We start from the raw sequence: 57,671 nt of genomic DNA on the forward strand, positions 1-57,671 counted from the left end.
GACACTCGGCTCATCGAGCGCCACCGTTCTGACCGCGAATAACGCCGCTGCGACGACCTTCTCCGGCGCGCTAAGCGGCGCGGGCAGCGTCGACAAAACCGGCACCGGTGCGCTGACGCTTTCGGGGATCAGCAACACTTATAGCGGCGGTACGACGGTCTCTGCGGGCACGCTTGTCGCCACGAACGGCAGCGCACTTGGCACCGGCGCGGTGACCAACAACGCCGCGCTGCAACTCGACTTCGCCGGTAACAGCACGCTGGCCAACACGCTGTCCGGCAGCGGCAGTCTGACCAAGACCGGTACAGGCACCGCCACGTTGACCGCGGCAGGTTCGACCGAAGGCGCGGTATCGGTCGATGCCGGCACCCTACAGTTCGCTCAAAACGGCGTGTTCAACGCCGCCAGCTACACGACGCAAAGCGGCGCGACGACCAGCATCGGCGCTTCGTCGCAACTGGCCACGACCGGCGCGTTCACCGAGGTCGCCGGCTCGACGCTGAACGTCGCCATCGGATCGAACGGTCCGGCGATCAGCGCCGCGACGGCGAGCCTGGCCGGCACGCTGAACGTGACCGGCTTCACGGCGACCGCGCCGACGTCGGCAAGCGCGTTGCCCGGCACGCTGTACACGATCGTGCATACGACCGGCGGCATTACCGGCGATTTCAGTTCGATCTCGCTAGGTGGCGCAGCCAGTACCGTCGACTATCTGACGCTCGCCGCGCGCGCAAGTGCTGACGCGCTCGACTACAACGTCGGATTCGGCCTGACCTGGCAGGCGGGTGCAACGCTGGGCAATGGCACGTTCACGCTGGCGAACGCGGCGGACGCATTTAACGTCGACGTAGCGCTGGCGAACGAAACTGCGTCGGCGACCGGCTGGGATGGGACCGATCTGACGAAGGCTGGCGCGGGCACGTTGACGATGTCCGCACAGAACACGTACACCGGCACGACCACAGTGAATGGCGGCACGCTCGCGATGGGCATCGCCAATGCAATTGCAACGAGTTCCGCGGTGACGGTGAACAGCGGTGCGACGCTGGCGCTACAGGACTTCTCACAGACGGTGAACGATCTGTCGGGCGCGGGAGCGGTGACGTTAGGCTCGTCGGCCGCAACCGTACTGACTGCCAATAACACCGCCGCGACAACCTTCTCGGGCGCGATCAGCGGCGCGGGCAGCGTCGACAAAACCGGCACCGGTGCGCTGACGCTTTCCGGAACCAGCAACACATATAGCGGCGGCACGACGGTCACCGCCGGCACGCTCGTCGCCACGAACGGCAACGCACTTGGCACCGGCGCGGTGACCAACAACGCCGCGCTGCAACTCGACTTCACCAGCGACAGCACGCTGGCCAACACGCTATCCGGCACCGGTAGTCTGACCAAGACCGGTACAGGCACCGCCACATTAAGCGCGGCAGGTTCGACCGAAGGCGCGGTGTCCGTCAACGCCGGCACCCTGGCATTCGCGCAAAACGGCGTGTTCAACGCCGCCAATTACACGACACAAAGCGGCGCGGCGACCAGCATCGGCGCGTCATCGCAACTGGCCGCCAGCGGCGCGTTCACGCAAACCGCAGGTTCGACGCTCAACGTCACGTTGGGCTCGAATGCGCCGGCCATCAGCGCGGCATCGGCATCGCTGAACGGCGTATTGAACGTCGCGGGCTTCGTATCGGACCAGCCGGCGTCCGCGAGCGCGTTGCCGGGCACGCAGTACACGATCATCCACACGACCGGCGGCATCACCGGCGATTTCAGCTCGATCTCGCTGGGCGGCGCGGCCAGTACCGTCGACTATCTGACGCTGGCCGCGCGCGCGAGCGCGGACGCGCTCGACTACAACGTCGGTTTCGGTTTGACCTGGGTGGCCGGCGCGACGCTGGGCAACGGCACGTTCACGCTGACGAACGCGTCGGATGCATTCAATGTCGATGTGGCACTGGCCGACGCGGCTGCGTCCGCGACCGGCTGGAACGGTCGCGATCTGACGAAGCAAGGCGCGGGGACGTTGACGCTGTCGGCGGTGAACAGCCACACGGGTAGCACCGCGGTGAATGGCGGCACGCTCGCGATGGGCATCGCCGATGCGATCGCAACGAGTTCGGCGGTGACCGTGAACAGCGGCGCGACGCTCGCATTAAATGACTTCGCGCAGACGCTGAACGATCTGTCGGGTGCCGGCACGGTGACGCTGGGCTCGAATGCGTCGACTGTATTAACCGCTAACGACGCGGCCGATACGACGTTCTCCGGCGCGATCAGCGGCGCGGGCAGTGTCGACAAGACGGGCGCCGGCGCGTTGACACTCTCTGGAACCAACACATATAGCGGCGGCACGACGGTCTCCGCCGGCACGCTCGTCGCCACGAACGGCAACGCGCTCGGCACCGGCACCGTCACCAACAACGCCGCGCTGCAACTGGACTTCGCCGGTAACAGCACGCTGGCCAACACGCTGTCCGGCAGCGGCAGTCTGACCAAGACCGGTACAGGCACCGCCACGTTGACCGCGGCAGGTTCGAGCGAAGGCGCGGTATCGGTCAACGCCGGCACACTGGCATTCGCTCAAAGCGGCGTGTTCAATGCAGCGAGTTACACGACGCAAAGCGGCGCGACGACCAGCATCGGCGCTTCGTCGCAACTGGCCACGACCGGCGCGTTCACTCAGGCCGCCGGCTCGACGCTTAACGTTGCCATCGGCGCGAACGGTCCGGCGATCAGCGCCGCGACGGCGAGCCTGGCCGGCACGCTGAACGTGACCGGCTTCACGGCGACGGCGCCGACATCGGCGAGCGCATTGCCTGGCACCCTGTACACGATCGTGCATACGACCGGCGGCATTACCGGCGACTTCGGCACGATCTCGCTGGGCGGTGCATCGAGCCCGGTCGATTATCTGACGCTGGCCGCGCGTGCGAGCGCGAATGGCCTCGATTACAACGTCGGCTATGGATTGACCTGGCAGGCAGGCGCGACGCTGGGCAATGGCACGTTCACGCTGACGAACGCGACGGACGCATTTAATGTCGACGTAGCGCTGGCGAACGAAGCTGCGTCGTCGACCGGCTGGAATGGGGCCGATCTGACCAAGGTTGGCGCGGGCACATTGACGTTGTCCGCACAGAACACCTACACCGGCGCTACGGCGGTCAATGGCGGCACGCTTGCGATGGGCATCGCCAATGCAATTGCAACGAGTTCGGCGGTGACCGTGAATAGCGGTGCGACGCTCGCGCTGAATGATTTTTCGCAGACGTTGAACGATCTGTCGGGCGCGGGAGCGGTGACACTCGGCTCATCGAGCGCCACCGTTCTGACCGCGAATAACACCGCCGCGACGACCTTCTCCGGCGCACTAAGCGGCGCGGGCAGCGTCGACAAAACTGGCGCGGGCGCGTTGACACTCTCTGGAACCAACACATATAGCGGCGGCACGACGGTCACCGCCGGCACACTCGTCGCCACGAACGGCAACGCACTTGGCACCGGCGCGGTGACCAACAACGCCGCGCTGCAACTCGACTTCGCCGGTAACAGCACGCTGGCCAACACGTTGTCCGGCACCGGCAGCCTGACCAAAACCGGCGCCGGCACCGCGACGTTGACCGCGGCAGGTTCGACCGAAGGAGCGGTGTCGGTCGACGCCGGCACACTGGCATTCGCGCAAAGCGGCGTGTTCAACGCCGCCAGTTACACGACGCAAAACGCCGCGACGACCAGCGTCGGCGCCTCCTCGCAACTGGCCACCACCGGCGCGTTCACCCAGGCCGCCGGTTCGACGCTGAGCGTGACCGTCGGCTCGAACAGCCCGGCGATCAGCGCCGGCACCGCGACATTGAACGGTGTCCTGAATATCGCCGGCTTTACGACCAGTGCGCCGGGCTCGGCGAGTGCATTGCCGGGCACGCTGTACACGATCCTTCACACGACCGGCGGCATCACGGGCGATTTCAGCTCGATCACGCTGGGCGGCGCGTCGAGCCCGGTCGATTACCTGACGCTCGCCGCGCAACGCAGTGCCGACGCGCTCGACTACAACGTCGGTTTCGGTCTGACCTGGCAGGCGGGGACGACGCTGGGCAACGGCACGTTCACGCTGACCAATGCGACGGATGCATTCAACGTCGACGTCGCGTTGGCGAACCAGGCTGCGTCGTCGACTGGCTGGAACGGCACTGATCTGACGAAGGCGGGCGCGGGGACATTCACGCTGTCAGCACAGAACACCTACACCGGCACGACCACGGTGAATGGCGGCACGCTTGCGATGGGCATCGCCAATGCAATCGCGTCGAGTTCCGCCGTGACGGTGAACAGCGGTGCGACGCTGGCGCTGAATGATTTTTCGCAGACGTTGAACGACCTGTCGGGCGCGGGTACTGTGGCACTCGGCTCATCGAGCGCCACCGCTCTGACGGCGAACAACACCGCCGCGACGACCTTCTCCGGCGCGATCAGTGGCGCGGGCAGCGTGAATAAGACCGGCGCCGGCGCGCTGACGCTGTCCGGAACCAGCAACACGTATAGCGGCGGCACGACGGTTTCCGCCGGCACGCTCGTCGCCACGAACGGCAACGCGCTCGGCACCGGCACCGTCACCAACAACGGCGCCCTGCAACTCGACTTCGCCGGCGACAGCACGCTGGCCAACCCGCTGTCCGGCACCGGCAGCCTGACCAAGACCGGCGCGGGCACCGCCACGATCACCTCCGCCGGTTCGACCGAAGGCGCCGTCGTGGTCAACGCCGGCACCTTGGCGTTCGCTCAGAACGGCGCGTTCAACGCGGCGAGCTACAGCACGCAGAGCGGCGCGACGACCAGCATCGGCGCGAATGCGCAACTGGCGATCAGCGGCGCGCTCGACGAACTCGCCGGTTCGACGCTGAGCGTGACCGTCGGCACCAACAGCCCGGCCGTCAGCGCCGCCACCGCGACCCTGAACGGCGCGCTGAATATCGCGGGCTTCACCGGCAGCGTCCCAGGGGCGGCGAGCGGGTTGCCCAATACGCAGTACACGATCATTCACACGACCGGCGGTATCACCGGCGACTTCACTTCGATCACGCTGGGCGGCGCGTCGAGCCCGGTCGATTACCTGACGGTCGCCGCGCGACGCAGCGCGGACTCGTTCGACTACCACGTCGGCCTCGGCCTGACCTGGCAGGCAGGGACGACACTCGGCAACGGCACCTTCACGCTGACGGACGCCTCGCAAGCGTTCAATGTCGATGTCGCGCTCGCCAACCAGGCGGCTTCGTCGACCGGCTGGAGCGGCACCGATCTGACGAAGGCCGGCGCGGGCACGTTGACGTTGTCCGCACAGAACACCTACACCGGCGGTACGGCGGTCAACGGCGGCACGCTTGCATTGGGCATCGCCGATGCGATCGCAACGAGTTCCGCGGTGGCCGTGAATAGCGGCGCGACGCTGGCATTGAATGACTTCTCGCAGACGTTGAACGACCTGTCGGGCGCGGGGGCGGTGTCGCTGGGCTCATCGGCGGCAACCGTACTCACTACCAACAACACCGCGGCGACGACTTTCTTCGGCGCGATCGGCGGCGCGGGCAGCGTCGATAAAACCGGCGCGGGCGCGTTGACACTCTCCGGAAACAGCACATATAGCGGCGGCACGACGGTCTCCGCCGGCACCCTCGTCGCCACGAACGGCAATGCGCTCGGCACCGGCACCGTCACCAACAACGCCGCGCTGCAACTCGACTTCGCCGCCGACAGCATGTTGGCCAACCCGCTGTCCGGCACCGGCAGCCTGACCAAAACCGGTGCCGGCACCGCGACGCTGAGCGCCGTCGGTTCGACGCAGGGCTCGGTATCGGCCGCTGCCGGCACGCTCGAGTTCGCGCAGGACGGCGTGTTCAATGCGTCGGACTACACGACGCAAGGCGGCGCGACGACCAGCTTCGCCGGCGATTCGCAGCTGGCGTTGACCGGCGCCTTTACAGAGGCGGCCGGTTCGACGCTGAACGTGACGCTCGGTTCGAACAATCCGGTCATCACCGCGAACTCGGCCACGCTCGCAGGAGTGCTGAATATCGCTGGCTTCGCGGCGGACGCGCCGTCGTCGGCGAGCGCGTTGACGTCGACGCGTTTCACGATCGTACGCACGACGAGCGGGATCGCCGGCGACTTCAGCGGGATCACGCTGGGCAGCGCGGCGAGCCCGGTCGACTATCTGGTGCTGGCCTCCGGTGTGACCGGCCGCACGCTCGACAATCTGAATTACACGGTCGGTTTCGGTCTCACGTGGCAGGCGGGCACCGCGCAGGGCAATGGCACGTTCACGCTGGCCCACGCCTCCGACGCTTTCAACGTCGATGTCGCGCTGGCCGACCAGCGGGCATCGGCGACCGGCTGGAACGGCACCGATCTGACCAAGGCCGGCGCCGGCACGCTGACGCTGTCGGCGCTGAACCGCTACACCGGCACCACCACGGTCAACGGCGGCACGCTCGCGATGGGCATCGCCAATGCAATCGCAACGAGTTCGGCGGTGGCCGTGAACAGCGGCGCGACCCTTGCGTTGAACGATTTCTCGCAGACCGTGAACAACCTGTCGGGTGCGGGGGCGGTGAGGTTGGGCACATCGGCCGCCACCGTACTGACTGCCAGCAACACTGCGGATACCACGTTCTCCGGCGCGATCAGCGGCGCGGGCAGCGTCGACAAGACGGGTGCCGGCACGCTGACACTCACGGGCGCCAACACCTACAGCGGCGGCACGTTGATCTCCGAGGGCACGCTGATCGGTTCCGCGACCAGCTTCGGCACTGGCTCGATCATGAACTACGGCGCGCTCGTCATCGATCAGCCTGCCAACGTGGCGCTGGCGAACGTGCTCAACGGCACGGGCACCTTCACGAAGACCGGCGCGGGCTCGCTGAATCTGACCGGCGAGAACATGCTGACCGGCCCGACGACGGTCGCGGCCGGCCGGCTTGCGGTGAACGGCTCGATAGTGCGCTCGAACGTGACCGTGCAGAACGGCGCGACGCTCGGCGGCAGTGGCACGGTCGGCCCGACCACGATCCAGAGCGGCGGCACGATCGCCCCGGGCAACTCGATCGGCACGTTGACCGTCAATGCCGGCTTCACGCAGGCGGCCGGCTCGATTTACCAGGTGGAACTGGACCCGACCAGCACGTCGTCCGACCGGATTCACGTGAACGGCTCCGCGACGATCGGCGCGGGCGCGGTGCTCGAGGTGGTCAAGTACAACCCGGGCGAGTATTCGGCGGCGTCGAACTACACGGTGCTGACCGCGACCGGCGGCGTGAAGGGGGCCTATACGCTGACCGGCGCGACGAGTGGCGCGTTCTACGATCTGGTCGCCAGCTACGATGCGAACAACGTGTATCTGAAAGCGTATCGCACGCGCTATTTCGTCGATGCAGCGGCCACGCCGAACCAGCGCGCCACGGCGGGCGGGCTCGATCGACTGGACGACTCGAATGCGCTGAAGGCCGCGGTCGCGGCGCTGACCAACGATGCGCAGGCGCGCGCCGCATTCGATCAGTTGTCCGGAGAGATTCACGCGTCGGTGAAGTCGGCCCTGCTCGACGATAGCCGCTATGTCCGCGAGGTCGCGATCGATCGTGTGCGGCAAAGCTTCTGTCTGCCGGGCGGCAGCGGCAGCAGTGCGAACCCGATCGCGACCGCGCAGTTGAGTGCCGGGCCTTCCGCCACCTCGACGGCCGGCGGCGAATGCGCGCTGCGCGAAGGCGAGCCGGTCGTCTGGACCCACGTATTCGGCGGCTGGGGCCATATGAACGGCGACGGCAACGCGGCGACGCTGCGGCAGAACACCGGCGGTTTCCTGATGGGCGCGGATGCGCTGGTCGCGCAGCGTTGGCGGGTGGGCGCGCTCGCCGGCTACAGCGGCACCAACATGAATGTGGACGACCGCAGTTCGTCTGCGAGCAGCAACAACTATCACGTCGGCGTCTACGGCGGCTCGCAGTGGGGCGCGCTCGGCGTACGCGCGGGCGCCGCTTACACGTGGCATTCGATCGACACGACCCGCTCGCCGGCCTTCAGCGGCTACTCGGACCGTCTCACCGCGGGCTACAACGCGCAGACCGTGCAGGTATTCGGCGACGTCGGCTACCGGATCCCGCTGCGGCAAATGTCGCTTGAACCGTTCGCAAGCGTGGCCTACGTAAATCTGCACACCGATGCGATCAACGAGCACGGCGGCCTCGCGGCGTTGCATGCGGGCAGCAGCAACACCGATACGACGTTCTCGACGCTGGGCATCCGCCAGTCGATCGATCTGGCATTGCGCAACGGCACGTCGATGACGGCCAGCGCGACGCTGGGCTGGCAGCATGCGTTCGGCAACGTGGTGCCGGTGTCGGCGCTGGCGTTCGCGGGGGGCAGTCCGTTCGATATTGCGGGCGTGCCGATCGCGCGCGATGCGGCGCTGGTGGAGGCGGGGCTGGATTTCCACGTGACGCGCAACGCGTCGCTGGGGCTGACCTACCGGGGGCAGTTCGGCAGCGGCACGACGAGTCAGTACGTGCAGGGCTCGCTCACGATGCGCTTCTGAACGTGCGGTGAGCGGATCGGGAAGGGCCGGACGGTGGCGGTGCGCGTGGGATGAAGACGCGGCCGCCGCCGCGGTATGAGTGTGACGCAGCGAGTGAACGTCTCGCGTGCGCCGGACTGGCGGCTCGCCGTTACAGCCCGCTGCCCGGTTTGTGCGGGCCGCCGGTGTCGCCGGTGCTGGCGGGAGTGTCGGGGTTGCCGGCGTGGTCCGGATCGTCGCCGCCGGCGAGATTGGCGGCGGCAGTCTCGTCGTCCGAGGCCGACGGGGGCGTGCCGTCGATGCCCATCTCCCACGCGTAGCGGAACAGTTCGGCGTCGCGTACGATGCCCAGCTTTTTCATCGCCGTGGTTTTCTGCGAGCTGATGGTCTGCTTGCTGCGGTTCAGCTTTTTCGCGATCTCGCCGATCGCCATGCCCGATACATACAAACGGATCACCTCGATTTCACGCTTGGACAACGCGATGCGATCGCTAGGTTTGCTCGCCGACGCGCGCGAGTTGGTTTCCGGGCGCGCGCTCTCGTTCGGGAAGTAGATCGCATTCGCATAGACCGCGTGAATGGCTGACACCAGACGGTCGAGGTCGTCGGTCTTGTTCAGGTACGAATGCACGCCCAGACGCGCGACCTCGCGCATGATGGCCGGGTTGTCGACCATCGTGAAGACGATGATCTTCAGGTCCGGATAGCGGCGCCGCAGATAGGACAGCAGCGTGATGCCGTCGCCGTAAGCGCCGTTGGGCATCGCGTAATCGGCTACCAGTACGTCGCACGGAACCGATTCGAGTAGCTGGATGATCTCGCTGGAATTTTGCGCAGTGCCGGTGACCTTGATCGTCCTTACCGGCTCGAGCGCATATTTCACGCCGGCGACCAGGGCGGGGTGATCGTCGGCAAGTACGACGTTGATTTGCATGGGAGACCCTTATGGCTAGCTCGTTTGAGCAATTTTGAGACAAAGTATAGACCGTGGGAATCTCGCATTTGCGTAGTGGCGAGTTGATTTGACTTTCGTTAACGTTTGTCAGATTGCAGTTTTAGAAAAACTAAGATATGGGAATCGGACATGTCTGTATTGCTAAGGCAGCCAAACGATATTTGTCCTATTTTTCTCGTTTGACAAGTCTTATTCGAGCTCCGCTGGCGAGCGTAAATGGGGAACAATCGTACATGCCGACCACGTCGTTGCGCCGCCTGCGCCGTTACCAGGATTTGCTGTTGCTGGGGGGCGGCGTTGCCATCTCGCTGGTGGCGTTGCTGACGATTCCCGCGGCGTGTCTGTATGCGATGCGCCAGTTCGTGGCCGTCGAGCGCGAGCAGTTCGTCGATGACCGCGGCCGGGTCGCCGCCGCGGTGCGCGAGGCCGAAACCTCACTGCGCCGTACGGTGGCGTTCATCGAACTGTCGTGGCCGACGCTGCCCGCGGCCGATCTGCGCTACTACGACGAGTTTCGCCGCAACGGCAACCGGCTGGTGATCACGCCGTCGCCGGCCTCGACGGTCGCAACGAATGGCGTATTGTTCGCCGCCGCGCCGCTCGCGCTCGACGATCCGCTGCTGCTGCGCCGCTACCTCGCGCTCGCGCAGCAGTTCGCGATCAGCAACGCGTCGGCGACCGCGAGCAACAACGTCGACGTCGAGGGCTACATTTACAGCATGCATCACGAACTGATCGTGGTGCCCGACTCGGTCGTGCCCGCGCATCAGTCGCTAGACGTCGCCGCGCTGATCGAGCGCTTGAGCGTCGACTTCAGGACGTTGCCCGCGCGCGAGGCCGAGCGGCCGGGACGCTTTCATGTGCCGGTGCACTGGCTGCCGCCGTTTATCGATCCGATCACCGGAAAACGGCGTCTGCGGCTGGTCGCCCAGGCGTTCAATCAGGGCGAGCCGTTCGCGGTGGTCGCGATCGAATACGATCCGCGCATGCTGCTCAAAGCGCTCGACGATCGCGCCAGCGACAACGCGTATGAAATCGCCGGCCCCGACGGCACGCTGATTACGAGTCTCGGCGACGACGCCGACAAGGATGCCGCGGCGCAGAAGGGCGCGCGGCGGCAGTTGCGGCGGCCGATGTTTTTCGGCGGCGACGTCGCGTATGGCAACGGCTTCTTCGTGATGGAGGAGCCGATCGGCGACACTGGCTGGACGCTGCTTTACACGTTTTCGTGGCGCGACGTCGCGCTCGGCATCGCCGATCAGGTGATCACGGCGACCGTTGCGGTGTCGGTGATTCTGGCCGTCGTGTGGACGCTGCTGCTGATGTTTCGGCGCCGCGTGTTCGCGCCGATTCTCGCCGACTCGGCGCGCGTGTTCGAGAGCGAGCATCTGAGCCGCACGGTGATTCACACGGTGCCGGTCGGGCTGATGCTGGTGTCGCGCGAGAGCGGCGAGTGGCTGCTCGGCAATCCGCTGATGCACGAAATGGCGCAGGAGATCGTCGGCGGCGAGAAGGCGGTCGCGGACCGGCTGGTCGCGCACTACGCGAACTTCGAGCGCGAGGATGCCGTCGACGCGAGTGTGGGCGTGCTGCGCCGCGACCTGCTGTTTCCGGCCGTCGATGGCGGCCAGCTGGAGTTTGCGAGCAGCGCGTCGCCGGCCCGCTTCCTCGGCATCGACGTGCTGGTGGCTGCGTTCATCGACGTCACGCAGCGCCGCCGGATGCAGCGCGAACTCGCGGAGGCGATGCGCGCCGCCGATTCGGCGAATCAGGCGAAATCGGCGTTCCTCGCGGCGATGAGCCACGAAATCCGCACGCCGCTCAACGCGATTCTCGGCAACCTCGAACTGCTCGCGAATTCGCCGTTGAGCAGCTCGCAGCAGGATCGCCTAGCGACCGTGCGCGGGGCCTCGCGCGGACTGCTCGCGGTGATCAGCGACATCCTCGACTTTTCGAAGATCGAAGCGGGCGAGATGACGCTCGAATATCTCGAGTTCAACGTCGCCGAGGTGGCCGAGCTGGTGCTCGGCATCTTCGAGCCGGTCGCGCGGATGCGCGGCATTGGTTTGTATGCACGCCTTGATGTCGCGCTCGCGCAAACGATGTGGGGCGATCCGACCCGGGTGCGCCAGATTCTCAACAACCTGCTCAGCAATGCGCTGAAGTTCACCGAGCAGGGCACGGTCACGCTGACGGTTGCAATCGATCAGGATAACGAAGGTCGGCCGCGGATCGGCTTTGCGGTTGCCGATACCGGCATCGGCATCGCCGACGAACATCGGCAGCAGCTGTTCAAGGCGTTCTCGCAGCTCGATCTGTCGATCAACCGGCGCTTCGGCGGCACCGGCCTCGGCCTCACACTGTGCCAACGGCTCGTGCAAGCGATGCATGGCCGGATCGAGGTGTCGAGCACGCTGCACGTCGGTAGTTGCTTCACGGTTTATCTGCCGCTCGGCGACACCATTGCGGTGCCGCCCGATACGCGCTTTCTCAATGGCGAACGCGTGCTGTTCGTCAGTTCCGCTCCGGCGTGGTGCGAGTTCGCGGTGCCGCACCTGGAGCGCTGGGGTGCCGACGTGCAGGTGTTCCGGCATCCCGCCGCGGTCCCCGACGAAGAACTGCAGGACGATGCGCTGCTGGTGCTCTGGGGCGAGCGCGAGCAATGGCGTCCCGAAGACGAGAACCGGGTGATCGAGGAAGCGCTGTGGGTAATCGACGGTTACCCCGAGGGGCCCGCGCATGCGATGCGCACCGGCAAGGTCGTCAGCGTGTCGTGCCTGAGTTTGAGCGGGCTCGAAGCCAGCGTACGCGCGACCCTGCTCAGCGAACCGTTGCCGCGCTCCCCGGGCGTCGCCGGCATGCAGACGCGGGCCGGCGCGCAGCCGCTGGCGCGCCGCCTGCACGTGCTGGTGGCCGAGGACAACGCCGCGAACCGGCTGCTGTTGTGCGAACAGCTGGAAACGCTCGGCTGCGCGGTCAAGGCGGCCGCGAGCGGCAAGCAGGCGCTGGAATTGCTCGACGACGCGCAGTGGGACGTGCTGCTCACCGACCTGAACATGCCGGGCATGAGCGGCTATCAGCTGGCCGAGGCGGTGCGCAAGCGTCGTCCCACGTTGCCGATCATGGCGATCACCGCGCATGCGACCCGCGAGGAGCGGATGCGTTGCAAAGCGGCCGGCATGGACCGGGTGATGACGAAGCCGCTGTCGCTCGAGCAACTGAACGAGGCGCTCGGTACGATCGCGGTCGGCAGGGGCGTGAAGCTCAGCGGCTTTTCCAGCGCCGACGAGCGCAAGCTGAGCGGCAATGCGATGCCCAAGCCGCTGCGGGACATGTTCGTGCAATCGACCAGCGACGCATTGACGGCGATCGAGGCGGCGCGCGCGGCGCACGACGTGGACGCGCTGCTCGCCCAGTTTCACTCGCTGCGCGGCGCGCTGGCGGTGTTCGGGCACGCCGGGCTGGCGGACTCGTGCGGGCGGATCGAAGAGACGATCAAGCGCGACAGGAAGGCGCCGGCGCCGGACCAACTCGACGCGCTCGAGGATGCGTTGCGCAATCTGATCGAAGAGGTGGGGCAAGTGGAGGATTGACCGCAGCCGAGCAACGCAACGCGCCGTCGCCGCCCTGAGGCAATACGGCTTTGCTGTCGCTGCGTTCGACCGACAACATTTTGAGCTTGATCATGCCGACCTTGTCCATTGCCGGGTGCACGCGCCGGATGACCATCGCGACCTTGAGTTACGAAAGCGGCTTAACGATACGATTCGTCGGCACAGTCAAATAAAAACACCAGCCGAATGAAGGATCATTCGGCTGGTGTTCTAAAGCCTTAAACCCGTATGGATTCGATCAGGCGGCGTGCTTGAGCGACGACGGATAACCCGGACCGGACGACACTGCGGGTTGCGAATCCAGCATTCGCAGGCTGGATACGAGGTGGCGGGATTTCCGCGCGGACATGGTGTGCTTGCGCATGCGAACCTGCATGGTCTTGCACAATTCCTCGGCGTCCGCGCCATATAGCTCGTGCAGAAGGCGTTTCAGCGCGCCCGATTCGCTCCACGCGAGAAACCGCCGATGGCAGGTCTGATACGACGGATATTTGCGCGGCATGGCAGACCATACGCCGCCGCTGCGGATGACCCAGAGGACGCCGTTCAGCACTTCACGCGTATTCGCGAGCGGCCGGCCGCGCATTTCTCGACGCGGCCGCAATTCGGGGAGCAGCTCTGCAACACGCTGCCATTCTTCGTCATTGACGTCGCGGTAATTTGTCACGATTTTCCACCTTTTGCGGGAAGCATTGGGGTGAAAAATATCGGGATAGCGATCTGGATGATATTAGACGTGTCCGATTTTCGGTGATGTGCTATCAGGGTTTTGCTCGGATTTTTAGAAAGACGTTAGGAAAATCAATGATTTAGGGGGCGTCGTTCGGACCCGGAGCAATATGGCCAGGATCGTATTCGTACGTGATTAAACGGGTGCCAGTTCAAATTCGGGAGTCCTTGACCAAGGCATTCGGAGAATGCGTTGGACCGCACCGGTCATCGACAATGCACTAGAGATCGACAAGACAGATGGGCGGTCCACAGCCCGCGCCCGGTTGGCTGGTCGTGTTCACGGCGCGCTCTGGCGTCGAATAACTGGAACATCGAATGCGGAATTCGTAAAAGTACCAAATCGGAAATGTCGGTGCAATTCGCAATTGCTTGGTTATTCGCAATCACAAAGGTTAAATAAATGTTCGAAACGTCAAGTATTTTTAAGATAAGAGCTGGCTAAAAAGTTATTCGCAAGCTGGATTTTATCTCGAATAAGATTTTTTCGAATTACTATCATCTCTATATTAATTTTCAATTGGCAAATTGCTGGATGATCTTTTGTAATCTGGGCGGCTTATTCGTAGTCGACTGTAATCAAGGAGTTCCACAAACATGCCTAAATCGAAAATCCGGTCATTGCGGGGGCTGGTTGCCGTAACCTGCGTCGTGCTGTGCGCGTCGCCCTATGCTGCGCAATTGACGCGCGACAACGGCTCGCCCGTCGGCGATAACCAGAATTCGCAAACCGCCGGTCCGAACGGCCCGGTGCTGCTGCAGGATTCGCATCTGATCGAGAAACTGCAGCGCTTCGACCGCGAGCGCATTCCGGAGCGCGTCGTACATGCGCGCGGCACCGGCGCATTCGGCGAGTTCGTCTCCAGCGCCGACATCAGCGATCTGACCTCGGCCGCCCTCTTTGCACCCGGCGTGAAGACACCGGTGTTCGTGCGCTTCTCGACGGTGATGGGCTATCGCGGCTCGCCCGAACAGGCGCGTGATCCGCGTGGCTTCGCGGTGAAGTTCTATACGAGCCAGGGCAACTGGGACTTCGTCGGGATCAACTGGCCGATCTTCTTCATCCGCGACGCAATCAAGTTCCCGGACTTCGTCCACGCGAACAAGCCGAGCGCGGTGACCGGCGTGCAGGACCCGAACCTCGCGTTCGACTTCTTTGCACACACGCCCGAAGCGACCCACATGCTGACTCGCCTGTACACCCCCGAGGGCATGCCCAATTCGTACCGGCACATGGACGGCCATGCGGTGCATGCGTTCAAGTTCGTCAATGCGCAGGGCAAGGTGGTCTATGTGAAGTTCCACTGGAAGAGCCTGCAGGGCGTGCACGGCATGCGTCCGCAGGAGATTGCGGGTTCGATCGGTTCCGACTGGAACCTGATGACCAACGACCTGTACGGCGCGCTGAAGAAGGGCGACTATCCGAAGTGGGATCTGTACATTCAGGTGTTGAACCCCGCGGATCTCGACAAGTTCGATTACAACCCGCTCGACGACACCAAGATCTGGTCCGACATTCCCGAGCGCAAGATCGGCACGATGACGCTGAACCGCATCCCGGACAACTATTTCGATGCGACCGAGCAGTCCGCGTTCGCGCCGTCGCGTCTGGTGCCGGGCATCGAGCCGTCGGAAGACCGGATGCTGCAAGGCCGCGTGTTCTCGTATGCCGATACGCAGATGTACCGGCTGGGCGCGAACTTCAATCAGCTGCCGGTCAATCGTCCGCACATTCCTGTCGTGAGCAACAACCAGGATGGCGCGATGAACATCGGCGAGCGCAAGGGGGAAGTGAACTATGAGCCGTCGACGCTGAACGAGCTGGCACAGGACCCGCGCTTCATGTACACCGAGGCGCCGCTCGCCGGCACGACCCAGCAGAAGGCGATCCACAAGACGCTGAACTTCCGTCAGGCTGGCGAGTTCTATCGGAGCCTGTCCGAGCAGGACAAGCATGACCTCGTGACCGCGCTGTCGGCGGACCTGAATCACGTCACCAACGAAAAGAACAAGTACACGATGCTGTCGTACTTCTATAAAGCCGATGCCGATTACGGCTCGCGCCTTGCCAAGGCGACCAATGCGGATACGAACCGCGTGAAGTCGCTGGCCGACCAGCTCATCGAGAACTGATCGATGTGCTTCGCGAAGGCCGTACGCGGCCTTCGCGCTTTCTCCCGACCCCTCTCCCGACCCCTCGCGCCGCGTGGCGCACCTCCCGATGAAACGATTCCAGACCGCCATTCCCCGCATGCTGGCGATCGCGGCGTGCGCCGCCGCGATCGCTGGCTGCGCGCAGCCCACGCTTCGGGCCGCGTTGCCGCAGCCCGATCGACTGAGCGCGCAACCGGCTGGACAGCAGGGCGGCCAGCAGGCGGATGCGCATCGCTACGACGACACGTGGTTCGCGGCCGCGCGCCTTGGCCGGGTCGATATCCTGCAGGCGCTCGTCGATGCGCGCTATCCGCTCGATACCACCACGTCCGAGGGCTATACCGCTTTGACGTTGACCGCGTACCGCAACCAGCCAGCCGCGCTCGACTATCTGTTGCGCGCCGGCGCCGATCCCTGCATCGGCGACCGGCATGGCAATACCGCGCTGATGGGCGCGTTGTTCAAAGGCGAGACCGCGATCGCCAAACGGCTCGTCGATACCCGTTGCCCGATCGATCAGACCAACAACGCGGGCCAGACGGCGTTGTCGTTTGCCGCGATGTTCGGGCGGCTCGACATGTTGCCGGTGCTGGTGGCGCACGGCGCCAATCCGGACCATGTCGACCGGCTCGGCCGGACTCCGTTGCAGAATGCACTGCTGCAAGGCAACGAGTCGGCGGTGGCCGCGCTGGAAAAAGTCGGCGCGACGCCGAATCCGGATCGTACGCTGCACGCGCGTCCGTAGCGCGCGCAAAGCCGGCGCTTAGCGGGCGGGCATGCAGTTGTGTCCGCCCCGGCGAACTCATCAGCGAATTCACGCGCGTCCGCGCGCGTTACCCGCACTCAAGCGGCCCCCCAGCCCCAGCCCCAGCCCCCAGCGCATCAAACTCCTCCCCCATCCGATCCACTCCCCTCCGGACATTCCCTGATTTGTTTTTGAAAAACTGGATACAAAAATCCAGTTTGCGTATCCTGCTTCCCTGTTCTTGCGCCTTTCCAACCGAATCATGCAGAGATCATCCGCCGCCGCTCGCCGCCACGAACCCGGCACGACCGCCGAGCAGACCGCCTACCGCTACCTGTTCGATGCGATTTCGCAGGGCCGCTTCGCGACCGGGCAACGGATCGTCGCCGAGACCATCGCGGCGGAACTGTCGATGAGCCGCATGCCGGTCCGCGAAGCGCTGCGCCGGCTGCACACCGAAGGGCTGGTCGTGTTGCGCCCGAACCGCGGCGCGATCGTGCGTGGGCTGAGCGCCGAGGAACTGCAAGACATTTTCGACATGCGCGTCGCGCTCGAAGGTCTCGCCGCGCGCGTCGCCGCGCCACGCTGCACCGACGAACATCTGCGCACCCTCGAGCGCCTGCTCGACGACATGGACACCTCGGTCGGCGATACCGACCTGTGGGTCCAGCGTCACTGCGCGTTTCACGAGTACCTGTGCAAGATCAGCGGTCGCACGCGTCTGTACGAGCAGATCTGCTCGCTCTATGCGTTGATCGAAGGACCGATGCGGTTGTGGATTGAGCAGGCGACGTTCCGACGCAAAAGCGCGCGCGACTATCACCAGCTGCTGATCGACGCATTGCGCAGCCGCGATCCGGAACTCGCGGAGCAGGCTATGCGCGAACACATCGAAACGACGGTGCCACGCGTGCTGACCCTCCTCGGCACGCCGAAACCCACGGATTGACGCGCGGGTCGCGCGTAGCTGGCGCGGCGGCGAACTCGCGCCCGCGCCCTACCGGAGGATGCGCGCGGCCGGCGTTTATCGATCACCGCACGAAAAGACGGCACTACGGCACAACCACAACAGAACACCTTAGGAGCAAGCCCATGTCAGCACACAAGATCTCGCGCGTTCGTCTCGCCGCCCTCTGCGCAGGCGCATCCATGCTGTTGCACGCCGGCGTGACGCTCGCGGACGACGCGCAGCCGGCGGGCCTGCTCAAAAGCGGCACGCTCACCTACTGCGCGACGATGGACGCGCCGCCGCTCGCGTTCTATGACGAGCAGCAGCAGCCGCAGGGATTCTCGATCGACGTCGCGCGCGACGTCGCGAAGTCGATGGGCAATCTGAAGGTCGCGTGGCACGTGGTGCCGTTCAGCGGCCTGATCCCAGCGCTGAAGGCGCATCAGTGCGATCTGATCATCGGCCAGCTGTTCGACAAGCCGGAGCGGCGCGAGATCATCGACATCCACGACTACATGTATTCGAGCCAGTCGATCATGGTGCCGCGCGGCAATCCGCGCAAAGTGCATTCGCTCGACGATCTGTCGGGCCAGAAAGTCGCGGTGATCAACGGCTCGACGATGCGCTCGCTGCTCGAAAAGGAAAACGAGAAGTTTGCCGCCGCGCACAAGCCGCCGATGAACATCGTCGTCTACAACACCGACGCCGACGCGTTCCAGGCATTCCGTCTGCAGCAGGTCGACGCATACGGCACGACCGCCGAAAGCGCCGCGCAGTTCCAGCGCGTGTCGGGCAACAGCTTCGAGCAGGCGGTCACCGGTTTCGCGCGGATGCCGACCGGCATCGGCGCGCGCAAGGGCGAGCCGCTCTCGGGCGCGGTCGCGAAGGCCGCCGCCGATCTGACGAAGAGCGACCGCTATACCCAGATGCTCGCCAAGTGGCAGCTGCAGAACGAACGCTTCTGAGCGGGACGACGCCATGAACTTCAGCTTGGAGATTTTCCGCAAGTTTCTGATGACGCCGAGTTCCACGTATCTGCACGGACTCTGGCTGACCTGCGGAATCAGCGCCAGCGCGATCGTGCTCGGCATGATGCTCGGGCTCGTGATCGCGCTGTTGCGGCTGTCGCCGAGCCGGCCGCTGCAGTACTTCGCGCGCTGCTATATCTGGGTGATGCGCGGCACGCCGCTGCTGGTGCAGATCGTGTTCCTGTACACCGCGTTCGCGGCCGCCGACATCTTCCGCTTTCACGATCTCGACTTCGGCGTGTTCACGCTGCCGGGCAACATCCAGGCAGCGGTGCTCGCGCTCGGGATGAACTCGGCCGCGTATATGGCCGAGATCATCCGCGCCGGGCTCAGCGCGGTCGACCGTGGGCAGTACGAAGCATCGCGCTCGCTCGGCATGACCTCGGTGCTGCTGATGCGGCGCGTGGTGCTGCCGCAGGCGCTGCGCGTGATCGTGCCGCCGATGGGCAACGAGTTCAACGTGATGCTGAAGAACACCACGCTAGTGAGCGTGATCGGTGTGCCGGAGCTGATGCTCAGCACGCAGATGGTCACCTCGGTCAACTTCCGGGTGTTCGAGCTGTACCTGGTGCTCGCGATCTACTTCCTGCTGCTCACCACGCTGTGGGGGTTCGTCCAGCGCCGCCTCGAGGCGCACTTCGGCCGCGGCGAAGCGCACGCGTCGTCCGGCAAGCGTCTGTTCGGCGGGCAAACCATGAAGCTTCTACGAGGGCGTTGAAGTGAGTCAGACAGACGAAATCATTATCGAGGCGTCGGACATCCACAAATCGTTCGGCCCGACCAAAGTGCTCAACGGCATTTCGTTGAGCGTCAGCAAAGGCGAAGTGGTGGTGCTGATCGGCTCGTCGGGGTCGGGCAAGACCACCTTCATTCGCTGTCTGAATCTGCTCGAAACCTTCGACGCCGGCCGCGTGCGCGTGAATGGCCGCCTGCTCGGTTTTGTCGAGCGCGCGGACGGCAAGGTCGTGCGTGATTCGGCGCGCGAACTGGCGCGGCAGCGGCGCGACATCGGCATGGTGTTCCAGCGCTTCAATCTGTTCCCGCATATGACCGCGCTCGAAAACGTGATCGAAGCGCCGATCCACGTGCTGAAGGTGCCGCGCGACGAAGCGTTGCAGCAGGCCAAGCGTCTGCTCGCGCGGGTCGGCCTCGCGGACCGCGCGGATCACTACCCGTCGCAGTTGTCGGGCGGCCAGCAGCAGCGCGTCGCGATCGCGCGCGCATTGGCGATGCAGCCGAAAGTGCTGCTGTTCGACGAGCCCACCAGCGCGCTCGATCCCGAGACGGTCGGCGAAGTGTTGCAGGTGATGAAGGAGCTGGCCCGCGACGGGATGACGATGGTCGTCGTTACGCACGAGATGGAGTTCGCACGCGAGGTCGCGCATCGCGTCGTCGTGCTCGATCAGGGCGAGCTGATCGAACAGGGACCGCCCGAACAGATCTTCACCGCGCCGACGCATGCGCGTACCCGCGCGTTCCTGCGCCGCACGCTGAAGGCCGCGCCGGTGCTCGCGCCGGAGTCGTCGGTGTGAGCTTTTTCGAAAGCGCGCAAGTCCGCTCAGGCCCGTACGCCTGCGCATCCCGCGCGCTTCTTCAACGGACTGGAGAACGTTTTTATGCGTAACTTCGAGAAGCCCGGCCGTTCGCTGGCCTTCGCCCGCAACGGCATGGCGGCGACCTCGCACGCGGCGGCGACGCTCGCGGCGGTCAACGTGCTCGCGGCCGGCGGCAACGCGATCGATGCGGCGATCGCCGCCTGCGCGGTGCAATGCGTGGTCGAGCCGGGTTCGACCGGCGTCGGCGGCGACTGCTTCGCGCTGTACTCGCGCGGCGGCAGCGACGACATCGTCGCGTACGACGGTTCCGGCTGGGCACCGGCGGACGCGAGCGTCGAGCGCATGCAGCAACTGGGCGTGAATGCGATCGAGCGGCATTCGCCGCATGCGGTGACCGTGCCCGGCGCGGTGCATGCATGGACCACGCTGCATCGCGATTACGGCCGCCTGCCGCTGCCCGAGATTTTCGCGCCGGCGATCCGCTATGCGGAGGAAGGCTATGCGGTCACGCCGCGCAGCGCGTCGGATTGGGCACACGAAGTCGATACGCTCGCGCGCGATGCCGAGGCCCGCGCGACGATGCTGGTCGACGGCGCGGCGCCCGCGCAGGGCAGCGTGCATCGTCAGCCGCAACTCGCGAACACGCTGCGGCTGATCGCAGAGGAAGGCCGCGACGGTTTCTATCGCGGGCCGCTCGCCGCAAAGATGGTCGCGCATCTGCGCGCGCACGGCGGCCTGCATTCGCTCGACGATTTCGCCGACTACCACGGCGATTACGTGACGCCGATCCGCGCGAGCTTTCGCGGCTACGAGGTGGTCGAGTGTCCGCCCGCCGGCCAGGGCGTGATCGCGCTGATGATCCTGAAGATCCTTGAGAAGTGCGCGGCCGACGGCGATCCGCTCGACGCCGACCGCCTCCATCGCGAGGTCGAGGCCGCGAAGCTCGCGTACTCGGTGCGCGACGCGGTGCTCGGCGATCCGCGTCATGGCAAGGTCGATATCGACTGGCTGCTGTCCGACGCGCTCGCCGACGAACTGCGCGGCCGTATCGATCTCGCCCGCGCGTTGCCGCCGGGGCCGGCGCTGACGCCGGTCGAGCATCGCGATACCGTGTACATCACGGTGGTCGACAAGGATCGCAACTGTGTGAGCCTCATCAACTCGCTGTTCCATCCGTTCGGCAGCGGTCTGATGGCGCCGGGTTCGGGCGTGCTGTTGCATAACCGCGGCCAGAGCTTCGTCGTCGAGGCGGGCCATCCGAATGCGATCGGTCCGCGTAAGCGGCCGATGCATACGATCATCCCCGGCATGGTCACGCAAGGCGGGCGTGTGCGCATGAGCTTCGGCGTGATGGGCGGCCACTACCAGGCGATGGGGCACGCGCATTTCCTGTCGAAGGTGCTGCATTACGGCTTGGACATGCAGGCGGCGATGGACTTGCCGCGGATTTTCCCGCGTCCGGGGACCGCTTCGGTCGAGGTCGAGTCGACGATGCCGGCGTCCGTTTGCGCGACGCTGACGGAGCGCGGCTTCACGATGGCCGAGCCGTCTTCGGCGATCGGCGGCTCGCAGGCGATCTGGATCGACTGGGAGCAGGGCGTGCTGATGGGCGCATCCGATCATCGTAAAGATGGCTGCGCGCTGGGGTACTGACATGCAAGCCCATCCTCTTCGCCTGTCTCCTAACGACGACCTGCGGAGCGCGATCGAAGAAGCGCTGCGGCAACGCGGGCTGCAAGCGGCATTCGTCGTGCAGGGCATCGGTAGTCTCAGCGTCGCGGCATTGCGTTTCGCCGGTGCCGACCTGCCCACCGAAATCCGCGGCGACCTCGAAATTCTGAGTCTCGCCGGCTCGGTGTCGCCCGATGGCGCGCACCTGCACATGTCGATCTCGGACGCGCAAGGTCGCGTGTTCGGCGGTCACGTCGCACGCGGCTGCACGGTTCGCACGACGGTCGAATTGTTGCTGGTGTCGCTGCCGGACCATGCGTTCGCGCGCGAGCCCGATGCGCAAACGGGTTTTCTGGAACTGGTGATTCGCGGCAACCCGCAAGCCGGTCCGTCATAAATAAACCGCCATAAAGAAACGGCCGCGTCCCTTTCGGAACGCGGCCGTCGAACCCAGCCACGCTTACCGCCGGCTCACTCGATCAACGCAACCACGTCTTGATCGTCGTCGCCATCGCGTTCGTCGAAATCCCATAACGGTCATGCAAGGTCGGCAGCGCGCCCGCAGCGAGGAATTCGTCGGGCAGCGCAACCTGCCGGAACGGCGGCGTCACGCCCGCGCTCAGCAGCGTGCGCGCGACCGCTTCGCCGAGGCCGCCGATCACCGTGTGATTCTCCGCGACGATCACCATGCGGCCGCTCTGTTGCGCTTCGCGCAGGATCGTCGCCGTATCGAGCGGTTTGATCGTCGGCACGTGCAGCACCGCCACGTCGACCTTGTCGGTCGCCAGCGCCTTCGCGACTTCGAGCGAGCGCATCGTCATGATGCCGGACGAGATCAGCAGCACGTCGTTGCCGCCGCGCAGCAGCTTCGCCTTGCCGAGTTCGAAGCGGTAGCCGTATTCGTCCAGCACCGCCGGCACGTTGCCGCGCAGCAGACGCGCGTACACCGGGCCGCGATGCGCGGCGATCGCCGGCACCATCTGCTCGATATCGAGCGCATCGCACGGATCGATCACGGTCATGTTCGGCATCGCGCGCATCAGCGCGAGATCTTCGGCGGCCTGGTGGCTCGGGCCGTAGCCGGTCGTCAGCCCCGGCAGCGCGCAGACGATCTTCACGTCGAGATTGTCTTCCGCGATCGACTGGTGAATGAAGTCGTACCCGCGCCGCGTCGCGAACACCGCGTAGGTCGTCACGAACGGTTGCGCGCCTTCGTGCGCGAAGCCGGCCGCCGCCCCCATCAGCAACTGCTCGGCCATCCCCATCTGGTAGTAGCGTTCCGGGAAGGCTTTCGCGAAGATGTGCAGGTCGGTGTATTTGCCGAGGTCGGCCGTCATGCCGATCACGTCGGTTTTCGTGCGGGCCAGCTCGGTGAGCGCATGGCCGAACGGCGCGGCGCGCGTGAGCTGACCTTCGGCCGCAATCGACGCGATCATCGCCGACGTCTTCAACCGGGGCTTGTTCGCAACGGTGCTCATGCTTGTCTCCCTGCTTCGAGTGCATCGAGCGCGAGTTGCCACTCGTGCGCGTCGACGCGGATGAAATGGTTCTTCTCGCGTTGTTCGAGGAACGGCACGCCGCGGCCCATCTTCGTATCGCACACGATGATGCGCGGCTGCGCGTCGGGGTGATTGCGCGCGTTGTCGAATGCGCGCTTGACCGCGTCGATGTCGTTGCCGTCGATCCGCTGCGTGTACCAGCCGAACGCTTCGAGCTTGTCGACCAGCGGCTCGAACGACATGATCTGGGTGGAAGGCCCGTCGGCCTGCTGGTTGTTCACGTCGACGATCGCGATCAGGTTGTCGAGCTTCCAGTGCGCGGCGGACATCAGGCCTTCCCAGATCGCGCCTTCGTCGAGTTCGCCATCGGAGAACAGCGTATAGACGAATGCGTCGGAGTCCTTGCGTTTCAGGCCGAGGCAACGGCCGACCGCGATCGTCAGCCCCTGACCGAGCGAACCGCCGGACATCTCCATGCCGGGCGTGTAGCTGGCCATGCCCGACATCGGCAAACGGCTGTCGTCGCTGCCGTAGGTTTCGAGTTCGCCGGCGGGCAGAATGCCGGCTTCGAACAGCGCCGCGTACAGCGCGATCGCGTAGTGGCCGTTCGACAGCAGAAAGCGGTCGCGTCCTTCCCAGTCGGGATCGTCGGCGCGGTAGCGCATGGCGCCGAAGTACGCGACGGCCAGCACGTCGGCGATGTCGAGCGCCTGGCCGATATAGCCCTGGCCCTGGACTTCGCCCATCAGCAGCGCGTTTCTCCGAATCCGGTATGCACGCTCGGCGAGCGTGACCGTGTCGTGGAGGGTGTCAGTGTCCATCTTTAACTCCAGTGGTGAAGCGGGGAAGTGCCAACACGAATCAGCGGTTGAATCAGCGGTTGACGGTTTTGGCGGGCACGAGGAACACGAGCAGCGCGCCCAGCGTGACCGCGGCGGAAATAAAGATCAGCCCGGCGGTGGATTTGCCGGTCAGATCGTTCAGCCAGCCGACGATCGCCGGCGAGAAGAAGCCCGCGAGATTGGCGAAGCAGTTGACCGCGGCGATGCCGGCGGCCGCCGACATGCCGCCGAGCACCGCGGTCGGCAGCGACCAGAACTGCGACGACGACGCGAGAATGCCCGCCGACGCGATGCTCAGACAGACCAGCGATGCGCCCACGCTGCCCAGCCACGGCAGGCTGACGAAACCGGCCGCCGAGATCAGCATCGGGATCGCCAGATGGAAGCGCCGCTCGCGGCGACGGTCGGCGCTCATGCCGATCAGCGGCAACGCGACGATCGCGCATAGATACGGAATCGCGGTGAAGATGCCGACCCACAGCGGATCGGCGACGCCGGACTTGCGGATGATGGTCGGCAGCCAGAACGTCAGGCCGTACTGTCCGAGCACCACGCAGAAGTAGATCGCGGCCATCAACCACAGGCGCCGGTCGCCGACGAACGCGCGAATCGACACGTGCGCGGTCTTGTGCTCGGCATCGGCGGCGACATTGCGCGCCAGCAGCGTTTTCTCGGCGTCGTTCAGCCATTTGGCGTGCGCGATGCCGTCGTCGAGATAGAGCAGGATCGCGATGCCGAGCACGAACGACGGCAACGCTTCGAGCAGGAACAGCCACTTCCAGCCGGCCAGCGCCATCACGCCGTGCAGCGAGTGCATGATCGCGCCCGACAGCGGACCGCCGATCATGCCCGCGAGCGGAATCGCCATGAAGAACAGCGACAATGCCTTCGCGCGCCGCGCGGACGGAAACCAGTAGGTCAGGTAGAGAATCACGCCGGGCGCGAAGCCCGCTTCGGCGACGCCGAGCAGAAAGCGCAAGCCGTAAAACGCGGCGGGTGTCCTGACGAACACGAAGCACGCGGAAATCACGGCCCACGTCAGCATGATGCGCGCGAGCCAGCGGCGCGCGCCGACCCGGTGAAGAATCAGGTTACTTGGCACTTCGAACAGAAAGTAGCCGAGAAAGAAGATGCCGGCGCCCATCCCGTACACGGTTTCGCTGAAGCGCAGATCGTTGAGCATCTGCAACTTCGCGAAGCCGACGTTCACGCGATCCAGATACGCACCGAGATAGCACAGCATCAGAAACGGGATCAGCCGGCGGCCGACCTTCGCATAGGTCTTCGCCTCGAAGGTGGACGAATCGCTACGCGGCAGCACGTCGCCCGCCAGCGGGGGCGCGGTGTATTTCGCTTTCATACGTGTCTCCTGTGTCGACCGCAGGCGCGCAGCGGCGCGCGCTCCGGCCGTCTCCATATCGTCACAGCCCAAGCCCCGGCCTATGCTGGCGGGTGCCCGGCGCGTACCTCACGGCGCTTGGAAGGCGGCGGCGTCAATGAATCAGCATGCCGCCGTTGACGTCGAGCGTCGTGCCGGTCAGATAGCTCGAAAGGTCGCTCAGCAAGAACAGGCACGCGTTCGCGACGTCGTCGGCGGCGCCGAGCCGGCCGAGCGGAATGCCCTTGAGAATGTCTTCGCGCATCGCCGGCGTGAGCTTGTCGCCGGTGATGTCGGTCTGGATCAGGCCGGGGGTGATCGAATTGACGCGGATGTGGTCGGCGCCGAACTCGCGCGCCATCGCTTTCGCGAGACCGAGTACACCCGCTTTCGCGGCGCTGTAGTGCGGACCGCCGAAAATTCCGCCGCCGCGTTGCGCGGACACCGACGACATGCAGACGATGCTGCCCCCGTTCTGTTCCTTCATTGCCGGTATCACCGCTTGCGACATGTAGAGGGTGCCGCGTAGATTCACGTCGACGATCGCGTCGAAGTTCGCGCCGCTGATGTCAAGCGTGCGAACCGGCTGCGTGATGCCGGCATTGTTGACGAGTCCGTCGATCCTGCCGTAGCGCTCCAGCGTGAGCCGCGCGGCCTTGACGCAAGCGTCCTTGTCGGTCACGTCGCAGGCGAGGCCCAGATGTCCGGCGCCGAGATCGGCGGCCGCGCTTTCGGCGTCTTCGCGGCGCAGGTCGAGGACGACGACGCGCGCGCCCTGCTGCGCGAGCGCGCGCGCGGTGGCTTTGCCGATACCGCGCGGCGACGCCGCGCCGGTAACGATGACGATCCTGTTCTCGAGCAGCATTGCTTGTCTCCTGAGTATTGATTGGTGCCCAGAGTGTCGACTGCCGGGGCGCGCGCATCAACGCGGAAACGTTCAACCATTGCTGAGAAAAATTCAGGTGACGTGGAGGAGGTCCGCGGCGCTAGCCGGCGGCCTCGCGCTCGAGCCACGCCAGAAAACGCTCGACGCGCGGCAGCGTCGCGTTTTGCGGCGGATAGACCAGATGATGGGCGCCCACTTCGACCGCATAGCTGTGGTCGAACACGGGCACCAGCAGGCCGTCGCGGATTTTTACCGACGCGAGCAGCAGACTTTCGAGCGCGATACCGAGCCCGAGCGCCGCGGTTTCCAGCGACATATAGGAGCGGTCGAACGAGAAATCGAAAGTCTTGTGCGCGGCCGCCACACCGGTGCGGCCGAACCATTGCTTCCATTGCACCAGCGGCGACTCGGAATAGATCAGCCGATGCGCGAGCAGGTCGTCGGGCGTTCTGACCGGATGACGTTCCAGGTATTGCGGCGACGCCAGAGGCGCGATGAATTCGCCGCGCACGGTCTTGACCTGCAGGTTGTTCCAGTTGTCGTAACCGTGGCGCACGTCGATGTCATAGAAGCCGTTGGTGAACGACACGTTTTCGTACGAACACGCGACATTCAACTGGATGTCGTCGTTCGCTTCCTGAAACGACGCGAGCCGCGGCAACAGCCACATCAGCCCGAAGCTCGGACTCGAATGCACGCGCAGGATATCGACGTCGGCGCGGCTCGACGCGCGCTCGGTCGCGCGGCTCAGATCCGCGAGCGAACCGGTCACGTCGGCGAGGTAGCGCTCGCCGGTCGGTGTCAACACGAGGCCCCGGCCGGAGCGGCGAAACAGAGGCTGGCCGATGATCGATTCGAGATTGCTGATCTGGTGACTGACCGCCGACGCGGTCAGACCGAGTTCGTCGGCCGCGCCGTTCACGCTTTTGGTTCTCGCCACGCTTTCGAACGCGATGATCGATTTGACCGGTGGAATGCGCATGATGAGAACTTGTTCAGTGGCAGTGGCAGTGGATAAAGAACGGGACGCGCGCGTCGCTGTCAACGGCCCGCCAGCAAGCGCCCGCCCAATCCCACCAACAGCACGCCGGCCGCGGTATCGAGCGCGGCCTTGCGGCGAATCAGCGTGCGCTGAACCGCCGGATGCGACGCGAGCAGCGCCATCGCGCAGTACCACGCGGCCGAGATGCCGATCGACATCGCGACCACCGCGATGTTCAGCCACAGCGGCGCGTGGGCGGGCACCATCAACGCAAAAATGCTGCCGTAGAACGCGACGGATTTCGGGTTCGTCATGCTGACCACGTAGCCCTTCTTCGTTGCGGCCCAGCCGGAAGCGCCGGCCGTCACGGCGGCCGATAGCGGTCGCCGCGCGCCGGCGATCATCTTGATGCCCAGCCAGATCAGATAGAGCGCACCGGCCACCCGCAGCAGGGTGCCGAGCCACGCGACGTGCGCGACGAGCAGGCCGAGTCCCGCGATCGCAATCAGCGCCCAGGTGCCGGACGCGGCGGCGAGACCCAGACCGGTCATCACGCCGGCGCTGCGCGACGCGATCGCGGTCGAGGTGACGATCAGAAAATTCGGTCCCGGACTGGCGACGCTGAGCAGCAGCACGCCCGCGAGTGCGAGCAGGAGGTTGATCGATTGCAAGGTAGATTCCCGGTAATGGGTAGGGGCGCGGAATCGGACTGGTTCCTCAACCGATGTGAGGTGGGGTTTACTGTAATTGAAACGACGCGCCGCTCTGAAGCATGATCGCCCTATGTTGTACGATGAATTATGTCGTTGCCTAACAACTTGGCCGCGAGTCCTGCGAAGCGTGTCCTTGTAGGTATCCGAAGCGCCGCAGATAGCGGGTCGCGATGGGACGTCGAAGCCTGACATAGTCCGTGGTATCTCATACGATGTCTTATAACAAAATTTAACAATCGGCAGCTCCGGCAAGGGCCGCAAGCGTCGTCGCGACCTCGCGCAGCGTGCCGAGCCTGCCCACGATTCACCCCCAAGGAGATGACTTATGAAGATGCGCTCAGTCCGGGAGCTTTGTGCACTCGGCCTGTTCGTCCTGACCGTCGCCGCTTGCAGCGACGGTCATGGCGTTTCCGGCTCGAATAGCAGTTCCAGCACGCCGCCCAGCAACCCTGGCTCGCCGTCGACGCCGGCGTGGACGCCGGGCCGTTACGCCGGCGACACCAACCTGCCCGATGCGCCGGCGCTGCCGTCGGACACGCAGGTCTGCTCGACCCTGGAGGCCAGCAACAAGCTGGTCAAAAACGCCGACGGTTCGCTGCCGGTCAGCGCGGATCCCACGCCGGCCACCTACGGCGGCGCGACCACCGCGTTGAACAATCCCGACCAGGCGCGCATCCAGGCCGCGCTCGACGCGTGCGGCGCGAGCGTCGACGCCGAAGTCGGCGCGAAGATCAGCCAGGCCGACCAGCAGGCCGCGGCGACCCAGCAGGCCGCGAATAACTCGCTGGTCAACATCGCCGGCGCGTCGAGCGAAACGCTGTCGAACCCGAGCTACAAGGCGACCCGGTTCGCGGTGCGGCTGGTGAAGAACAGCGGCGGCGCCGGCAACGCATTCCTGAGCGGACCGTTGGTGCTGCCGTCGGGCGTCACGCTGTGGATCGACGACGGCGTCACGCTGTTCGCGAGCCGCGACGTGGTGGTCTACGACAAGAGCGCGCAGGACCGCCCGAACGCGATCACCTGCGGCGCGGCGATCAACAACCCGAACGGGCTGCCGGCGCCGGGCGGCACGCTGAACGCGGGCACGGCGACGATCGCCGGCACCAGCGGGATGCAGAACTGCTACGCCCTGATTCGCGGCAACCACACGGTCAATACCTCGCTGATGGGCAATGGCTCGATCGACGCGCGCGGTTACATGCCGCTGATCAGTTCGTCGCCGAACTATCCGATGATCCGCTGGGCGACCGGCGTCACCGAGGCTTTCACCTATTCGGGCAACAACATCAGCGGCGTGACCACGCCGAAGTTCAGCTGCACCAACACGATCGCCGCTTACCGCGCGGGCATGCTGGCGCCGGAAGGCACCGCCTGCGACGTGGTGACCGCGATGGGCAAGACCACGCTGACCACCCCGGCGCTCGCCTACGTGGTGAACCGTCAGGCGACCAGCGTGCCGCAGGGCTACGCGGTCACCGGCGGCGGCTGTAACGCCAGCACGAGCGGTTGCGCGCGCTGGGTGCCGGCGAGCTGGTGGGACATCTCGTACCACGGCAATAAAGACATCGGCGGCGGCCCGTACAGCTTCCAGGGCAACCCGGGCATGTTCTGGATGCAGCAGTCGAAGAACCTGTCGCTGTATCAGATCACGCTGCGCAACAGCACCTTCTTCACCGTCGAGGCCGACGGCGTGGACGGCTTCACCGTATGGGGCATCAAGATCATCACGCCGCTGCTACCGGATGCGGCGAACCAGGCGAGCGCCGGCATGAACAACGACGGCTTCGACGGCGTCAGCGGTTCGTACTCGCGTCTGTACACGGGCGCGACGATCGACGCGAGCTCGACCGGCGTGAAGAACACCGACGGCGTCGACCCGAGCGTCGCGTCGGGTCCGGAGCACGCGGCGCTCGGCACCGGCAGCACGACGAGCTCGTCGGGTCAGGTGTACTTCGACAGCTACGTGAAGAACGTCGCGATCGTCTACAACTTCCTGAGCCCGTCGGACGACAATGTCGCGTTCAAGGGCGGCCTGATGGATCCGCGCCCGGCCGCGACGCACGGTGCGCAGAACGGTTCGGACCCGGCCAATATGGCGTGGGGCATCGACGGTAATCGCGGCGTGTCGTCGAACCGCACCTACGGAATTACGGTCGCGCACAACCACAACTACAACGGCCACGGTTTGTCGATCGGCAGCCCGACCAATGCAGGTGTGCGAAATATTCACTTCTACGACAACTACTTCGACAGCGTCTACGACGGCAGCACTGCGTCGACGGACATGGGTGTCGTAGGTCTGCGCATCAAGAGCGGCCAGGCGCGCGGCGGCGACGTCAGCAACATCTACTACGACGGCGCGTGTATGCGTGGGGTGAAGGACTTCCTCGTGTTCGACATGTACTACACCGGCCCGGGTGCGGACCCGATTTCGTACACGGGTCTCGGCTGGTTGGCCCCGAGCTTTCACGACATCAACCTGAGCAACATTCGCCTGATGAACATCCCGGCCAACAAGTCGGCGGGCAAGAACGGCGGCGGCAACCTGACCTTCCGGGGTCTGCATGCCGACACCGCTTATGCCGACACGCAGAGCGTGATCCAGCTGAACCTGGATAACGTGGTCGCGGACAACGATGTCGTGCTGGGTATCTCGAATCTGAGCAAGCCGGTCGTCAACATCGGTTCGCTGGACGGCTCGACGCAGTCGAAGGCGGCTAACGCAAACCTGAATCTGGGCGCGAACGTGAGCCTGATCGGCCAGTCGTTCGCGCACGGGTCGGGCGGGATCCTGACCAATACGTCGAGCGGCGCGGGCAAGTACACGAGCCCGACCAACACGCTGAACCTGACGGTGAACGGCAGCGACGACGCGGGCGCGGCGAGCGACGCAAATCCGGCGGCGACGATCGTCGCGCAGAATGCGAAGCTGCAACTGTGCGATCAGGCTGCCTCGTGGCCGGCGTTCCCGAACGTGAAGTAGGCGTGGTGTCGTAACGGTAGCGCAGTCGCGGCTCGCTGCCGCGACTGCGGCAGGAAGCAGGAAGCAAAAAGCCCCACAGGCGACTGTGGGGCTTTTTGTCTTGTGACACTAGTGCGATCGATCCGCAGTCCAGCAGAGTTGGCGCGCCGCGCCGTGGCTGCTGTGCAGCGGATCACGGCATCGACAAGCCGCCGCGAACTGTCCGCGGATTATCGTCGTCGCTCAGTCGCGATGTTCGAAGCCCGGCAACGCACGCGTTCCTTCGAGCGCGACCGCCTGCAGCAGGCCGGGTTCGACATCGAGCAGTTGCAGGATCGTCGGCGCGACCTGAGTGGTCAGCACGCGCTCGTTATTGACTTGCCCGGCGTGGTGCGCGTGCGGCACGTACACGACCAGACCCAGGTGGCTATCGTCGGGCGAATTGCCGCCGTGCTCTTCGTCCTTCGATTTGCTCGACGTGTAGATGACGCCCGGGTTCGGCTGCACGATGATGTCCGGCGTGCGGCCGCGAGCCGGATCGCCGAAGCGGTTCGCGAGTTGCTGGCCGTACAGGATGTACGCCTGCGGACCGTCCGCGCAGATGCCGGGCGCGTTGCAGCTCAGATTCGCCTTCAGCGTCTTCACGACGGCCGGCAGCTGGCTTTGATCGCGCAACCAGATCAGCCCGACGTCGTCGGTCTGCACGAAGCCGGTGCCGGCAAGGCCGCTGCCGTCGTTGAGGTTGCCGGTCTGCGTGCTGTTCTGGCCGAAATTGCCGTTCGCATCCAGATAGCCGCTCGTTTCGAGCAGTTTGCTCAACGTGTCGCCGTTCTTCACGAGCTTCGAAGAATCGGCCGGCGACTGACCGTGCTTCGCGGTGACGATGATCGCCGTCGAGTCGTACAGGTTGCGTTGCTTCAGTTCGGCGACGATGCGGCCCAACGCGTTGTCCAGATAAGCGATCGCGCCGGCAACCTGCGGGCCCGGCGTAAAGCTCGCGTCGAGATAGCCGCCCTTGTTTGCGACCGTCGCCTTCTGCGCGACGCTGAGCGTCTGGAAGTTCGCGCCGAACACGGTCGGCACCGGCGCGCTCGTTTGACCGGTCGAATCCTTGCCGTCGATCTCGTTGAGCAGCGACTGCACGTGGAGGTTGTCGAACGTTTCCGTGTGCGTGTAGAGGTCGGTGAAGTTCGTGTTGGTGGCCGGATCGATCGAATTGATTTCGGTGCGCGACAGATCGTCGACGCCGGCGCCCGACGGCCCGTTGAGCCAGTCGTAACCCCACGCGTGCTTGTCGGCCCACGCGGTGCGCGCGCCGCGCACGTGGCTCTTGATCACTTCGAAGACCGTATTGGTCTTGATGTAGTTATGCGGATAGACGGGCGTGCACACACCGTTGACCAGCGCATGCGGGATCGCCTGCGGATTGAACGCGCCGCCGCCGTCGAGATGCGTGAGTGCACCACCGTTTACGGCGTCGATGCCGGTGGTTTCGTCGAACACGACGTTCCAGCCGGTCGGGCCGCTGCAATTGCTATCGGACGGCGCATAGAGCGTGCGGTCGTACGTCACGTCGTAGAACAGGCCCGCGGACTTCGGCGAGCCGCCGGTCACGAGCGCCGCGAGACCCGGAAACGAATCCGACAGTCCCGGCGTATAGGCATTTGCGTACGTGGTGCCGGCATTGGCCAGCAGCGCGAGATTCGGGCAGGTGTTCGCGCCGATGCAGCGGGCGACGTCCTGTTGATGCAGACCATCGAAGCTGATCAGCAGCACGTGCTTGACCGGGCTATTGCGACCGTTCTCGCGGCCGCGATCGCGGTCGTGATCGTCGCCGGCTGCGGCAAATGCCGTATGCAGACCGGCGAGCAGCGCGATTGCCGCGTAGATTGCACTTTGCTTACGCCTTCTTTTGCTGACAGCTTTCATCTTTCGTCCTTTTTTGTTTGCCAACGGGGATTGGTGGTGAGGGACGAATTTGAAGCTAAAACAAGTCAATCTCGTGACCTGAGGTTTTTATTTCGTCATGCTGATCTCTTAAGATTTCGTTAAGGATTTGGTGATCCATTTGGACGGGTTGCCACGCTTGCGATCGACCGTGAGGTTGTGCATTTCGCCTGGATCGTTCGCCAGATCGTAGACCTCGACGTCGTTCTTCGCGAACAGCGCTTCGAGCGTGGTCGGACGGTTGAATTCGAGCGGCGAGAAATAGCGGCTGAAGCGATAGCGTCCGTCGAACACGCTGCGGATCGTGCCGCGCAGGCGGAAGTCCGGTTGCACCGCACCCGCTGCATCGACGCAGCCGCATCACATGGCGCGACGCCGCCGCGTATCCGTGGATCATGCCGCCCATCGGTTCGCCGATGCGCACCGCGGTGGAGGTGGAGTTCGCGACGGCGCGCGTCGACGCTCCGCCGGTGCTGATGGAGTCGACTTCGCATCTGACCAATTGCGCGGTCGCGCGGCGGGTGCCGTGCCTGTTCGTATCGACCCCGCTACGGCGCGGCGGTCGCGTTGGTGCTCGCCGCGCTGCACGACGTGAGTGCGCGGCGGTTGGGGGCGCAGGAGAAGTGACTCAGTACGCGAAACGCGATTTTAAGTTAGATTTAATTATTCGATGATAAAGAAATATTCGTTCGTTTCGGCCGAAGAATTTTTAAATTCATTTAAAGTTTTACGGAGCAATAAGAACCGGTTTGCGCCTTGTGAAGAAGCGAGCAATAGACATGCGTGAGCAGCCATACGTGTCGATCTGGCGTCGTCAAGATGATCCCTATAGAAAAGGGATAAAAGCACGATGGTAGCGGGGATTGCCGGCTGTTTCCAATGGCGACTATTCACGAAATCTTTAGCCGGGATTTACGATTTGCGAAGTGAATTCATATGTGCTGTTGAATAAGAAAAGTCCTATTAGTACAAGTACTAGCTGCGGCATTTTGGATTAGTACGGGTCAGATGTTGAGCGTTTTGCTTTATTGAGATTATGGCGTCAGAGCTTCTGACTAGTTCGAAGCGAACGACGCAGCGTGCTGACAGCCCGCGTCGAACCAATTAACCAGGCCGTTGCCCCCTCGCGCAGCGTCGCCTGTCGATTTCTCGACACTAATGGGTCTGTAGCAATGAATAAAACTTACCGCTCGGTCTACAACGAAGCGCTCAACGCATGGGTGGCAATCAGCGAACTCGACTCGAGCAAAGGCAAGTCGAGCCGCTCCGAACGCAAGGCGCGGCGTCCGCTGACCCGAATCGCGATGGCCGTGGTCGCTGGCCTCGGGCTTGGCGCGATGCTCTCGCAGCCGGTTTCCGCGGGTCTCGCATCGGCGAACGCTTACCTGAGCGCCAAGGACGGCACGTCGAGCTACACCTACAACAACACGGTGTCGGCGGGCTTTAACGGCGTCGCGCTGGCCGGCGCAATCGACTGCGGGATGCTGTCGCCCGCCGGCAGCTCCAGCGTCTCTTCGATGATTTACGGCACCGACGGCAGCTTCACCGGCGGCCTCTACGGTTTCGGCGCGCAGACCACGGCGCTGAGCTATGGCCAGCTGGTGAACAAGGGCAGCGGTCAGACCAACGGTATCAACAACTGGACGGGCGCGCAGACTCTCGGCAACGTGTACGTATCGCCGGGTAACGCGGTCACGCCGAACGGCGTCGGCAATACCCTCGCGACCGGTATGAACTCGCTGGCAACGGGCTGCGGCTCGCAAGCCACCGGTATCGGTTCGACCGCGTTGGGCTGGGGCGCCGTCGCGTCCGGCGCGGGCTCGACCGCGCTCGGCATCAACTCGACCGCTTCGGGCCCGGGCTCGTTCGCGTTCGGTACCTACGCCACCGCTAGCGCACTCGACTCGATCGCGATGGGCACCCAGGCAACCGCTGACGCGTCCAACGCAATCGCGCTCGGCGCGCAGTCATCGGTAGCGAGCAGCGCGACCTCCGGTATCGCGCTCGGCCATTCGGCTCAGGTGCTCGGCGCGTATGGGATCGCTCAGGGCGACAGCTCGGTCGCGGGCGCGACCGGCCAGAACGTCGCGATCGGCTCGGCGGCGACCAATGCGAACTCCAGCACCGGTGCGGGCGGCGCGGTCGCGATCGGCCGCGCGCAAACCGCGACCGGCGACGGTGCGGTGGCGATCGGTAGCGCCAACGTTGCAAACGGCGACGGCGCACTCGCGTTCGGCGTGAATTCGACGGCTTCGTCGAACGGCTCGATCGCATTCGGTTCGGCGGCGAACAGCAACACGACCGACGCCGTCGCGATCGGCACGGGCGCGAACGCGTTGCACGACGGCAGCGTGGCGCTCGGCGCCGGCAGCACCACCGGCGCGAGCGCGCCGACCGGCCCTGCGTATATGACGGAGCAGGCCGCGCCGACTTCGGAAGTGTCGGTGGGCAGCGCAGGCAATCTGCGCCGGATCACGAACCTCGCCGACGGCGCCGAAGCCACGGACGCGGTGACGGTTTCGCAGTTGAGCACCAGCAACAGCAGCCTGTCGACCGGAATCGCATCGTTGTCCACGGGTGTCGACACGTTGTCTGCTTCCACCTCGACCAGCGTCGCGTCGCTGACGACCAGCATCGCTGACGCCACCAATTCGATCAGCAGCCTGTCGACTACGACGGCCGACAGCGTCAGCGCACTGTCCGCGGACATCAATACGCTGTCGACCTCGACGTCGACCACGGTCGCTTCGTTGTCCACTGGCATCGACTCGACCAGCACGTCGGTGAGCAGCCTGTCGACCGCGACCGCCGATAACGTCAGTTCGCTGTCCACCGGTATCGACACGTTGTCGGGTTCGACCTCGACCAGCGTTGCTTCGCTTTCTACCGGCATTGACTCGACCATCACGTCGCTGAGCAGCCTGTCGACCGCAACGGCCGATAACGTGAGCTCGCTGTCCACCGGCATCGACACGCTGTCGGGCTCGACCTCGACCAGCGTCGCGTCACTTTCCACTGGCATCGACTCGACCAGCACATCAGTGAGCAGCCTGTCGACCGCAACGGCCGATAACGTCAGCTCGCTGTCCACCGGCATCGACACGTTGTCGGGCTCGACCTCGACCAGCGTCGCTTCGCTTTCTACGGGTATCGACAACACCATCAGCAGCGTCACGAGCCTGTCCACGTCGACTTCGACCACCACGGTATCGCTGTCGACCGCGATCGACGGCTTGTCCTCGTCCACCTCGACGAGCGTCGCGTCGTTGTCCACCGGTATCGACTCGACCAGCACGTCGCTGAGCAGCCTGTCGACCACAACAGCCGATAACGTCAGCTCGCTGTCCACCGGTATCGACACGTTGTCGGGCTCCACCTCGACCAGCGTCGCATCGCTTTCTACCGGTATCGACAACACCGTCAGCAGCGTCACGAGCCTGTCCACCTCGACTTCGACCACCACGGTATCGCTGTCGACCGCGATCGACGGCTTGTCGTCGTCGACCTCGACGAGCGTCGCTTCGTTGTCCACGGGCATCGATTCGACCAGCACGTCGGTGAGCAGCCTGTCGACCGCAACGGCCGAAGGCATGACCTCGCTGTCCACCGGCATCGATACGCTGTCCTCGTCGACGTCGACCAGCGTCGCTTCGTTGTCCACGGGCATCGATTCGACCAGCACGTCGGTGAGCAGCCTGTCGACCGCGACCGCCGAAAGCGTGACCTCGCTGTCGACCGGCATCGATTCGACCAGCACGTCGGTGAGCAGCCTGTCGACCGCGACCGCCGAAGGCATGACCTCGCTGTCCACCGGCCTCGACACGACCAATGAGAATCTGAAAACCCTGTCGCTGTCGACGTCGGACAGCATCAACGTGCTGTCGACCGGCGTCGCGTCGTTGTCCACCGGTATCTACAACCTGTCGACGACGGTCGTGACCTTGTCGACCTCGACCTCGACCAGCGTCTCGTCGCTGTCGACGAGCGTGCAGAACACCAACGACAACCTGGTAAGCCTGTCGACCTCGACGTCGACGAGCACCGCGTCGCTGTCGACCGGCCTCGTCGAGACGAACAACAACCTGACGAGCCTGTCGACCTCGGCGTCGACGAGCACCGCGTCGCTGTCGACCGGCCTCGTCGAAACGAACAACAACCTGACGAGCCTGTCGACCTCGACCTCCACGATCACCGCATCGCTGTCGACCGGTCTCGCCGAGACCAACGACAACCTGACGAGCCTGTCGACCTCGACCTCCACGATCACCGCATCGCTGTCGAGCGGTCTCGCCGACACCAACACCAGCCTGGACAACCTGTCGACCTCGACTGCCGCGAGCCTGGGTTCGCTGTCGACCGGTCTGCTCGACACCAACACAAACCTGACCAGTCTGTCGACCTCGACCTCGACGATCACCGCGTCGCTGTCCACCGGCCTTGCCGAGACCAACAACAACCTGAGCAGCCTGTCGACCTCGACCGCGAGCGGTCTGTCCTCGCTGTCGACCGGCCTGATCGATACCAATAACTCGCTGGCTAGCCTTTCCACCAGCATGAATGATGCGAACACCGGCGTCACCACGCTGCAGACCACGGTGGACGATCTGTCCGCGTCGACCTCGACGGGCATCGCGTCGCTGTCCACCTCGACCTCGACCGGGCTCGCATCGTTGTCTACCTCGACGTCGAACGGTCTCGCGTCGCTGTCGACCAGCGTGAGCTCGTTGTCGACCACCGTGTCGTCGGTGACGCCGGTGGTCGAGATGGTGCAGACCGCCAACGCGAAGGGCGACTCGTTCTCCGGCACGCTGCTCGGCGGGATGAACACGAATGGCTCGGTGCAGACCCAGGGCGGCACCGGTCAGACCATCACCAACGTCAACGCGGCGGCTTGTACGTCGGCGAACGGCGTTGACGCCACGGCCTCGGGTCTGTGCGCAACCGCCGACGGCACCGGCTCGACCGCCTACGGTTCGAACGCCCAGGCAACCGCGGCCAACACGACTGCGGTGGGCTTCCGCGCGAGCGCAACCTACGAAGGTTCGGTGGCGGTCGGCTACAACGCTCAGGCGACGGCCGACCCGACCGTGGCGGTCGGCGCGAACTCGCTGGCCGGCGGCAACAACTCGGTCGCGGTGGGAGCGAGCGCGAGTGCGACCGGCAACAATTCAGTCGCGCTGGGCGCGGGCTCGATGGCGACCGAGGACAACACGGTGTCGATCGGTTCGTCCGGCAACGAGCGGCGCATCACCAACGTGGCACCGGGCGTCAACCCCACCGACGCGGTCAACGTCGGCCAGTTGAACAACGCGCTGGGCGCCGTCAACAACCAGATCAACGACGTTGCCCGCAACGCGTACTCCGGCGTCGCGGCAGCCACCGCTCTCGCGATGATTCCGGAAGTCGACCCGGGCCGCACTTTGTCGATCGGTGTCGGTGCCGCGACCTACAATGGTTACCAGGCGATGGCGATCGGCGGCACCGCGCGCATCACGCAAAACATCAAGATGAAGGCGGGTGTCGGCATCAGCGGCGCCAGCACGGCAGTTGGCGTAGGCGCGTCGTACCAGTGGTAAGCCGGGCCGTCTGAACGGACGGCGTCTCCAGGGGCCGGTGGTTCCGTTGCAGAACGGACACCGGCCCCTTCCTTTACGGGTGAATTTATGCGGATTGGCATCTCGACCTCGAGTCGCGCGGGCCAAAGCATCTGGCAGAACGGGCTCGCACAGAACGTCATATTTCTCGCACAACTATTCCGGCGGCTGCCGTTCGTCGAGTCGGTGGTGCTGATTGGCATGGCCGGCGACGCCGCGTTGCCGGCCGAAGCCGTGGCCGTCGTCGACGATTTGCGTGTCGCGAGCCAGCAAGAGGCGACCGATCTGGTCGACGTCGTGATCGAGACCGGCGCGAACCTCGATGTCAAGTGGCTCGATCTGATGCGGCGGCGCGGCCGCAAGGTCGTGCTCTATTGCAGCGCGCAGCCGTATGCCGCGCTGGTCGAACCGGCCACCTTCGACCGGCCGGCCTACACGGGGCGGCCCGATCGCTGCGATGAACTGTGGCTGCTCCACAAGGACCGCGCGCTCGCGCCGATGCTGCGCACGCTGCATCGTTGCCCGGTCCACGAAGTGCCGTTCATCTGGCATCCTGAGTTTCTCGACGCGCGCATCGCCGAAGCTGCGCGCCATGGCGTGCAGTACGGTTATCGCGAGCACAGTAGCGCGGCTGGCGCCGGCTTTCGCGTGGCGATCTTCGAACCGAATGTGTCGGTGGTCAAATGCTGCAGCGTGCCGATGCTGGTCTGCGACGAAGCATGGCGCGCGGACCCGCGCAGCGTCAGCGAAATGCATGTGCTCAACACGCTGCATATGAAGGATCACGCAACGATGCTGTATCTGGCGAACTCACTCGATCTCGTGCGCAATCATCATGCGCGGTTTCATGGGCGGCATGATATCGCCGGTTTCATGGGGCAATACGCGGACGCGGTCGTCGCGCATCAATGGCAGAACGAACAGAATTACGCGTACCTCGATGCGCTGTACGGCGCTTATCCGCTCGTGCACAACTCGCCGTGGCTGGGCGACGCGGGCTACTACTACCCGGGCTTCGATGCGGCCGCCGGCGGCGCCCAATTGCTGCGCGCGTTTCGCGAGCACGACGCGGGACTCTCCGAATATCGCGCGCGCTCGCAAGCGCTGTTCGACGTGGTGAATCCGTTTGCGCAATTTAATCTGGATGCCTACGCACAACGGCTGCTCGCGCTGGCGGGCAAGACGGCGAACGCCCGGGAGGCGCAATGAACGCCGCTAGCCAGAGCCCGCGCGATCTGAAGGTCGGCGTGTCGCTGTACGTGCGCAAAGGCGGCCAGTCGCTGTGGGAAAACGGCATCTTCCAGAACTGCCTGTTCCTCCTGATGCTGCTGCGCAATCTGCCGTCGGTGGCCGAGGCCTACATCGTGATGGGCGGCGACGGCAGCGCGCAAGAAGCGCAGCGTCTGGTTGAAGACGTGCCCGCGCCGGTGATGACGATGGACGAAGCGGCCGAGCAACTGGATCTGATGATCGAAATGAGCGCACAACTCGGCCGCGAATGGATCGTCCGTTTTCGCGAGCGCGGCGGCAAGATCGTGTCGATGCGAGTCGGCAACGACTACGTGATCGATATCGAGCGAATGATCTTCGACCGCCCGAATGCGCTGCTGATCAGCCGCGCGCCGTATCACGAGGTATGGACGCTGCCGCAATACGAGCATATCTGCGCACCGTATTACCGCAGCGCGATGCGGGTGCCGGTGCGGATCGTCCCGCATATCTGGGGTCCGCTGGTGCTTGAACGCGCGATCGACCGCGACCCGCACGCGCGCGATGCGTTCGGCTACCGGCCGGGCCGGCGCCGCTGGCGCGCGGGGATCTTCGAGCCCAATATCTGCATGGTGAAGACGAGCCAGATTCCGATGCTGTGCTGCGAAGTCGCGCATCGGCTCAATCCCGATGCGCTCGAACACGTGTGGGTCTACAGCACGCTGACACAGAAGAAACACGCGGGTTTTGCAGCTTTTGCCGAGAGCCTCGACATCCTCAAACACGGTCTCGCGACGTTCGAAGGCCGCTTTCCGTTCCACCAGATGATGACGCGCTACGTTGACGTAGTGGTCGCGCATCATTGGGAAAATCCGCAGAATTATCTGTATTACGAAGCACTTTACGGCGGCTACCCGCTCGTGCATAACTCGTCTATGATCGGTGCGTGCGGCTACCGCTACGACGATTTCGACTGCGAGCAGGGCGGCCGCGCGCTGTTGCAGGCGTTCGCCGAACACGACGCGAACCTCGAACGCTACCGCGAGACCGCGCAGGCGTTTTTGAATACGCTCGCGCCGGACTACGGACCGAATATCGCCCTGTACGGCGAAGCGATCGACGCGCTGTACGGCGCTGCCTCTCAGCAGGCCTGACGAAAAAACGTAGCTGTGAACAAACGTAGTCGCGAGATGGAGGGAACAATGAGCGCAGACGCAGCAGGCGACGACGGGCTCTGCAAACGGGGCGTCCAGTTGCTGGAAGCTGGAGACGTTGCCGGCGCCGAAACCTGTTTGAGCGCCGTCGCCGAAGAACACCCTGACTTTCCGCTCGCGCAATATCATCTCGGACTCGCCGCGCTGCGCGCCGGCCAGCTCGACACAGCGGAGCGCCACTTTCGCGCGGCGCTCGAACGCAAGGCCGATTTCGCGGCCGCCTACAACAATCTCGGCGATATTCTGATGCGCACCGGCCGTCTCGCCGAGGCGGAGCAGCAACTGCGCCGCGCGAGCGTCGAGGATCCGGCGCTCGCCGAAGCGTTCTACAACCTTGGCACGCTGATGCTGAACACCGGCCGCAGCGTCGAAGCGGAGGCGTGCCTGCATCGCGCGATCGTGCTGCGGCCCAATTTCGCGCATGCGTACAACAATCTGTGCGAAGTGATGCTGCGCACGAATCGCCGCGACGAGGCCGAGTCGTGCGTACGCAAGGCCGTCGAACTCGCGCCGGACTTTGCACTGGCGCACTACAACCTCGGCAATCTGCTGCTCGGGGCCCGTCGCGCGGGCGACGCGGAAGCGAGCCTGCGGCGCGCGCTCGAACTGCAGCCCGATTTCCCAGCAGCGAATCACCGGCTCGGCACTTTACTGCTGAGCCAGAACCGCGCGTCCGAAGCGGAGACGTTGTTGCGCCGGCAGGTCGCCGGTCAGCCGCAGATTGGCGCGAGCCATCGGATGCTGGGCATCACACTGCTCGCGTTGCGGCGCGAGCAAGAGGCGCTCGGTTGCTTGCGTCGCGCGCTCGAACTCGATCCACGCGATGCCGAAGCCCATTACCACCTCGGCGGCGCGTTGCTGACGCTCAATCGCCTGGAAGAAGCGGTCGATGCGGCGTCGCGCGGTTACGCGCTGGCGCCGGAGCTGGCGGGCGGCCGGCTGATCCTCGGCAGCGCGCTGCTGAAACTCGGCCGCTATCGCGAAGGCTGGCCGCACTACGAATACTTCAGCGCGCGCCGCGGCCCCGGCGTCGCGCGCACGCCGCTGGCCGGCCTGCTGCCTGAATGGCAGGGTGAGCCGCTCGCCGGCAAAGCGCTGATCATGCAATGCGACTTCGGCTTCGGCCCGGACGAATCGATCCAGTTCGCACGCTTCTTCGCGCCGCTCAAGGCGAGCGGTCTCGCGCACCTGACCTTCGTCTGTCCGCCCGAACACAAACTGTTGTTCGACGGGATGCGCGAGATCGACACGCTCAAATCGACCGATGAACACGTCGATCCGCGCCGCGCCGATTACTGGTGCTATCTGACGAGTCTGCCGCTGCGTCTGGACGTGACGCTCGAGCGGCTCGCCGCGCCGCTGCCGTATCTGCGGGTCGCGTCCGCGCAGCTCAAACGCTGGCAGACGCGGCTCGATCGCAGCTTGCCCGCGGACCGGCCGAGGATCGGCATCGCCGGTGCAGGTGAGCTGCCGGTCAGCCTGTTGCAGCCGCTGCTTGCGGTGCCGGGCGTGTCGTTCGTCGCGCTGGGCACGGACGCGCGCCAACGGGGGGCCTGGCGTGAATTGCCCGCGCAACTGCGGCCCGCCGACGTCGCCGGCGAAGCGGCCAACCTGTCCGATCTCGCGGCCCTCGTCCGCAATCTCGACCTCGTGATCACCGCCGACCCGGCCATCGCACATCTCGCCGGCGCGTTGAATAGACCGTTCTGGCTGTTGCTGAAGCTCGACGGCGATTGGCGCTGGCTGCACGCGCGCAGCGATTCGCCGTGGTATCCGCAGCTCGCGCGGCTGTTCCGGCAACGCGAGCACGGCGACTGGAGCGCGGTGATCGACGAAGCGGCCGCCGCGCTGCCGGCATGGATAGCGGCAAACCGGTCAGTGAACCCAGGCAGCTAACCGAACGCAGCTAACCCGAGCGGAGAGCATCGACGATGAAAGACAACAACCAAGTGCAACAGACGATCGACACCTGCAACGCCGACGCGCTAGCCGCGCTGCGCGAAGGCCGACTCGACCACGCGCAGCGCGCATTGCAACAGGCGTTCGAGCTGAACCCCCACAGCGCCCACACGCTCTGCAACCGCGGCCTGCTGTTCGCGACGCAAGGCCAACCGCAAGACGCGGAGAACGCATATCGCGCGGCCCTCGAACAGAATCCCGCGTTGGTCGAGGCGCATTTCAATCTCGCGGTGCTGCTGCATCGGCAGGGTCGCGCGCAGGAAGCGGAGGCCGCCTATCTGCGCGCGCAGCAGCTACTGCCCGACAACGCCGAGATCGCGTTCAATCTCGCGACGCTGTATCGCGAGAACGGGCGGCGCGCGCAAGCGGAGGCCGCGTACCGCTTCGCGCTCGAACGGCAGCCCGATTTCGCGAGGGTCTGGAACGACCTGGGCGTGCTGCTGCTCGAAGCGGGCGAGCCGGCGCACGCGGAAGCGCCGCTGCGGCAGGCCACTGTACACGCGCCGGCCTATGCCGATGCCTGGTACAACCTGGCACTTGCGCTGCGCGAACTCGGGCGTGCCGGCGAAGCCGAGCCGATCCAGCGCGAGGCGATCCGGTTGCGGCCGGGGCGCGTCGAAGATCGCAACAATCTCGGCATCCTGCTGCTCGCGCAGGGCCGTCAGAACGAAGCCGAGGACGAGTTCCGCGCGGCGATCGCGCTTGCGCCGCAGCGCGGCGAGGCGCATGCGAATCTCGGCAATCTGCTGCGCGATTCGGGCCGCTTCACCGAAGCGGAGGCGGCGTTGCGCGACGCGGTGCGGCTTGCGCCGACGCTGCCCGGACCGCTCGACGGACTCGGCCTGCTGCTGCAACAGGGCGGCCGTTTTGCCGAGGCCGAACAGGCTTATCGCAAGGCGCTCGAATTGCAGCCCGGCCTCGCGCCGGTACAGCGGCATCTGGACGAGCTGCTGCGCGAGATGCGCGGCGAGCCGCCTGCCGATAACGCCCCGGCTTGATCGACTTCCGGCACACCTGTCCACGCGAGGTCTCACACCATGCTCAATTTCCGCGCCATGCGCAATTTCGTCGTGCTGGGCGGCGGCACCGCGGGGTGGTTCGCCGCGCTCGAACTTCAGCGTCTGTTCGGCACGCAGGCGAGCATCACCGTGATCGAATCGCCGCGGATCAACGTGATCGGCGTCGGCGAGGGCGGCATTCTGAATCTGCCCGGCGCGCTCGCCCGCTACGGGATCGAAGAGGCGGCGTTCATCGAAGCGACGGGCGCGGTGTTGAAGCTCGGCTTCGAATACGCGGGCTGGAACAACGGCCGCGAAGACGACGTGTTCTACCATCTGTTTCACGCAGCGCCGAATGCCGCCGACGGCAGTCTGGTCGACGGCGTACCGGTCGACTGGGCGATGCTGGTCGCGAACGGCGTCGGCGTCCAGTATGCGGAGAGCGCGCTGCCGCTGATCCGCAACAATGCTTCGCAAACCGAAACATTGGGCGTGCGCGCGGCGCTCGGCGCGCGCTTGCCGACCTCGATGCATTTCGACGCGCACCGGGTCGCCGCCTATCTGAAGCGCGTCGCGACCGGACGCGGCGTGCGTCTGCTCGAAGCGACCGTGCGGGACCTCCACGTCGCGGCCGACAGCGGCCACGTCACCGCGCTGAGGATCGAGGACAGCGAACAGCCGGTGCCGGTCGATTTCCTGATCGACGCGTCGGGCTTCGCACGGCTCACGCTCGGCCGCCGCTTCCAGGTGCCGATGCGTTCGTTCGGCGAATACCTGTTGCACGATCGCGCGATTCCGTTCTATCTGCCGCATCCGCGCGCCAATCCGCATCTGGTCACGCGCGCGGTCGCGATGAACGCCGGCTGGATGTGGCAGATTCCGGTGCAGGAGCGGGTCGGCTGCGGCTATGTGTATTCGAGCGCGCATCTGAGCGACGACGCCGCGTTGCAGGAGATCGAGGCGCGCGTCGGCAAGGTCGAGCCAGTGCGCACGATCCGCTTCGAGGCCGGCCATTTCGACGACGTGTGGATCGGCAACGTGATGGCCGTCGGACTCGCGTCGGGTTTCATCGAACCGCTGGAGGCGACCTCGATCGGGCAGATGCTCGGTCAGGTGCTGACGTTCGGCGAGCTGGTCGCCGGCAGCGCGTACATCGTGCCGCAAACCAGCGTCGCGATGTTCAACGAGCGTAACCGGGTCGACTGGATGGGCATTCGCGATTTCCTGCGCATGCACTACGACGTGCCGCGTCGCGACACCGCGTTCTGGCGCGACGTGAATGCGCTGAAGCTGCCCGACACTTATGCGACGCTAAAAGCGTGCTGGCAGCATCGGCTGCCGCGCAGCGCCGATCTGCAACCGTACCGGCAAGGCAACTTCATGCACTTCGAGGCGACCAGCTGGATTTCGGTCGGCCAAGGCACCGGCGTGATTGCGCCGCAGGCGGCGGCCGCCGACCTCGCGCGGTTGCCGCGTGAGTCGGTGGTGAAGTCGCATCAGTTCCTGGTGGGCGTGAAGAGCCGCTTCGCGCTCTAGCGCTCAGTGCCCCTCGACTGACTCCTTCCTCGCAGGGGCGGCGCGCGCCAGTCCGAGCGCGCCGCCCGGTCGCCGCCCGTGCGCGGCAGAACGGCAAACTTCCTTTCCCTCTTTCCCCGCTTTTCCGACACCGGTTTCGACCGCGCCGGTGCGCGCGAACATGCGGCGAGCGCTGTCATTTCAAATAATCCGTTCGAAATAGTAGTAATTCAATTTGAATGCTAAATCGATGAATAATGCGTTTTGGCATTTTCAAGATATTGCGTGAAGTACAATTTTTCGAGTGTTAAATAATTCAGGTGGCATCGCCAATTGAATAAAGAATTTGCCGTATGAGTCAGATAGCGTTTTTGTTTCCGGGGCAAGGCGCGTTTTACCCGGATGCACTGCTTTTTTCCCGGTCTGAATATCAATGTGTCGATCCGGTTCTGAGAACCGTCGAGGCGGTCGCGCAGAGCCGCTTGGGCCAGTCTTTCATCGACGTGCTGTGGAGCGGCGAACAGCACGATAATAACTGGTTTCGGAATAAATCCGATATTTTGCAACTGGTGATTTACGCGGTATCGGTCGCCAATTTCGAAATTTTCCGGGCTCAGGGCATCGAGCCGGAGGTACTCGTCGGGCACAGTTTCGGCGAGATCGCCGCGCTGGTCTGTGCGGGTGCGTATTCGATCGAACAGGGCGCGCAGATCGTCTGCGACCGGATCGAGTCGCTCGCCGCGGCGGCGCCGCGCGACGGCTGCATGGCGGCTGTCGGCGCGGACCCGGCCGCGGTGCGGGCGGCGCTCGAGGCGTTGTATGCGGGCCGTGACGAACATGCGGATCGCCGGATTCAGATCGCCGTCGAAAATCACCGCTCGCAAACCGTGGTTTCCGGGCCTACGGACGAAATGACGGCATTCATCGCGCATTGCGCCGCGCGGGGTATCACCGCGCATGCATTGAAATCGCCGTATGCGTTTCATCACACCAGTCTCGGGCCGGCGGCCGGGCTTTTTTCACGCAGGATCAAATCTTATTCAGGTGGCGTACTGCGGCGTGCCGTCTATTCGCCGATCCTGAAGCGGTTTTACAACGAATCTGATCATTTCGGCGCTTGTCTTGCCCGGCATTTCACGTTACCGGTCGGATTCATGGCGGGAATCGAATTTCTGCAATCTGAGAATTTCGATGTTTATGTCGAATGCGGCGCGCTCGATGCGCTTGCCAAAATCGTGATCCGCATTCTCGGCCCGGGCAAGGCCAAAACATTTTCGGGTGCTGTCAAAAGCAGCGATGAAATCGAACATATCAGGAAAGTAGCGAGTTATTTCAAGGAGATGAATATCGTGAACGCGAATGCTCAAACCAATCTCAATCAGCCGGATTTCGACGCATTCTGGCATGCAAGCGGTGGCGCGATAACGGCGCGCATCAAAGCCGAATTCGAGAAGTTTTACGAATTGCATAAGCCGCACGCGCAGCCGGTGGTTACGCCCCGGCCGGCGGTGGTGGCGGCAGCCGCGCCGGTGCTCGCAAGCCCGTTTGCGGCCGCGCCCGCGATTGCCCCCGCAGTCGCTTCCGTAGTCGCCCCTGCGGTCGTTCCTGTCCCCGCGCCCGTCGCCGTAGCGCCGGCCGCAGCCGTAGCCGCACCCACACCCGCTGCGGCCCCGAGCGCCGCCCCGGCCACCGCCGCACCGCGCCGCCCGATTCCCCGCGACCAGCTGTTCGGCGAACTCGTCGCGATCTACGCGGAAGCGATGGAATACCCGATCGAGGTCTTCACCGAGGAAGTCGAGCTGGAAGCGGAACTGGGCATCGATTCGGTCAAGCAGACCGAAATCATCCAGCGCATCAGCAAGCTCTACGGGCTGCCGCCGCTGCCGGCCGGCTTCCGCTTCGGCGACTTCAAGGCGATGGGGCAGATCGTCGATTTCGTCCATGCGCAGTCGGTCGCGGCGGCATCGGCCGGCCACTAGGGGCCGGTAAGTCAGCAAGCGTTCTCCCCCAGCGCGCGGCGGCCTCAGTGATACGGCCGCCCGCGCGATGCAGTGTTTTTTCGTGGTCGATCTGGATAGTAGGCGTGCAATGTCAAGCTCCAATCTGAAAGGTAAGCTGGTTCTGGTGACGGGTGGCGCGAAGAACGTCGGTAAGACGATCTGCCGGCGCTTCGCCGAGCAGGGTGCTCATGTCATCGTGAATTTTTTCCATTCCCTCGATGCGTCGAGAGAGACCGTCGCGGAGTTGCGCGCGCTTGGCGCCACCGTCGACGTGATCCGGGCGTCGGTGGCCCAGCAAAGCCAGGTCGACCGGATGTTCGACGAGATCGAGGCGAAGTACGGCCGCCTCGACATCCTGGTCAACAACGCGGCGTCGGGCGCGCTGCTCGGCGTCGGCGAGATCGCATCCGAGCATTTCGATCGCGCGCTCGACACCAATCTGAAGGGCGCGTTCTGGTGCGCGCGCCGCGCGGCCGCGCTGATGGCGCGCAGCGGCGGCGGCGCGATCGTCAATGTGTCGTCGGTCGGCTCGACGCTGGTGCCGGCCAACTACCTGGTGGTCGGCACCGCGAAGGCCGCGCTCGAATCGCTGACCCGCTACCTGGCGGTCGAATACGCGGCCGACAACATCCGCGTGAACACCGCGTCGTCCACGCTGATCGACGGCGATGTCGCCCAGCAATTTCCCGATCCCGACAACACGCGCCGCTCGAGCATCGAGGCGACGCCGCTCAGCCGCCTCGCGACCGCCGAAGACCTCGCCGACGTGGTGCTGTTCCTCGCGTCCGACTCGTCGCGCTGGGTGACCGGCCAGGTGGTCACCGCCGACGGCGGCCTGTCGCTGTGCAGCGAGGGCCTGTCGCCGCGTCCGCAGTGGGCGATGCAAAACCCGCATGCAACGAACTGCGCCCCGTGCGCGCAGACCTTGGCCGCTAAAAGCGAACGCGCGGCGAACCACGGCCAGCACGGCAACGTCGCGGCGGCAGCCGACGAACTCGACGCGAGCGACGACGCGATCGCGGTGGTCGGCATGGGTCTGGCCATCCCCGGCGCGAACAATCCGCAGGAGTTCTGGCGCGCGCTGCTCGAAGGACCGGAGCTGTTCGACACGGTGCCGGCCGAGCGCTGGGACTATCGTTCGTTCCATTCGGACGATCCGGCGGCCGAGGACAAGAGCTACCAGTCGCGCTCGGTATTCATCGAGAGTTTCAACGCGACGCCTGCTTTGCAATCCGAACTGAACGGGCCGGTGCTCGACCGCCACGAACTCACCACGCTGTGGCTGCGCCATTCGCTGCTGCAGGCGCTCGACGGCGTGCGCGTGCGGGCCGGCGACCGCACCTCGTTTCTCGTCGGCTATACCGCCGACGGCAGCCAGCATCTCGAGGAGGGCATGGTGCTCGCGGCCGCGCGCACCCGTTTGCAAAGCGCGCTCGATGCGGCAGGCGTCACGCCGGAAGAACGCGACGCCTGCGTCGCCCATATCGACGGCGCGTTGGGCGCGCGTTACCGGCGCGGCGCCGCCGGCCTCGCGGAGTTCTTCCCGCACCGGGTCGGCCTCGACGCGATGAAGGGCGTGCTGCCCGACGACGCCGAATACATGATGGTCGATACCGCGTGCTCGTCGTCGCTGTACTCGGTCGACCTCGGCATCAAGGGGCTGCTGCTGGGCCAGCACGATGTGGTCGCGTGCGGCGGGGCGTTCGCGCTCGCGCCGCGCAACACGGTGCTGTTCGCGAAGCTCCATGGCCTGTCGCGCAGCGGCGAAGTGCGCCCGCTCGACGAGGCCTGCGACGGCGTGCTGTTCGCCGACGGCGCCGGCGTCGTGATCCTGAAGCGCCTGAAGCGCGCGGTGGCCGACGGCGACCGGGTGCTCGGCATCCTCAAGGCGTTCGGTTCGTCGTCCGACGGCAAGGGCAAGGCGATCTACGCGCCGAACCCGGAGGGCCAGGGGATCGCGATCGAACGCGCGTACCGGCAATCCGAGGTGACGAGCGAGCAGATCGACTGGGTCGTCGCGCACGCGACCGGCACGCCGGCCGGCGACCTCGCCGAATTCCAGAGCCTCAGGGAATCGCTCGGCCAGCAGCGCTCGGTGCAGGTGACCTCGAACAAGTCGCTGGTCGGCCACACCGGCTGGGCGGCGGGCGTGGTGTCGCTGATCCAGGTGCTGCTCGGCTTGCAGCACGACTGCATTCCGCCGCAGCACCGCTATACGAGAGCGCCGCGCGAATTCGATCTGGCCACCACCGGCCTGACGATTCCGACCCGCGCGGTCGACTGGCCGCGCGACCCGCGGCGGGCGCGCGCCGCGGCGGTGTCCGGCTTCGGCTTCGGCGGCACCAACGGCCACCTCGTGGTCAGCGAGTACCGGCCCGATCTGCCCGCCGCGCCCGCGCAGCGGCCGGCCCGCAAGACGCGGCTCGCGATCGTCGGCTGGTCGGCGAAATTCCCCGGCCTCGCCGACGGCGACGCCGTCGCGGCATGGCTGCGCGGCACCGGCGCGGCGCCGCAAGCGAGCTTCGGCCTCAGTTATCCGCTGCCGGGCTTCGATCGCGTCCGGATGCCGCCCGCGGTGCTGCGCGCGCTCGACCGCTGCCAGCTGATGTCGCTCGACGCCGCGCACGATCTGCGCGAGAAATTGCAGCCGTTCTGGAACGCGCATAGCGACACGATCGGCATCGTGATGGGCCACATGGGCCCGACCCGCAACGCGGCGCTGTACGCGAGCCGCTGCTATCTCGACGACATCGAAACGGCGCTGCGCGAGGCCGGCACCGTCAAGCCGCGCGTGCTCGATACCGCGCTGGCCGGTTTGCGCGAGCGCACCCGCGCGCTCGTACCGCCGGCCACCGAGAACTCGTTCCCCGGCATGATGCCGAACGTGATTCCGGCGCGCGTCGCGAACTATCACGACCTGCACGGGATGAACATGACGGTCGACGCCGGCCATGCATCGACGCTGGCCGCGTTCGAAGTGGCCGCGCGCTTCCTGCAGCGCGGCGAGCTGGACATGGTGATCGTCGGCGGCATCAACGGCAACGTGGCCGACGAAGTGCAGCCCGCGTTCGATACCGCGTTGGCCGAAGGCGTCGTGCTGTTCGCGGTGACGACTCAGGCGCAGGCCGAGAAGGCCGGCTTGCCGGTGCTCGCATGGGTCGAGACCGGCGCCACGGACGGGCGGGACAACGAAGCTTCGGAGCCGGCGCCGCGCGATAGCGAAGGGCGTGCGCTCACCTATGCGGGCGCCGATGCCGCGGTGTCGGTGCTGGCCGCGCTGGTGCGGGAAGAGGCATCGGCCACCGTGGCGACCCGCAATCCGGGCGATCGCGCGCGCTTCTCGCTGCGTTTGACGCGCGGTGACAGGGCGCCGGGCGACGGGCCGGATTCGCGCAAGCGCACCGCCACGGCGCCAGCGAGCGAGCCGCGCGGCGCTTCCACCCCGCCAACCTTGGCCCCCGCGCTCTACCAAACCGGCATCGCCGCCGACGGCCAACCGCTCGGCGTCAAACGCTACCGGATCGATTTGCAGGACATGCGCTGGCAGCGCGGCGCCGAGCCGCTCGAGTTCTTCCCGTCCAGGTGCGTGCTGGTCACCGACGCGCCGCACCTGCTCGCGCCATTCACCTCGTTGCCGGCCGATCTGATCGTGCTGTCGACCCAACCGCTCGCCGCGCCGCGCAACGGCTGGCACCACGTACAGGCGCGCGGCGAGACCGCGCTCGCCGGCCTGCTGCACGCCGATGTCCAGCACGTGCGCGTCCTCAGCTCGCTGCACGCGAGCCAACTGGTGCCGGGCCAGCTGCCGCAGCCCGTCCCCGAGTTGCTGGCCTTGCACGACCTCGCGTTCCTCGCGCTGAAACACTGCCACGACGGCGTGTCGCAACACGGTTCGTTCATCGCGCTGTTGCTCGACGCGGTCGTGGGCACCGTACTGCATCCCGACGCCGGTCTGTTTTCCGGTCTGACGAAAGCGCTCGCGATCGAGCTGTACGACACCCGCTCGCTCGCGGTCTTCACCAGTTGCACGTCGCCGCGCGAGGCGCTCGCGCAGGCCGAGCACGAAAGCGGCGCGCTGCATCTGCTGCCGGTGGTGGTGCTGAGCGGTACGCGCCGTCTGACCGTGCGCGTGACCGAGGACGCCGGCGAGCTGCCGGCCACGCGGCTCGCGCGGCTCGGCCCGGATTCCGTCGTGGTCGCGTTCGGCGGCGCGCGCGGCATCACCGCCGAATTGATGAAAGCGGTCGCCGCGCACTATCGGCCGACGCTCTATCTGATCGGCAGCAGCCGTCTCGACGACTTTGCCCCCGAGACCTTCGCCGGCAGCGACGAAGAGTTCCTGAAGCGGCGTCCCGAGTACATTCGCGAGCAGAAAAAGCTGCATCCGTCGCTGCCGCTGCCGCAGGTGATCAAGTCGTTCGAACGCCAGGTCGACGCGCGCGCCGCGCATCGCAACATGGAGGCGATGAAGGCGCACTGCGGCGCCGAGCGGGTCCACTATCTGCGCGCCGACGTGTTCGATCGCGCCAGCGTGCAGGCGGCGGTGCAGCAGATCGCCGCGCGCGAGAGTCATATCGATCTCGTCGTCAACGCGGCCGGTCTGAATCGCTCGGCGTCGATTCCGGTCAAGACCTTCGAGGATTTCGTCGCGGTGCGCGACATCAAGGTGCGCGGCTACTGGAACCTGCGCGACGCGTTCGCCGCGCTGCCGCCGCGCGCATGGTGCAACTTCGGCTCGTTCATCGGCCTGACCGGCCAGTCGGGGGAAACCGACTACGCGTCGGGCAACGACTTCCTGAACACGCGCGCCGCCTGGCATCGCGCGGCGCTCGGTTATGACGAATTCACGATCGGCTGGACCTTGTGGCGCTCGGTCGGACTCGGCGCGAATCCGGTGACGCGCGCGTTCCTCGAAAAAAGCGGGCTGTTCACCAGCATGCGCACCGAAGAGGGCGTGCATCACTTCCTGCGCGAACTCGATCTGGTCGATCGCGCGGCGGCGTCGGTGCATCTCGGCGCGCCGGAAAAGCGCGCGATCGAAGCGCATCTGCCGACGTTTTTCAGCGCGGCGCAAGCGGGCGATGCAAGCGCCGTCGAAGCGACGTCCCCCATCGCGTCCACCGGCATCGGCGACTTCTACCTCGGCCGCGAGTTGCAGCGCGACGCGGACAGCGTGACCTTCGAACGGGTCTTCGATCTGCAGCGCGATGCGTATCTGCAGCATCACGTCGTCAACGGTTTCGCGACGCTGCCCGGCACCTTCGTGCCGGAACTCGCCGCCGAGGCCGCGCTGCAACTGCTGCCGGGCCTGAAGGTGGTCGGCTTCCAGGACGCGGTGTTCCATCACTTCCTGCGTGTGTACGACGCGCAGCGCCCGGGCGTGAAGCGCATCCGCGCGCAGATCGTGCGGCGCGACGGCGAGCTGACGACATTGCAGGTGTATGTAACCGGCGACGTGCATGCGCCGAACGGCCACCTGCTGGTGCGCGACAAGCTGCACTTCGAAATCAAGGTGCTGCTCGCGCCGGTCTACGAGCCGGCGCCGGGCTGGGCCCGCTGGCCGGACGCCGGCCACACGCCGATCGCCGATCCGTATCACTTCGCCGCCGCGCCGGTGTATCTGAGCGGGATGTTCGTGTCGACCGCCGACACCGGTTCGTCGCCGCCGGGCAAACACGCTCGCTACCAGTTGAACGTGGCCGCCGACGATCCGGTGTTCTCGCGTTTCGTGGTGCCGAGCATCATGCTCGACGGACTCGCGCGCGTCGCGGTGCTGAACTACATCGCCGACGACTACATCCCGCTCGCCGCGCCGATGACGATCCGCCGCATCGATATCTACGAGGACGGCAACGATAGCCAGCTCGCGAGCCGCTATGACCGCATCGATCTGTACGCGACGCCGCGCGAGTTCTCGCTCGAAGGGGTCGGCTCGCGCAACCGCTTCGTCGCGGTGCGCCCGGACGGCCGCATGCTGATGCAGATGAAGGATGTAAGCGGCGTGATCATCGGCTACGTGCATCGCGACAGCGGTGCATACGTGTCGAAGGCCGAGGTCGACGCGCTGGTCGCCATGCGAGCGCAGCCGACGCGGGTGTCCGCATGAAGACCCGACGCATAGCACCCGGCCCGAGCGGCCGCCTGATGGGCAATCTCGCCGAGTACAAGCGCGACCCGGTCACGATGCTGCTGAAGTTGCAGCAGCAATACGGCGACATCGCGCGCAACCGGCTCGGCCCGTTTCTCACGCATGCGCTCGCGCATCCCGAGCACGTGCAGTACGTGCTGCAGGAGAACCATCGCAACTACGTGCGCGGGCGCTTCTATGAAGACTTCAAGCTGTTCTTCGGCGACGGTCTGCTGACCACCGACGGCGAGTTCTGGCGCCGCCACCGGCGCGCGGTGCAGCCGCTGTTTCATCGCAAGCAGGTCAACGAGCACGTGGCGGCGGTCGGCGCCGCGGCGCTCGGGCTGGTGCAGCGCTGGAGCGAGGTGCCGGCCGGCGAGCCGCTCGAAGTGGTCGAGGAAATGATGCATCTGAGCCTGAGCATGCTCGGGCTGATGGTGTTCAACACCGATATCTCGCGTTTCTCCCGCCAGGTCGGGCCATCCGTGCGCTTCGGCATCGCGGCGATGCTGCGGCAAGGCGATCTGAACGACTTCATTCCGCGTTGGCTGCCGACGCCGTTCAATCGCCGCATCGCCGAGGCGCGCCGCAATATCGACGGGATCATCGGCCAGATCATCGAAGACCACCGCACCGGCACTTGCGATCCGAGCGACGTGATTTCGCTGCTGCTGAACGCGCGCCATCCGGACACCGGCGAACCGATGACGCCGCGCGAGGTGCATGACGAAGTGATGACCGTGTTCCTCGCCGGTCACGAGACGACCGGCACCGGGATCGCGTGGGCGCTGTATGCGCTCGCGCAGAACCCGGGTGTGCTGCGCCAGTTGCGCGAGGAACTCGATGCGCGGCTCGGCGGCCGCGCGCCGACGCTCGAGGATCTCGATGCGTTGCCGTACCTGGACCAGGTGGTCAACGAGGTGCTGCGCATGTATCCGCCGATCTGGGGCTTCACGCGCGACCTGATCGACGACGACGAGATCGGCGGCTTTCATATTCCGGCGGGCTCGTCGGTGTTCATGTCGCCGTACGTCACGCATCGGCATCCGGCGTTCTGGCGCAATCCCGATGCGTTCGATCCGGAGAACTTCGCGAGCCACGCGCCGACGCCGCATCGCTTCGGCTACTTTCCGTTCGGCGGCGGGATGCGCAAGTGCATCGGTTTTCAGACCGCGTTGCTGCAGATGCGCGTGCTGACCGCGGTGGTCGCGCAGCACGTCGATCTGAGCATGGTGCCTGGGCATCCTATCGAACGCGGTCCGGTGATTTCGCTGCGGCCGTTGCAGGGGATCCGGATGGTGGTCACGCCGCGCCGGCGCGATACAGCGCGCGCGGCGGGCGGGCAGGGCGGCGCTGGTGTGAAGGGCGAGCGCGAACAGGTCGCGGCCGTGGTGGCCAAGGTTGCGGCGGCGCAAGCCGCACGCACGCAACAAGCGCCTTCGGGCATGAGCGAGCCAAGCGCGGCGGGCGGCGGTTGTCCGTTCGCGGCGCCGGTCGCCACGGCGCAGTTGACTGTCGTGCCGCAGCCGGTGCCGAGCGCCGCGGCTGAAGTAAAACCGGCAGCCGCCGGCCCGATGCCGGTCGCGCAGATTGCGCAGGTCGCGCCGGTCACTCCGCTCACGCCGGTCGCCGCCTCCGCCGCGACCGCGCCAACCACGTCGCCCCCCACCACCCCCGCGTTCCGCTTCACCTGGTTCGCATCCGAAATCGACCCGGTCCCCGCGACGCCCGCCCCCGAACTCGGCGGCAAGCGCGTCGTGATGGTCAATGGCCGGCCGGGCACCGTCGAGCGCGTCGCCGTCGCGCTGGCGCGCGCGAGCGCGGTGGTGTCGGTGTTCGCACCCGGCGACGCGGACCCGACCGAAGCGGCGCGAGCCCTCGTGCGCGACGCCGGCCCGTTCGACTGCATCGTCGATCTGGGTCTCGAGGGCGGCTTCTCGTTCGCGAGCGCCGCCGCGTGGGAAGCACCGATGCGCGACAGCGTCGCGATGCTGCAAGCCTGCTATCCCGATTGGGAAGTCGAGCAGGACGCGTCGCGACTCTTTTATCTCGCGCTCACGTGGATGGACGGCCTGATGGGCTACGCCGACAGCGCGGCCGAACCGCTGGTCCAGCCGCTCGGCGGGCTGTGGGCCGGCCTCGCCAAAACGCTGCCGCAGGAAATTCCGAACTGCAATGTGCGCGTGCTCGACCTCGCGCCCGCCGACGCCGCGCGCTGCGATCGGCTGATCGCGCGCGAGCTGTATCGCTGCGGACTGTTCGAAGTCGGCTATCGCGCGGGCCGCCGCTACACGCTGCGCGCGCGCCGTCACGAACTGCCCGCGCATTCGACCGACCCGGCCGGCGAGCTCGAAGCCGGCGACACCGTGCTGTTTTCCGGCGGCGCGCGCGGCATCGGCTTGCTGTGCGCAACCGCGCTCGCCGAGCGCCACGGCTGCACGGTGATCGTGACCGGCCGCGAGCCGTTGCCCGACGGCACCGAGGCGTGGCTGAACCTCGACGAGGCCGGCTTCCAGCGTTACGGCGTCGAACAACTGAAGCTCGCGACCCGCGAGCGCACGCCGAAGAGCATTCGCGAGCAGCTCGCGCGACTGCGCCGCCGCCGCGAACTGAAGCACTCGCTCGACGCGCTCGCCGCCCGCGGCCTGCCGGTCCACTACCGGGTCTGCGACGTCAGCGATGCCGCCGCGGTGCGCGCTTTGTGCGACGAATGGCGCGACACGCTGCGGGTGGTGATCCATAACGCCGGCGTCGACCGTCCGGTGCGGCTGCCGCTCAAGAGCGCCGACGCGTTCATCGATACCGCGCGCACCAAGGTCGCCGGTTTCGCGAACCTGTGCGCGGCGGTGGCCGGCTTCCCGCGGCTCGCGCAGTTCTGCAACGTCGGCTCGCTGACCGGGCGCTGGGGCGGCATGACCGGCGAGACCGACTACGCGGCGGCCAACGACGCGCTCGCGCGGCTCGGTCTGTGGGCGCACCGCCACGCGCTCGCGTGCAGCGTGAAGACGCTGGTGTGGCCGACGTGGGAAAACGTCGGGATGATCACCAACTTCGCGGTCACCAAGCGCTACATCACGCCGCTGGCCGCCGACGAAGGGGTACGCCACTGGCTGCGCGAACTCGCTGACCGCGGCAGCGGCGAAGTGATGTTCATGGGAGCGGTCGGCCCCGCGCTGACGCCGGTCCAGCTCAAGGGCTTCGCGCCGATTTTCGAGCTGCCGAACATCGCCGAGCTGATCACGCGTCTGCACCATGCGGGCGAGCCGCTGCGCTTCCAGCCGTTCACCAGCTTCGCGACGCGCTACCGGATCGATCCGGGCGCCGCGCCGGTCGCGCGCGCGTTTCGCGTCGCCGGCCGGCATGCGCTGCCCGCCGCGCTGCTGCTCGAACATGCGTGCTCGGTCGCCGGCTGGGTGATGCCGGCGACGCTGGAGCCGCACTATCTGGAGGCGTTGACCGACGTGGTGGTACGGCTGGAGCCGTTGCCGCTCGATCACGAGGCGGCCGGTCGAGCCGAAAAGCAGGCCGATAAGTACGCCAATAAGCAGGCCGAAAAGCAGGCCGAAAAGCACGCCAATAAGCACGCCGAAAAGCCGGCCAGTAAGCGACCCGATCAGCACACCGAAAAGCAGACCGACCCCGCCAGCGCCGCCCAGATCGTTCTGCAAACCGAAGCAAACGGCTATCTGCGCGACGAGCGCTGGCACGTCGACGTGCGCTGCACGCTGGCCGGCACGCGCACCGAGCTGCTGAGCGCGACGCTGGTTTACCGGACCGGCGCGGTACCGGAAGCGTCGCGCGGCGAGTGGCCGGCGCGCGCGTCGCTGGGCGCGGCGAGCCTGCCCGCGCAGTCGCCGTTGACGTGGAACGCGCACGTGCTGCCGG

30 protein-coding genes and 1 pseudogene (1 of these 31 running past the window's edge) are annotated in these 57,671 nt (G+C 65.6%); 21 read left to right on the forward strand and 10 right to left on the reverse strand.

Annotated features, from left to right (window positions below):
* Nucleotides 1-28: 28 nt before the first annotated feature.
* Both LJ656_RS35120 and LJ656_RS22755 read left to right on the forward strand, forming a co-directional pair.
* Nucleotides 29-169: pseudogene (locus LJ656_RS35120) on the forward strand (autotransporter-associated beta strand repeat-containing protein); the annotation flags it as partial.
* A gap of 42 nt (nt 170-211) precedes the next feature.
* Nucleotides 212-8,581 carry an autotransporter-associated beta strand repeat-containing protein gene (locus LJ656_RS22755; RefSeq protein ID WP_230511737.1) on the forward strand — a complete coding sequence of 2,790 codons (8,370 nt, stop codon included), beginning with the start codon at nt 212-214 and terminating at the stop codon, nt 8,579-8,581.
* Nucleotides 8,582-8,711: 130 nt separating this feature from the next.
* Here LJ656_RS22755 and LJ656_RS22760 read toward each other — a convergent pair whose 3' ends face one another.
* Nucleotides 8,712-9,494 carry a response regulator gene (locus tag LJ656_RS22760; protein WP_230511739.1) on the reverse strand — a complete coding sequence of 261 codons (783 nt, stop codon included), beginning with the start codon at nt 9,492-9,494 and terminating at the stop codon, nt 8,712-8,714.
* Nucleotides 9,495-9,748: 254 nt separating this feature from the next.
* On the opposite strand from LJ656_RS22760, the gene LJ656_RS22765 reads away from it, so the two are divergent.
* Nucleotides 9,749-13,108: a hybrid sensor histidine kinase/response regulator gene (locus LJ656_RS22765; RefSeq protein WP_230511741.1), complete on the forward strand. Its 3,360-nt coding sequence runs from the start codon at nt 9,749-9,751 to the stop codon at nt 13,106-13,108.
* 259 nt (nt 13,109-13,367) lie between these two features.
* Here the strand turns inward: LJ656_RS22765 and LJ656_RS22770 are convergent, their stop codons facing one another.
* Nucleotides 13,368-13,796 (reverse strand): transposase, encoded by a 429-nt coding sequence (locus tag LJ656_RS22770; protein WP_230511743.1) that lies wholly within the window; start codon nt 13,794-13,796, stop codon nt 13,368-13,370.
* A gap of 659 nt (nt 13,797-14,455) precedes the next feature.
* On the opposite strand from LJ656_RS22770, the gene LJ656_RS22775 reads away from it, so the two are divergent.
* The 8 genes from LJ656_RS22775 (at nt 14,456) to LJ656_RS22810 (ending at nt 22,358) form a co-directional block, all read left to right on the forward strand.
* Complete coding sequence (locus LJ656_RS22775) at nt 14,456-15,991, forward strand: catalase (protein ID WP_230511744.1); 1,536 nt, start codon at nt 14,456-14,458, stop codon at nt 15,989-15,991.
* Nucleotides 15,992-16,079: 88 nt separating this feature from the next.
* A complete protein-coding gene (locus LJ656_RS22780; protein ID WP_230511745.1) occupies nt 16,080-16,757 on the forward strand; it encodes an ankyrin repeat domain-containing protein in 678 nt (225 codons plus the stop codon).
* Between the two features lie 262 nt (nt 16,758-17,019).
* Nucleotides 17,020-17,706 (forward strand): GntR family transcriptional regulator, encoded by a 687-nt coding sequence (locus LJ656_RS22785; RefSeq protein ID WP_230511747.1) that lies wholly within the window; start codon nt 17,020-17,022, stop codon nt 17,704-17,706.
* Between the two features lie 200 nt (nt 17,707-17,906).
* Entirely contained in the window at nt 17,907-18,671 is a 765-nt protein-coding gene (locus LJ656_RS22790; RefSeq protein ID WP_218642030.1) for an ABC transporter substrate-binding protein, read from the forward strand.
* Between the two features lie 13 nt (nt 18,672-18,684).
* Complete coding sequence (locus LJ656_RS22795; RefSeq protein ID WP_230511748.1) at nt 18,685-19,452, forward strand: amino acid ABC transporter permease; 768 nt, start codon at nt 18,685-18,687, stop codon at nt 19,450-19,452.
* Nucleotide 19,453: 1 nt separating this feature from the next.
* Entirely contained in the window at nt 19,454-20,266 is an 813-nt protein-coding gene (locus LJ656_RS22800; RefSeq protein WP_329958892.1) for an amino acid ABC transporter ATP-binding protein, read from the forward strand.
* Nucleotides 20,267-20,350: 84 nt separating this feature from the next.
* Nucleotides 20,351-21,943, forward strand: a complete 1,593-nt coding sequence (gene ggt / locus LJ656_RS22805) for a gamma-glutamyltransferase (protein WP_230511750.1) — start codon at nt 20,351-20,353, stop codon at nt 21,941-21,943.
* Between the two features lies 1 nt (nt 21,944).
* A complete protein-coding gene (locus LJ656_RS22810) occupies nt 21,945-22,358 on the forward strand; it encodes a PPC domain-containing DNA-binding protein (protein WP_230511751.1) in 414 nt (137 codons plus the stop codon).
* 82 nt (nt 22,359-22,440) lie between these two features.
* Here the strand turns inward: LJ656_RS22810 and LJ656_RS22815 are convergent, their stop codons facing one another.
* From LJ656_RS22815 to LJ656_RS22840, 6 genes are all read right to left on the reverse strand, one after another.
* Nucleotides 22,441-23,439, reverse strand: coding sequence for a transketolase family protein (locus LJ656_RS22815; RefSeq protein WP_230511753.1), 999 nt, complete (start codon nt 23,437-23,439; stop codon nt 22,441-22,443).
* Complete coding sequence (locus LJ656_RS22820) at nt 23,436-24,281, reverse strand: transketolase (RefSeq protein ID WP_230511755.1); 846 nt, start codon at nt 24,279-24,281, stop codon at nt 23,436-23,438. The genes LJ656_RS22815 and LJ656_RS22820 overlap by 4 nt, the downstream gene beginning before the upstream one ends.
* Before the next feature lie 52 nt (nt 24,282-24,333).
* Nucleotides 24,334-25,662: an MFS transporter gene (locus tag LJ656_RS22825; RefSeq protein ID WP_230511757.1), complete on the reverse strand. Its 1,329-nt coding sequence runs from the start codon at nt 25,660-25,662 to the stop codon at nt 24,334-24,336.
* A gap of 133 nt (nt 25,663-25,795) precedes the next feature.
* On the reverse strand, nt 25,796-26,545 hold the full coding sequence (locus LJ656_RS22830) for an SDR family NAD(P)-dependent oxidoreductase (protein WP_230511759.1): 750 nt from the start codon (nt 26,543-26,545) through the stop codon (nt 25,796-25,798).
* Between the two features lie 121 nt (nt 26,546-26,666).
* Nucleotides 26,667-27,548, reverse strand: a complete 882-nt coding sequence (locus LJ656_RS22835; protein ID WP_230511761.1) for a LysR substrate-binding domain-containing protein — start codon at nt 27,546-27,548, stop codon at nt 26,667-26,669.
* A 59-nt stretch (nt 27,549-27,607) separates the two neighbouring features.
* Entirely contained in the window at nt 27,608-28,219 is a 612-nt protein-coding gene (locus LJ656_RS22840; protein WP_230511763.1) for a LysE family transporter, read from the reverse strand.
* Nucleotides 28,220-28,586: 367 nt separating this feature from the next.
* Here LJ656_RS22840 and LJ656_RS22845 point away from each other — a divergent pair, with 367 nt between their 5' ends.
* Complete coding sequence (locus LJ656_RS22845) at nt 28,587-31,244, forward strand: glycosyl hydrolase family 28 protein (protein WP_230511764.1); 2,658 nt, start codon at nt 28,587-28,589, stop codon at nt 31,242-31,244.
* 222 nt (nt 31,245-31,466) lie between these two features.
* Here the strand turns inward: LJ656_RS22845 and LJ656_RS22850 are convergent, their stop codons facing one another.
* Nucleotides 31,467-33,152, reverse strand: a complete 1,686-nt coding sequence (locus tag LJ656_RS22850; protein ID WP_230511766.1) for an alkaline phosphatase family protein — start codon at nt 33,150-33,152, stop codon at nt 31,467-31,469.
* Between the two features lie 108 nt (nt 33,153-33,260).
* Complete coding sequence (locus tag LJ656_RS22855) at nt 33,261-33,503, reverse strand: hypothetical protein (RefSeq protein ID WP_425605992.1); 243 nt, start codon at nt 33,501-33,503, stop codon at nt 33,261-33,263.
* 839 nt (nt 33,504-34,342) lie between these two features.
* Here LJ656_RS22855 and LJ656_RS22860 point away from each other — a divergent pair.
* The 9 genes from LJ656_RS22860 to LJ656_RS22900 form a co-directional block, all read left to right on the forward strand.
* Nucleotides 34,343-38,746 (forward strand): YadA-like family protein, encoded by a 4,404-nt coding sequence (locus LJ656_RS22860; protein WP_230511768.1) that lies wholly within the window; start codon nt 34,343-34,345, stop codon nt 38,744-38,746.
* A gap of 87 nt (nt 38,747-38,833) precedes the next feature.
* Nucleotides 38,834-39,973: a DUF2827 domain-containing protein gene (locus tag LJ656_RS22865; protein ID WP_230511770.1), complete on the forward strand. Its 1,140-nt coding sequence runs from the start codon at nt 38,834-38,836 to the stop codon at nt 39,971-39,973.
* Nucleotides 39,970-41,127, forward strand: coding sequence for a DUF2827 domain-containing protein (locus LJ656_RS22870; protein WP_230511771.1), 1,158 nt, complete (start codon nt 39,970-39,972; stop codon nt 41,125-41,127). Before LJ656_RS22865 ends, LJ656_RS22870 begins: the two co-directional genes overlap by 4 nt.
* Before the next feature lie 48 nt (nt 41,128-41,175).
* Nucleotides 41,176-43,083: a tetratricopeptide repeat protein gene (locus LJ656_RS22875; RefSeq protein WP_230511773.1), complete on the forward strand. Its 1,908-nt coding sequence runs from the start codon at nt 41,176-41,178 to the stop codon at nt 43,081-43,083.
* A gap of 35 nt (nt 43,084-43,118) precedes the next feature.
* Nucleotides 43,119-44,144, forward strand: coding sequence for a tetratricopeptide repeat protein (locus LJ656_RS22880; RefSeq protein ID WP_230511775.1), 1,026 nt, complete (start codon nt 43,119-43,121; stop codon nt 44,142-44,144).
* A 39-nt stretch (nt 44,145-44,183) separates the two neighbouring features.
* Nucleotides 44,184-45,680 carry a tryptophan halogenase family protein gene (locus tag LJ656_RS22885; protein WP_230511776.1) on the forward strand — a complete coding sequence of 499 codons (1,497 nt, stop codon included), beginning with the start codon at nt 44,184-44,186 and terminating at the stop codon, nt 45,678-45,680.
* 332 nt (nt 45,681-46,012) lie between these two features.
* Nucleotides 46,013-47,638 carry an acyltransferase domain-containing protein gene (locus tag LJ656_RS22890; protein WP_230511777.1) on the forward strand — a complete coding sequence of 542 codons (1,626 nt, stop codon included), beginning with the start codon at nt 46,013-46,015 and terminating at the stop codon, nt 47,636-47,638.
* 109 nt (nt 47,639-47,747) lie between these two features.
* Nucleotides 47,748-53,765, forward strand: a complete 6,018-nt coding sequence (locus LJ656_RS22895; protein WP_230511779.1) for an SDR family oxidoreductase — start codon at nt 47,748-47,750, stop codon at nt 53,763-53,765.
* Nucleotides 53,762-57,671, forward strand: the 5' portion of a protein-coding gene (locus tag LJ656_RS22900; RefSeq protein WP_230511781.1) for a cytochrome P450. Its footprint extends 374 nt past the window's final position; only the first 3,910 of its 4,284 coding nucleotides appear in the window; its start codon is at nt 53,762-53,764; its stop codon lies beyond the right edge, outside the window. Before LJ656_RS22895 ends, LJ656_RS22900 begins: the two co-directional genes overlap by 4 nt.

Source organism: Paraburkholderia sejongensis, assembly GCF_020880815.1.
Classification (GTDB): domain Bacteria; phylum Pseudomonadota; class Gammaproteobacteria; order Burkholderiales; family Burkholderiaceae; genus Paraburkholderia; species Paraburkholderia sejongensis.

Excerpts from the sequence above, each read along its gene's own strand:
- LJ656_RS22760 (WP_230511739.1), bottom strand. The coding sequence starts at position 9,494 with ATGCAAATCAACGTCGTACTTGCCGACGATCACCCCGCCCTGGTCGCC.
- LJ656_RS22765 (WP_230511741.1), top strand. The coding sequence starts at position 9,749 with ATGCCGACCACGTCGTTGCGCCGCCTGCGCCGTTACCAGGATTTGCTG.
- LJ656_RS22775 (WP_230511744.1), top strand. The coding sequence starts at position 14,456 with ATGCCTAAATCGAAAATCCGGTCATTGCGGGGGCTGGTTGCCGTAACC.
- LJ656_RS22780 (WP_230511745.1), top strand. The coding sequence starts at position 16,080 with ATGAAACGATTCCAGACCGCCATTCCCCGCATGCTGGCGATCGCGGCG.
- LJ656_RS22785 (WP_230511747.1), top strand. The coding sequence starts at position 17,020 with ATGCAGAGATCATCCGCCGCCGCTCGCCGCCACGAACCCGGCACGACC.
- LJ656_RS22790 (WP_218642030.1), top strand. The coding sequence starts at position 17,907 with ATGCTGTTGCACGCCGGCGTGACGCTCGCGGACGACGCGCAGCCGGCG.
- LJ656_RS22795 (WP_230511748.1), top strand. The coding sequence starts at position 18,685 with ATGAACTTCAGCTTGGAGATTTTCCGCAAGTTTCTGATGACGCCGAGT.
- ggt (WP_230511750.1), top strand. The coding sequence starts at position 20,351 with ATGCGTAACTTCGAGAAGCCCGGCCGTTCGCTGGCCTTCGCCCGCAAC.
- LJ656_RS22810 (WP_230511751.1), top strand. The coding sequence starts at position 21,945 with ATGCAAGCCCATCCTCTTCGCCTGTCTCCTAACGACGACCTGCGGAGC.
- LJ656_RS22815 (WP_230511753.1), bottom strand. The coding sequence starts at position 23,439 with ATGAGCACCGTTGCGAACAAGCCCCGGTTGAAGACGTCGGCGATGATC.
- LJ656_RS22820 (WP_230511755.1), bottom strand. The coding sequence starts at position 24,281 with ATGGACACTGACACCCTCCACGACACGGTCACGCTCGCCGAGCGTGCA.
- LJ656_RS22825 (WP_230511757.1), bottom strand. The coding sequence starts at position 25,662 with ATGAAAGCGAAATACACCGCGCCCCCGCTGGCGGGCGACGTGCTGCCG.
- LJ656_RS22830 (WP_230511759.1), bottom strand. The coding sequence starts at position 26,545 with ATGCTGCTCGAGAACAGGATCGTCATCGTTACCGGCGCGGCGTCGCCG.
- LJ656_RS22835 (WP_230511761.1), bottom strand. The coding sequence starts at position 27,548 with ATGCGCATTCCACCGGTCAAATCGATCATCGCGTTCGAAAGCGTGGCG.
- LJ656_RS22845 (WP_230511764.1), top strand. The coding sequence starts at position 28,587 with ATGAAGATGCGCTCAGTCCGGGAGCTTTGTGCACTCGGCCTGTTCGTC.
- LJ656_RS22850 (WP_230511766.1), bottom strand. The coding sequence starts at position 33,152 with ATGAAAGCTGTCAGCAAAAGAAGGCGTAAGCAAAGTGCAATCTACGCG.
- LJ656_RS22860 (WP_230511768.1), top strand. The coding sequence starts at position 34,343 with ATGAATAAAACTTACCGCTCGGTCTACAACGAAGCGCTCAACGCATGG.
- LJ656_RS22865 (WP_230511770.1), top strand. The coding sequence starts at position 38,834 with ATGCGGATTGGCATCTCGACCTCGAGTCGCGCGGGCCAAAGCATCTGG.
- LJ656_RS22870 (WP_230511771.1), top strand. The coding sequence starts at position 39,970 with ATGAACGCCGCTAGCCAGAGCCCGCGCGATCTGAAGGTCGGCGTGTCG.
- LJ656_RS22875 (WP_230511773.1), top strand. The coding sequence starts at position 41,176 with ATGAGCGCAGACGCAGCAGGCGACGACGGGCTCTGCAAACGGGGCGTC.
- LJ656_RS22880 (WP_230511775.1), top strand. The coding sequence starts at position 43,119 with ATGAAAGACAACAACCAAGTGCAACAGACGATCGACACCTGCAACGCC.
- LJ656_RS22885 (WP_230511776.1), top strand. The coding sequence starts at position 44,184 with ATGCTCAATTTCCGCGCCATGCGCAATTTCGTCGTGCTGGGCGGCGGC.
- LJ656_RS22890 (WP_230511777.1), top strand. The coding sequence starts at position 46,013 with ATGAGTCAGATAGCGTTTTTGTTTCCGGGGCAAGGCGCGTTTTACCCG.
- LJ656_RS22895 (WP_230511779.1), top strand. The coding sequence starts at position 47,748 with ATGTCAAGCTCCAATCTGAAAGGTAAGCTGGTTCTGGTGACGGGTGGC.